Origin of the sequence: Kitasatospora sp. A2-31, from assembly GCF_022288725.1 — a bacterium.
Taxonomy (GTDB): Bacteria; Actinomycetota; Actinomycetes; order Streptomycetales; family Streptomycetaceae; genus Kitasatospora.
On the sequence record NZ_JAKNTA010000007.1, the window covers coordinates 286,637 to 344,151 of the forward strand.

A 57,515-nucleotide genomic window follows, 5' to 3' on the forward strand; every position below is an offset into this window, starting at 1 on the left:
GTGCCGCACCGGCGAGGTGCGGAGGAAGACTCGACTTGAGGTGTCGGCCGGCGGGCAGCACCTTGCTGCGATGGTGCCGCACCGGCGAGGTGCGGGGGAGGAGGCGGGGGAGGGAGTCGAGCTGGGCCGCGGAAAGGCTGTGATGGTGCCGCGCTCTAGAGGCGCGGAGGAACGACGAGGCCACGCTGATCTGCAGCATGCCGCTGGAGCTGCGATGGTGCCGCATTGGGGAGGTGCGGAGCGACATCTTGGCAGCCCTGCGGACGCTCATTAAGCCACGCTCGCTGCGATGGTGCCGCACCCATGTGGTGCGGAGGAACCCGTACGGCACGGAGGCCTTCGCGGTGGCCTTGGGGCTGGGATGGTGCCGCACCGGTGAGGTACGGAGCGACCTCGACAAGGTGGTGCTGATGATCCGGGCGGAGACGCTGCGATGGTGCCGCACCAGGATGGTGCGGAGGAACCGCCAAGCAGGGCGCTCTTGCCGGTGCGAGGGGGCGCGCTGCGATGCTGCCGACCGGGAGGGTGCGGAGGGACACGTGCGGGTCACCTCGACGCGGAGGGTGTCAGGGCTGCGATGGCGCCGCACTGAGGCATTGCGGAGGAACTTCAGACCGCGCTGATGCTTATTAGCGAAGACGGCAAGCTGCGATGGTGCCGCACCGGCGAGGTGCGGAGGAACGTCGGCTCTGCCGAGCACGGCCAGTGGGTCAACTGGCTGCAATGGAGCCGCACCGAAGTGGCGCGGAGGCATCAGGCGAGCGGCCCGGCCATCGAGGCCGGCGCCATGCTGCGATGGCGCCGCGCCAGTCAGGTGCGGAGGGGCGACGACCCGGCCCCAGGTCAGCGGCTGCAGGACGTGGCTGAGATGATGCCGCACCGCTGAGGTGCGGAGGAACGACGCTCGCCTCGGAACGGATCGGGCCTACTCCGGGGCTGAGATGGTGCCGCACCGGAGTGGTGCGGAGGAACTGCTCCAGGGCGTAGAAGGGCGCAGGCCGGCCTAGGCTGCGATGGTGCCGCACTGGCGAGGTGCGGAGGAACGCCCGCGCCGATCAGGATGGTCAGACGATCGCGAGGTGGGTCACCGCTGATCCGCGTTCAGCGGTCAGTTTTCACCCCTCGCCGACATGGGGCCGCACCGATGGGTGCGGAGATGCCGCCTGTACCGGGACACGTTCCGTCACGTCGAGGGACTGCGATGGAGTCGCGCTGGTGAGGTGCGAGACGAAGGAGTGCCGCGCGGCTTGAGGGCGCGCTCGATGGTGCGGCGATGGAGCCGCACCGGTGAAGTGCGGAGGGCGGCCGACCGTGGCTGGAGACGTACCGCGAGGGCCAGCTGCTGCGAAGGAGCCGCACTTGTTTGGTGCGGAGGCACGCGGTGACGTCCGTGGGCTCAGCGACGACGTGGGGCATGCTGCGATGGAGCCGCATGAGTGGGTGCGGAGACGCCGGCCGCCTCCGCGACGGTGATCACGAGGAGGGGGACGCTGCGATGGAGCTGCACCGGTGAGGTGCGGAGACGCTCCCATCTTCGGAGAGGCCTTGTCGACGCCAGGCTTGCTGCGATGGTGCCGCACCGGTGAGGTGCGGAAGCGCCGCTCGGCACACTGCAGATGACGATCCAGGAACTGTGGCTGCGATGGTGCTGCACCCGTGAGGTGCAGAGGAGCACGCGGTGGGGTGGTTGGTCACCGAGGTGCCGGACGAGCTGCGATGTCCCCCCGGCTGAGATGCGGAGGAACTTCGCCCGCGCCGCGTCGACCTCAGGCTCGGAACGACGCTGATCGAGACCCAGCCCGGCCAAGTCGCTGGGGTGCTGCGATGGTGCCCCACTAGAAGACGCGGAAGCACTGGAGGCCGCGAACACGAGCGCGTACTGCTTGAAGCTGCGATGGTGCCGCGCCGAAGTGGTGCGGAGCAACTGGAGGCGGGCACCAACTGCGCCGTCGAAGGCCTGTGGCTGCCATGGTGCCGCACTGGGATGGTACGGAGCGACTCGAAGCCGTTGCCGAAGCCGCCGTAGAGGGACACCCTGCGACCGTGCCGCATTGGGATGCTGCAGAGCGACGTCCGCCAGCCCCCTCACCGCGGTCTTGAGCTTGTCGCTGCGATGGTGCCGAACCGGGGCCGGTGCGGAGCGACTGCCCTGGGAGGGCGAGGGGCGTCGGTGCTCGGGTCGCTGCGATGGCGCCGCACCGGCGAGGTACGGAGGAACGCTTTCTTCGGGGGCAACGTAAGGCCGTTGGTGGTTCTGCGATGGTGCCCCACCGGCGAGGTGCGGAGGTGCCCGAAGCCCGGCGACGTGGTCAAACAGGCTGCGGTCTGGCTGCGATGGTGCCGCACTGAAGTGGTGCGGAGGCACGGCACGGTGGATGTAGCTGGCCGCGATGATCCGGGCGCTGCGATGGTGCCGCACCGAGCTGGTGCGGAGGCACGACCGGGCCGCCGAGGCGCGGGGTCGCGCCGGCCAGGCTGCGATGGAGCCGCACCGGGATGGTGCGGAGGCACCAGGAGACTGGGCTCGGAGCCGGGTGTGAAGGTCCGGGCTGCGATGGTGCCGCACCCAGAGTGGTGCGGAGGCACGTGTTCTCGGTGAACGTTTCGGCGGCGTCGGGGTCGCTGCGATGGAGCCACGCCGAAGTGCAGAGCGACGTCCCACTGGCCGGACTCCCGAAGGGCTTGAGTCAGGCTGCGATGGTGCCGCACCGGGATGGTGCGGAGGGATCAGGAGCAGAAGCGCGAGGCGCAGCGCCTGACCGAGCTGGGATGAGGCCGCACCTGGATAGTACGGAGCGACGCGACCAGCCTGGCCAGCTGGTTGATCGTGTCGTGGCTGGGATGAGGCCGCACCTGGATAGTGCGGAGCGACGGCAGTTGAGCCGCTGGATCGTTCGCTCAGGGGCCAGTTGCTGTATCTGCGGGGGGCAGTTTTCGGGGCAATTCAGACTTGTCGCTTCGGTATGGTGGGGTGTTTTCGTGTGTGCTTGGGGTTCCGAAGTCGTGGTCGGCCGGGGCCTCGTTCTGCGTGTTGGCGCTGTGGAGTTGTCAAGGATCGGGCATTGGAGGCGTGATTAATAGCGGGGTTCAGGGCCAGAGAGGACGGCCTGCGGCGAGGGGACTGGCGTACTTCGAGGTGCCTGTCCGGGGAGCGGTGTAGAGGGCGGTGACGCCGAGGTTGGTCAGCATTCTGGCATTGCGGCTCGTACCAGGTTCGGGGGTGCGGACGGCGGGGTGTTCGAGCAGGACGGTGACAGCGGTGGTGGTGAGTGGTGGTGTCCAAGCCGGCCAGCGCAGCGCGCCGCCGTCGGTGGTGTCCCAGCTGGTGGCGGCTTCTGTTCGGCCGATGGCGGTGAGGCGGAAGGTACCGAGGGCGTGGAGGGCGAGCCAGGCGGGGCCGGGGGCACCGCGCTGGTAGGCCTCGCCTTCCGGATTGGTGTGGGCGTCACCGAGGGCGCGGTGGTCCAGATTGGCCGGCGCGTACTCGGGGATGCGGCGCCAGCCCGTCAGGGCGGACCGGATCTGCAGGGGATCCTGGTGGCATCCTTCGACGGCTTTCTGCATCACGATCGTCAGGGTCATGCGTCCGCTGGTGGCGATCAGCGGAGTGGTGCGAGTGCGGCGTACCACCCTGTTCCCGGAGCCCCCAGTTTTGGTGTCGGGCGTGAACTCCCGGAAGCACATGCTGTTGGTAAGCGAGGCGAGCCAGCGGGCCAGGTGGCTGCCGTCTTCTCGTTCGGCCCGGGCGAGTCGGCGCAGGAGGTCGTGGTTGGCGTCGAGACGCATCCGCAGGGCGTCGTTGCGTGCCGTGGGGTCGTCGTCCCGGGAGATGGTCAGCAGGCCTGGGGCGTACGGGAGTGGGTCGACAGCGGCTGCCGGGTTCTCGCGTTCCTCCCCGTTGACCTTCTTCTTGCTCCGTTGGGCGGGCTTGGGCGGGAGATGGCTGGTGAGGAGCTCCGTGAGGGTGTCGAGAGTGAGGGGACGGTCAGTGGTGAGGACGGCTGCTCCGGCCGGCCCCTTCCAGTGGAGGCGGGGCTTTGCGGGCAGGGCGGCTGTGGTGAGTTCGAGGACGCCGAGGGCGGCGAGGAAGCCGAGCGGGTCGTCGGCGCGCAGTGCGGGGAGTTCGAGCTGATGCACGTCAGTTGCCTTCTTCGGAGCAGGCGATGTCGGCGAGACGCAGGATCGTCTCGAGGAGGGCCAGGCCCCAGAAGCCGTAGCGCTGGTTCAGCGCGTCGAAGCAGTCCGGGCCGTTCCAGTCGGTGCCGATCACGGTGCTGGAGACGGCGATGGTGGTGTCGTCGGGCATGGTGCACTCGACGAGGACGGGCTCGGGGTCGGCGAACGCGGGCAGCATCGGGCGGGCGTAGCCGTGGTGGGCGGTGACGAGGTGGGTAACGAGGTCGTGGTCGATGCCTTGGGCGGCTGCGGGGTCGGTGGCGAGCCATGCCTGTACGGCGGCGGCGCTGAGGGCTTCGTGGCGCAGGTCCTTGGACCAGTTGGCCAGCCGGGCGGCGCGTCGGCGGGCGGTGCGGTCGGCGGGGTCCATGCCGGACTTGGCGAGGGGTTCGGGCAGGGATTCGGCGAGCAGGCGGTCACCGGAGCAGAGCATGCACTGGAACCGCGGGTGGTCCTTTCCGCAGTCGTGGGCCCGGGCCGCCAGCTCGACGGCGTCGACTAGGTCGTCGGGCAGCCCGATGGCCCGGGCGAAGTCGCGGGCGCGTTCGCCCACGGCCTGGTGGTGGTGCTTGAGGGTGACGGTGCGGGTGAGGCTGCTGCTGTCCGGGTCCTCGTCGTCGACGGCGATCCGGTAGCGGTTGGCGTCGATGAGCCGGGGCGGAACGAGGACGATCCGGCCCGGGCCACCGTGGTCGATCAGCACTACCCCGGCCGCTGCCTCCCGTCCGGTGCGCCAGTCGGCGATCTCCAGCAGGGTCTCCAGGCGCCGGCGCAGTACCGGGGTGTGTCGGGCGGGGCCGTCTGCTGGGGTGTCGGTGGGCAGGGCGGCGAGCAGCCGGGTGATCGCGGTACGGATCGCGTCGGTCGTGTTCAAGGCGTCCGGGTCGCTGGGGTCTGCGGTGAGGTCGGTGTGGGCTTGCTTGATGATCGGGGTGAACTGCTCGGGGGTGGCGCCGGTGGTGCTGGCCAGGACGACGGGGTCGAGGCGTAGCGGGGTGCGGGTGTTGTCGGTGGGGTGGTCGCCGAGGTCGGGGACGGGGGTGTCGGGGTTGGCGGTCCAGCCGTAGGCGTCGTGGCCGCCGGCGGTGGTGGGCAGGACGAGGGTGGCTCCGGGCCGAAGGTCCTGGATGAGGCGTGGGGTGGTCCATGTGCCGTCGGTCTCGCGTTGGAGGACGGTGGTGCGCAGGCGGGTGGGTGGGTTGCGGGGTTCGGGCGTGGTGTCGGCGTTGGCGCCTTCGAGGTCGCTGGTGTCGGGGGTCGCGCGGGGTTCGGTGAGGAAGCGGCGCACTGTGGCCAGAGGCAGGGCGAGGGTTTCGGCGGTGTGGACGGGGGTGGCGCGGATGTGCTCGGCGAGGGTCTCGGGGTCGGCGGCGTCGGTGGGGAGGTCGGCGCGCCACAGGAGTTGGACTTCGGGCTGGCTGGTGTCGAGTCCGTGGAGGAAGGGGGCGGGGGATTCGTCGGGGACGGGGATGGGGCTGGTGCGGGCGAAGGCGGCCAGGCGTGTCTGCTCGACCGGGGGGATGTGTTCGCCGGCGCGGGTGAGCGGTGTGGTGTCGGTGCCGTCGAGGAGGTCGGGCAGGGTGGCGGGGTTGAGGACCAGGCCGTCGAGGAGGTGGGGGGTCAGCTCGGCGGGGTCCTGGGTGTCGTACGGCGTGGTGTGCTGGGTGAGCCACTGCCAGGTGTTGGCGGCGGCCGGGCCGTAGACGGGGATGTGGTCGGGGTCTTCGGGGTTGTGGGTGCGTACGAGGATCGCGGGTACGGGGCCGAGTTCACCTCGGCGGTCGAGGCGTCCGAGGCGCTGCAGGGCGGAGGCCCAGTCGCCGCATTCGCTGACCATGGCCCCGAAGGTGCAGTCGATCCCTACTTCGAGGGTCTGGGTGCTGATCACGACGAGGGGGCGTTCGCGGTTGGGGTCGATGCCGGTAAGGAGTTCGGCCAGCGGGCCGGTGACGAGCAGGTCGCGCTCTGCGGGCCGGCAGCGGCCGGTCAGCAGGAGCACGTCCACGTCGGTGCGCCGGGAGAGCGCTTCGTGGGCGGCGCGGGCGTGGGTGATGGTGTTGGCGATCATCGCGACTGCGGGCAGCCGCAGGATGGGCAGGACGGCGTCGAGGCCGGTCTCGGCCGCGAGGGCGAACGCCTCGGCGGGCTTCTTCGACCAGTCGCTGGCGTCCAGCAGTGTCACGTGGCGCTTGGCCGCGATCCGCCGGCCGGCGATCGGGTGGTTGCGGTCCCCGTCACCGATGCCCAGGCGGGGCCGGCCGCTGGTGGTGCTGGTCGCCGACAGACTCACCACCCGAAGCGCCCGTGTCGCCAACTCCCCGCGCATCGCTGTCTGCTGGTAGAGCGCGGTGTCGGCAGCAGTCGCCAGCAGGGCCTTCGACAGGTGGGCCTCGTCCAGGGCGAGCAGGGCGTCGTACCCGGTCAGGGCGGCGTCGATCGGAGCGCGCTGCGGGGAGGTGTGGTAGCCGCGGAAGAGCAGGCGGCTGCCGTACTGGTCCACGGTCGACGTCACCACCAGCGGCTGGGCCGGGCTGCGCACCCAGTTCGACTCCCACCTGGTGCCGCCGCGCATCCGCACCACTTCCAGCGGCGACGCTCCGCCACCGAGGTCGCGCAGCGCGGCGGCGACCTTCGCCCGCACCGAGCCGGCCGGCGCCCCTGCGAGCGCCGCAGCCAGTTCCGTGGTGTGCTGGTGTGCCTGGTCGACTACCAGGCGCCGGTCGACGCAGAAGAACAGCCGTAGCGGCACCGTCCGGTGCTCCCGGCCCGGCCCGCATGCGTGTTCCCAGGCGAGGAGGAAGATCCAGGTGTCGATGAACGTCGTCTTGCCCAGCGCAGTGGGCACGTCGAGGTCGGGCCAGTTCGCGCCGTCGGCCACGGCGTTCAGGTAGGCGCTCTGCCACGGGAAGGGAGCCCAGCCCTCGCACCCGGCGCACACCGCGGTCGCGGCCCCGTCGGGGCAGTGGGTGTGGTGGTGAACCTCCCGGAAGAAGTCCGGGAATTCGGCCGCATCGATCGCCGGCAGCCGTTCGGTGCCCGTCACTGGTCGTCCTCCTCAAAACCGGGCTCCGGGCGGCACAGACCCAGGCCGAAGTTTCGCTTGCTGCCCAGAACCACCGGTCCCGTCACCGGCACCGGGAAGGTCAGACGCACGTGGCAGCTCGGCAGCGGCCGCTCTCCGTCCTTGCGGCGCACCGGGAACCCGTGCACGCCGCGTGCCCCGGGCACGAGCGCGCCGCGCGGGCTGACCTGCACCCGGGTGGGTTCGGGCAGCCCGGCCGAGACGCAACTGGTCGCGACCGAGTCCGCCCACGCGGCTTGCTCGTACTTCTTGGGGAAGCGGTCGAGGACCATCGGCAGCACCGTGGTCCACACAGTCGAGGGCCCCTGCCACGTCCCCGGCTGGATGGTCTGCGGCCACTGGTCGTGGTCGGCGGGACTGACTCGTACGAGGTCCAGCAGTTCCCCGTCCTCGAACCGGATCCAGCGCAAGCCCCCGTCATTTCGAAGGAGGGCCGCGAGTAGTGCCTTGCGGTCCTGCTTCGGGATCTCGCGGGGCAGGGCGATGCCGACTCCGCGGAGCATCCCGTCGGCGTGGCGGTGGCCGGCGAACGGCAGCGCGAGGTAGGCGACCGGTCGCGGGTCGTCCGGGCTGTTCTTGTGGCCGTGGACCGTGGTCATCGCCTCGACGTCGTGGCCCATCGCCTCCAATGTGCCCATCACCGTGCTCCGCAGGCTGCCGGTCAGCTCCAGCGTCCACCGCGGGTCCAGCGCCACGCCCGGGGCGAACGAGAACGTCAGCAAGTCACCGAACGGACCATCCGCTACCGGCCTTTCGGGCCGGTCGGTGTGGTCGGGGTCGAGGTAGTGGTGGGTGACGGACTGGCTCCAGGACGACCGCTGCTCCTCGAAGGCCTCCTCCAGCCAGGCCAGATACCCTCGGTAGGGGATCCGGATCGGCCGCGAGCCTTTCGGGTACTCCCCGGTGGCGGCAGGCCTCCAGCGCCGCCGCCACTCGTCGTCGGCTTCGTCGGGGCCGCACCAGGCGTCCAGCAGCCCGGCCCCGGTCGATCGCCCGAAGTACGGTACTCGTAAGGCCAGTTCCTTCAGTACCGGGGCGAGTTCCTCGCCGGGCTCTGCGGCCCAGCTGAACACCATCCGTGTACCGGACAGCGTCTTCTGTGCCCACCTGCGCGGCACACCGCCGGCGGTACGTCCCGGCAACAGAGTATGGGTCGCGTTGGTCGGGTCCACGATGTTGGTCACCACCCACGCCGCGCGCGGGTGTTCCGCCTCCAGCGGCCTGGCCGGCACCGTGACCACGGGCGGCTCCTGGGCCTCCAGCCAGGTCAGCGCCATCCGGTGCGCGGCGTCGTCGAGGTCGGCGTGCGCGACCAGCGCGCAGAACAGGCGGGCCGGGTGGGGCGGCCACTCGGCCCGCTCGCCGTCCATGGCGGTCGCCTGGTAGAGCGGCTCCAGCAGCTCCACCGAGATGTGGAAAGGCATGACGCTCTACTCGCCTTCCGCCTCGCCGATGCCCTCCAGGCGGAAGGAGCGCTCGATCGCCTGCTGCACCTGAGCGTTCGGCCGCAGCCGCACCGGCTCCTTCGACCACTTGAGGCCCGCCTCCTCGGCCCGCGAGCGCGCGAACTCGAACAGCTCCAGGGCCTGCCCAGCGGTGTCCAGCTCCAGCGGCTCCGTCACCGCCACGCCCTCGCGCCCGCGGCCGACCCACTCGATCCGCTCCGACACCAGCAGCAGGTCGCAGCCCGAGCGCAGCCGCACCGCCGGCGCCGCGAACGCCAGCCGGTCGCCCAGCAGCGCCAGCGCCGCCAGCAGGGCCCTGCCTGCCCGCACGTACTCCTTCGGCGCGTCGCCGAAGCGCAGCGCCCTCAGGCCCGCCATGGCCAGCGTCGCGTTCCGCTCGATCGTCCGGACCGTCACCCCGCCCATGCCCTCGACCGGCGGGATCATGCCGTGCCCGACCGCCGACGCCTTGAGCGTCTTCCCCTTGCCCTTCTTCCCGGTGCCCTCCACCGGCTTCCAGCCGTCGGCGGTCAGCTCCACGTTGCCGCCGGGGAAGTTCCACTTGTCGAAGCGCCCCGCCGCCCTCTTCCCGGACAGCGGATGCAGGCCCACCATCTCGGAGGTGTAGGTGCGCGGCACCTTCAGCTGCACGCGGCGCTTGCGGTGCGAGTCCCAGATGCCGAACAGCAGGTCCGACGGCGCCGACTCCAGGAATGCCCGCACGTCCCCCGTTCCCGTGTCACGCAGCGCACGGCCCGTGTCTGTCTCGTCGAACTTCACACCGGCCTCGTCCAACGCGTCCCGGAAGTAGGCGTCGCGGGAGCGGTGCGGCGCATCCAGGTTCGTCATCCGGAGCGCCCGGCCTTCCGCGGTCACGTGCAGCGCGAGATGCGGTACCACCGCCTCCCCCAGATCGACGGCCTCCAGCAGGGCCGTCTCGCAGCGGTTCGCCTGCGACTGCCGCTGGTCCAGCAGCACCACCTTGACAGCCTCCCCAGCAACCCACCGGTCCTCGAACAGCTGACCCGGCCCGTCGCCCTCCTTCTGCTTGACCTTCACGGTCGGCGGCGCCACCGGCGTCCCCACGCCGGCCACCGGCTCGTACTGGGCCACAACACGGATCGCACCGTCCGCCGACAGCCCGCTCGCCGCCCCGGCCAGCCGTTCGTACAACGCCTTCATGGAACCCTCCTCGGGTACGAACCTCTCGGACAGTCCGCATCGAAGCAGCCCCCACCGACAGTCGTCACTCCTTTGAGTGACAAGCCATCAGAAATGCTTCGGGGGGTGAAAGTTGGACTAAACTGCGCCGAATTTGGTGGCAGATGGCAGCGATCACTTAAGATGTCGAGTTAGCGAGATGACCTGCGCCATCGCGTCGACGCCCTTCTGTGCCGCAGGATCGTACGTGGCGGTGAACTCTTGCCGGCACCGCCGTCACCGGCCATGCCCGCGACGTCGTCCATCGAGAAAGGACGAGGCTGCGGTAGAGCTGAGCAGCCGTGTTGTGCAGGTCGGTGAACCCGGCGGAGGAGAGGACCATGTCCGCTGGCGTGACGTGAAAACTGGCCATCGGACCCCCGGTTGTCCGCCTCCGTTCACGGCAGTAAGGGCCGGTGCCGCCGAGAACAGGTTCGACGGTGTCGGACCGCCCGCAGGACGATCACGGCGCGCCGGGCCCGAGAGCGCGAAGATCCGATCGCAGGCGGCCTGCACCGTAGACGCACCCCCGGTTGCGGCCCGGCACCCTGCCCACACCGAGCCGCGCGGCCCCGTCAGCGGCCATGAACGGTGCAGGCGGGGCCTGTGACTCAAGCCGCCCGCACAGTTCCGCCGTTCGTCGGGCCGAAGGGCTGGGCGGCCTGGACGTGTGGAGCGGGCCGTTGTGAACGCCCGGGGTGTCCGTTCAGTTCGGCGACGGGACGATGCCCTGGGGCATGCCGAAGTCTGCGGTGTGGGCCGGCGGCCGAGGAGCCTGCCGCACTCCTGCTACCAGATCGGACCCCGCGGACGAGGAAGGGCAGCGACGCGCTTCTCTTCAACGATGCGCTGTTGGTCCCGCTGGTGGGCGTCTGCCCGGGCATCCAGGGTGACGGGGCCGCCGAATGTGACGGTCGGCTCTGTGCCAATCGGCGCCAGGGAGTACCTTGCGGGTGGCCGGTTGGATCGTGTTGGTAGGCGCATGCGGGCGACGCCGAACGGGAGTTCGGCGCGAACTGCTCCGTGCCAGCGAATCCATAATGCGGGGTGTCCGCGAAGAGCTTCGTCGCGGAGCTTGTCCACCGCGGTGCTGTCGTCCGTACGATCGATCTCCACGGCAACCGGAGGGCCGTTGTCGCGGAGCAAGCGCAGATCCAGATAGGCCGACCATGGAGGAGACCAGTAGGTGCGGCAGCCCCCATTGCGCTGGCGAGGCGGGTCGATGTAGCGCATCGGGGCCTCCCGCCTCGGTCTCCAGCCAGACGACACCGCCCACTCCGTCACCGCAAGGGTGATGCGCCGGGTTGCCTGCGCACCGGTCAGGTCGGTGAAGGCGAAGCGAGTCTGGGACAGATACGTGTGCAGGGCGGCGGCGAGCATCTCGGACTCGCCAGCTTCCGCTGGTTCGATGGCCACCCGCAGATTCTCGGCGTCCCCACTGACAATCTCGCGCCGAACTCCGGTCTGGCACAACGGGTTTCGTCGGGGCTGTAGGTCGATAGGCGTTTGGTGACGGTGCTGCCGGGGCTCGCCTACGCTCGTCGGTATGAGCACCTTCAAGCCCGGGCCTAAGCTGTGCAAGCTTCTCTATGGCCGGGCGCAGTACTGCGCCTACGAGATGACCTGCCGACAGCCCCTTGTCATGGAGCACCGCGGTCGCCTCAGTCTCAACTCCCAGATCGCCCATATCCGGGCCGAGAACGCAGGCGGACCTCGTCACGTTCGCGGGTACGACGCCGTCAACGGCGAGGAGAACCTCTTGCTGCTGTGCTTCCCCCACCACAAGCAGGTCGACGACCACCCCGACGCGTACACAATTGAGGAGCTACTAGCCTGGAAGAAGGCTCAGATCGCCCAGTTGGTTGGGCGCGATACCCTCGTATTGACCGACGATCAGGTACAGCAGATCGTCGCCGCGCTCGCGACGCCGGTGGCCGGCATCGACCTCCTTGGGATTCTGCTCGACGAGCGGGGCATGACCCAGGTGCCAGTCGAGGCGCTGGCGGGAACTAGGTTCCTGAATCGGCCGGAGCGCGGGCGGTTTCTCGGCGTGCGGGTGACCAATGCCGGCGCCCTGCCCTTCGACGTCGATGCCGTAGGCATCGATTTGGACTTCGGCTGGGAAGCGCCGGGCTCCTACCAGTTTGTGGCGGGTGACCCCGTGGTGTGTCCGCCGAGCAGGCTGCTTCCCCAGGCGAACAGCGTGTGGCTGGCTGACATCCCTACAGTAGGGGTCGGCATTAGGGAGATCATGGTGCAGACGCTGTGCGTGCCAACCCAAGTCCGCGCGTATGCCCACCTTGGCGGCGGCTCCCGCCCGGTCGGACCGTGGCTCTCGGCTGTGAACCTGCCGGTGTGGAATGAGGACATGACCCAGGAGCGTCTGAAGGAGCTTGTGCGGCTGGCGGAAGAACGGCGTCGCGGTGGTGCCTCTGGGCGCCAGCTTGGCGAGCCGGAGTAGGGTCGGGCCCGAAGAACACGGCAGGCGGCCTCCGGCCACCTGCTGACCGGGGGCCTGCCGTTCATCGCCTCCTGTGCGCCGGTCTCGGTTTAGGTGTCTGCCACTACTTAGCGATCTGTCGGATCGCCCAGCTGTACGAGCAGAGTGTCGAGTGGTAGCCCCGTTTCCTCGGTGTCGAGCGACGTGACGGACATGGCGATATCGGTGCCGGAAGCGAGCCGCTCAGCGATCAGTTGCGGGACGAGCAGAGCCACCGTCCCGGCTGGCCAGTTCGCGGCTACCTGGTACATGGCGATGACCCCCGCTTCCCACTGGCTTAGCGGATCCCGGGTGCGGCCGTGGTAGCTGTCGAACGATGTGGGCGGAACAGATACTGCGACCAGCCGGCGGGGCGCCGCCTTGCACGTGGCGACCACGGAGCGGGCCTCCGCGCACCAGGACCTGACCAGCTCGTCGAGCGCCGCGTACGCCTCGTCGCGGCCCTTGCGGCGCCGGCCGAAGGCTTCGTGCAAGACCAGCGACGCGGAGGAGCGGTCGCCCTCAAGCGCCAGCCACGAGCGGCCGGCAGCGTCGGCCCAGCCGGACCAGGCCCTGCCCAGCGCCAGCGCGGCCTGAGCTCCCAGACCTGTGAAGCCTTCCTTCGAAACTAGATCGGATGGTGCCTCAAGTTGGGGAACGGCTGCGGAATCGAGCAAGGCGTCGGGGCGCAACAGCGCGGCGAAGGCGCGCCGCTCGGACTCGATCACGGTTGCGAGCGCGTCCTGGATTGGCTTCGCCCATGCTGCGAGCCAAGGATGGGCCACCACAGCGGAGTTGCTCTCCAGCATGGAACTGTGGAGGTGGCGCCAGTGCCCGTAGTGGCGCTCACGGACGAATCGGGCGTGCTCGTACCGGTCCGACTCCGCCTGGTCGTGCTCGTCCTCCGGGGGATAGTCGCCCTGGGCGAGCGCGGCAGCGGCGTCAGCTTCGTCGGAGGGGGTGAAGTCCACGTCAGGCGAAGTGTCGACACCGGTGTAGGAGGCTGCCCACAGCACGTTCCGAACCGATCTGGTGAAGACGACGAGCGGAGCATCGGACGGCATCTGCCACGAGCAAGTGCCGCACAGCCGCTCCACCGCCTCACCCAGCCCCAACGTCACCGCTTCGACGGAGCGGGAGGAACGGAGCGAGCCGCAGTTCTTCTCCCCGTGGAGCTTCCCGTTCTTGGAGGAGGCCGTGAAGCAGACCAGCGGCACGCTTTCCAAGGGGCCGAGAGGCACGTCGGTATCGAGGACTCTGCCAAGATCTAGACGGTAGTTGTGTGAGCTCAGGGGCATGCTCGCAGGTTAGCGAATCGCGCCGACAGCCTGTCGGAGCGTGTTCTTCCTGCGCCAATGCCAAAGGCTCCGTGGCGGATGGTGGCCGTCTCCAAGTAGGTGGCGAACGGAGACGACCACCAAAGACCTCCAACGGCGTGGGTCAGGAGGTCAGGGCGAGTTGGCGGATCTGCTCGACCTCGACCTTGGGGCCGGGCAGGCCGCGGGTGGCATTGATGTAGGTGGTGAGCTGGGCTCCGGCGCGCTCGATGGAGCGAAGGTCCGGGTGGAGGTAGCGCTGGGTGGTGGTGAGCTGGCCGTGGCCGGCGATGCGCATGAGGACGTGGGGCGGGACGCCGGCGTCGGCGAACCACGTCAGCGCGGTGTGGCGCAGGTCGTGTCGGCGGAGGTACTCGTAGCCGAGCGCGACGACGACATCGTCCCAGTGGGTGGCGTCACGCAGGATCGCGGTGGTGACCCGGCCGCCACGGGGGCCGGTGAACAGCCGGGCATCGGGCCGGTTGGCGACCCTGGATATCCGCCAGGCGATGTTCGGGCGGAGCTCGGGGATGATGGGGGCCAGCCGGGAGCGCTTGCCCTTGGTGCCCTTGTCGATGAGGCCACCGGGGCCCGGTGTGGTCTGCCGGCAGACCCTCCAGATCCAGTTGTCCGTGTCGATGTCGCCAGCGCGGACGCCGGAGACCTCGCCGATGCGGGCACCGGTGCCGCCGGCGAAGCGGACGATGTCGCCCCAGCCCTCGTACTTGCCGAAGGAGGCCTCGACCAGGGCTTCGGCGAGGCGGTCGAGCACGTCCCAGTCGCGCAGGGCCAGGCCGCGCGGTTCGAACTCCTCGTCCTCGGCCTTCTTGATCAGCCTCTGCCAGCCGTGGAGGCGCGCGGGGTTGATCTCGATGATGCCGTCGCGGATCGCCTGCTCCATGACCCGCACCCACACCGCGATGGTGTTCTTCAAAGTGGAGACACTGGCACCGTCGGCGATCCAGGAGTTGAGGGCCCGGTCGGCGATGCCGGCCGAGATGCTGGCCATCTGCAGGTGGCCGACGGTGGGCTTCACCCGCAGGCGCCAGCCCGCCAGGTAGGGGTCGTGGGTCTTGAGTTCGAGGCCGCGCATGGCTAGGTCCATCACGGAATCGCCGTAGTCACCGAGTTCGGTGGTCGCCAGTGCCACGCTCACGCCGCGGCCGTTTGCCTTGGCGATGCGGTCGAGCCACTCCTGGGCCTCGGGCTCGGTGGAGAACCCCATGGAGCGCGAGGGGCGTCGGGTCGGGTCGGTCAGGTCGGTCCAGCGCACGCGTGCACGGTAGGGCGAGGGGCGGTTCGGCCGGTGCTCGATGTCGGTGTAGAGCTTGACGCCGACCGGCGCGTCGATCCGCTCGGGCGCGTTCGTCACGCGGCCACCCCCGGTACGACGCGGCGACCGGTCAGGTAGTCGGCCAAGTCCTGGTGCCGGTAGGAGATCCGGGCGCCGATTCGCACGTAGGCGGGGCCCTGTGACGGCTGCTGGGTGCGCCAGCGGCGAAGCGTCGCCGGACTGACCTTGAGGATCTTCGCGGTCTCCGCCGGGGTGTAGAGGAGGCTGGGTGAGCCCGCGTCCGCGCAGATGCATATCGCTGCGGCTGCGGGTGCCTGCGAGGTGCGGGCGGAGTTCTTGGTCATGGGGTCGGGCAGGGTTGGGGTGTGCGGCATTATGGTGTCGGCCTACTCCGGTCGAAGGCTGGGGAGGTGGGGTCTCCGGGGCGGACGGAAGCTGGCAGGCGGATGCCGTCTCGGAGATCCTGATGGCCGGGGCGGGCCCGGCAGAAGGTTGTTGGTCAGGCTTCCTCGCGATCGATGCGGGCGAGGTCGGCCGGCAGCGGGGGCGGAAGGTACCCGTGCTTCACGAGGCCGCTCCGGTGGGGTCGACGAAGGCGATTTCGGAGGGCAGCGGCGGGGGGAAGGCGCCCAGCTCGCGCAGGCGTCGGCGCTCGCTCAGCACGTCTTCGCGGTCGCGCCGGGCCACGTCCTCGAGCTGCTGGGCGGTCTCGCTGGCGCGCTGGTAGTCGTCCGGCCCGGCGAGCTGGGCGTCCCGCCGACGTTCCACGGCCTGCCCGGTCGACCATACGGCGGTGCGCACCAGGCGGTCGTGGCGGCGCAGAACGTCCAGGACGGCGCCGGGCCCGTCGCCCGCGGCGGAGGTCGGCCGCTCGCCGGTGATCCAGGTGAGGGCCTCGGCCGCCGGGACTTCGACGTCGGGTGCGATGCGGACGCTCTCCTGCTGGTCGAGCGGGGCGATGAGCAGGACCGGCGGCACCTCCAGTGCCCGGGCGAGGACCAGCAGCTCGGCCAGGTTCAACGGGGCGTCCCGCTTCCCCGCCTCCAGTCGGGACACGGATTGGCGGCTGATGGGGAAGCCCAGATCCGTGCACCGCTGGGCGACCGCCCCCGCCGTGAGCTTCAACGCCGCCCTGCGCTTCCTGATGGCGGCACCACTCGTGCTCGCCAGCTGCTCTACCCACTCGCTCTGCTCCATAGGTGAGCACTATTCCATGTCTCCTGCTCGACTGTCGAGCATGTGATACCAATTTTGCAGCCGGGCAACACGCTCGGCGCATCCGCGACCAGCAGGAGGCTCCCGTGGCGTTGACCGCCAGCGACCAGTTCCACCCGGCCATGACCATCGCCGAGCTGATCAACCTGCCTGCTTGCGTCACCCTCGCCACCGCCAACAGGGCCCTCGGTCTCGGCCGCACGGCTGGGTACGGCCTCGCCAAGTCCGGGCAGTACCCGGTGCCGCTCATCCGTGCGGGCAGGGGCTACCGGGTTTCCAGCATCGAGGTCGCCAAGATTCTCGGGCTCACCGTGCCCGATCAGGTCGATGTGCCCGCGAACCTGCGGGCGATCGCGGCGTAGGAGTCGGCGGTCCCCGCCGCAGTCTCGATGTCCGGTGATCGCGTCAGGCTGCCTCGGGCGTGGGGGAGTGGATCCTGCGGGGGAGCCAGGCGCGATCACCTCAGAGGAAGGGCCGGTCGACGGGCGGCGAGAGCGGCGCCTGGGGGTCGGTGGCGCTTGAACCGCAGCGCTGTTTGCGGGGCCACTCGGCGCACGTGCCGTCCGGGCGGTACCCGTTTGTGCCCAGGTGCTCCCTGTGCGTCATCCGCAGCATCGGGGCCCCGGGAGATTCCGCCGCGCCATTCGGCGTGGTGGGTCAGCAGCTGGCGCGTCGCGCAGTCGGCCGGGGTGGAGCGCGGCGAAGTTGCCGGCTGGCGGCGGGGGATCCGACCGGGGCTGGCGTCACCCATTCGGCGGGCCCATTGTTCGAATTTCGGCGGCTACGATTCCAGTGCTCCAGCGGGAGAAATTGCAGAATGAAATTCCATAGGGCCGTGACCTGCGGCGCTGGAGTTCTGGTCTGACTATTCAGACCATCGGAAATGCTCGAACAGGGAGAGGGCTGGTACTCATGGACTACCGGAACGGGATGCCCGCGGAATCGATCGCCGGGGTCTGGGTGAAGAGCCGCGCCAGTGCGCAGGTCGGTCAGTGTGTCGAGCTGGCGGACGCGGGATCGGGGCGGGTGGCGTTCCGCAACTCGACCGACCCGCAGGGGCCAGCGCTGCTGTTCACGCCCGGCGAGTTCGCGGCGTTCCTGTGCGGCGCGAAGGATGGGGATTTCGATCACCTGTTGAAGATCTGATATTGCGGTAGGAATATCAGATGTCGACACGCGGGCCCCCATTCATGGGAAGATGCGACCGATAAGGTGGCTCTTCTGAAGGGGTCCGCGTGTCACGCGATCTCGCCGTATCCGAGGCAAGCAACATCGTGCCGCTCTTCAGGGCGGGCGCCGATCCGGCGCAGAACCCGACGCTGGCGCACGTGCTGGTAGGCGCCCTCCTGCGCGCGCGCCGCTTGGCCGCCGGCCTGAGCCAGACCGAGGCCGCGAAGGGTGTCGGGTTCTCCAACCCCAAACTGAGCCGCTTGGAGCGCGCCGAGATTGTGCCGAAGCGCCGGGACGTCGAGGACCTCGCCGTGCTGTACAAGCTCTCGCCCCGGGACGAGGCAGAGATCATCATGCTCGCCACGATGGCCAAGGAACGGACCTGGTGGGCAAGGGCCGGCGTCCAGGTCCCCCCGTTCATGGCACACCTGGTCGGGCTGGAACCCGCCGCGTCCGCGCTGTGGACCTACGAACTCAAGCTGGTCCCGGGCCTCCTGCAGACGCCCGCGTACACCTACGCCCTGATGGCGGGCGGCAGGCGCAAGGCCGACGCGGCGGTGGTCGAGGAGCGGCTGGCCCTGCGCCGCGGCCGGCAGGACCGGTACTTCGCCGACCTGCCCAGGTCCGTGTTCCTCCTCGACGAGGGCGCTCTCCATCGCTGCATGCGGGGGCCGGGCGTCATGGTCGAGCAGATCGACCACCTGCTCCGGCTCGGTGAGGACTCGCGCATCGAGATCCGGATCGTCCCCTTCAGCAGCGACCCGGCGGTCGCTGGGAACATCGGTTCCCTGACCCGCCTTGCCTTCGCCCCGGGCACTGGCCTGCCCGACCTCATCTACCTGGAGAACGACGAGACCGGCCGCTACTTCGCGAAGGGCGACCAGCCCGAGGAGAAGGAGAAGGACGGCCCGTCGTTCGACCACTACCAGACCACGATGATTATGCTGCTGGCCGAGACCGCCAGCCGGGAGGAGAGTGTGCAGATGCTCCAGGCCGCCCGGCAGCGCCTCGGCGCCTGACCGACATCAGACGCGCGCGACGCCTCCGAACTCGATCACCTCATGGGTCTTCTGCGGCCGGCGCAGTTCGGAGTCCGGGCGCCAGTGGGTGACGTCGCACAAGTAGGGGTCGAGCACGGCCATGCCGTCGAAGTAGGCTCGTACGTCCTCCTTCTGCCGAACCCGTCCCCAGTTGTCCTCGGTTCCGTGCTCCATCAGCTCCGTAATGCCCCGGCGAACCGATTCGTCATCGCTGACGAGCTGGCAGATCACCAGGTAGCTGCCAGGCACCAGGCGGTCGCGCACCCGCCGGATCATCTCCTGCGGTTGCTCGGAGTCCTTGAGACAATGGATGACCGAAACGAACAGGGCCGCGACCGGCTCGGTGAAGTCGATGAACCCGCCGGCGCCAGCCTCGTCGAAGATCTTCCCGGTGTCGGTCATGCTGGCGTCTATGAACCGGGTCCCGGAGTTGACGTCGAGCGACGTACGGCCGTAGGCGATCACGATCGGGTCGTTGTCGACGTACGCGACGCGGGCGTCACCGTGGACCTCCTGGGCCACCTGGTGCACGTTGGGTTCGGTCGGCAGCCCTGATCCGTGGTCGATGAACTGGTGGATGTCGCACTCGGAGGCGAGGTAGCGCACCACGCGCTCCAGGAACCACCTGTTGTTCACTGCCAGATCGCCGATACTCGGCGCCGTGCGGAGGAGTTCCTCGCACGCGAGCCTGTCGGCCTCGAAGTTCAAGGTCCCGCCCAGAAGTCGGTCGTACATGCGCGCCGCGCTCGGGATGGACGTGTCGATGGCATGGCTGGGCCCATGCCCCGTACGGCTGCCCACGGTGCCCCTTCCGTGGTCGAAACAACCCCGGGGGCTCCCGGAGAAGTTGGTGCCCCATCGTAGGCAGGCATGCCGCGCGCCACCATGCCCCCAGCGGGTGAATGGTGGCGCGCGGTGGCGCATCATGGCGAACGGGGTTGCGTCGGTGCAGGTAGCGCGCCCCTCACCCGCGCCAGGGGCACGAGAAAGTGATTTCGCGGCGACCGAACGGCTATCTCAGCCGCGGTCGAGCATGCGAGCTGCCGCACGCAGGTCGGCCCGGACAGCCCACTCCTCCACCCCCATCAGGTGCGCGGCACTCTCCAGTTCGAGGCCGAGCCGGTAGCGCAGCACCGCTGCGTCCGCGGCGGGATCGGGCAGCGAGCGGTGGAGTCGGTCGGTCCTGTCCGCCCGACGGCACCGGTCGGACACCACCTGCCGCAGGAGCACCCAGCAGACAGCCATCGGCTGAGGGCACCGCAGAACGGCGTCCCAGCCGTCCGCGAGATAGTCGAGGGCCTGTTCCACCGCCTCCGCGCACAGGCGCTCGTCCGCCAGCCGCGCCCGCGCGTACTGCCGGTACCGCGGCCCGTACAACTGTACGAATGCCTGGTAGTCGTGCCGGAAGCACCCAGGTCGGCCAGATCCGCCGCCCTGCGATGAACGGCCGGGAACTCCAGCCGAGATGTGCGACCACATGCGTCCGCCCGCCGCTCTCCGATTCCGCTGCCGGAACCGCTGTGCGACCCTCCCCGAAGGGAAGGTCGCACACCGGGTCAGCGAGCGTGGGCCCGCTGCAGACGGACGACTACTCCACCCGCGAGCTGGACCAGCGCGAGCAGCAGGAGCCCCCGCGACGGCGCGACAGGTCCGCTGCCGAGCGCCAGCCATACCGCGAAAGGAACCGCCACCACCCCGCTCAAACGCGCATCCACCTCGATTCGCCCGAACGAGCGTGCAGCGCCATCGGGCCGGAAGATCCTGCTAACTTGGAGCGTCTTGGAGGGCGGCAACTGCCGCCGCCCCCCGCGGAATCGATCGAGCATCGTGCTTCTCTCGGTGTTGATCGGTTGAGGGCCCCGGGAGCGGGGGGCAACCGCCCCCGGGGCTGCGCCGCTTCTGCGGCGACAACATCAACGTACCGGCAGATTTCCCGCCCACCGGCGTTTGGGCTCCGAAGTGAAATTCCTTTTATCCCAGGCGTAGTTCGGTCGCGGAACGGCAATATTCCGCAACCGTTCCGGTAGTCGGCGAAGCCTTCCGATCGAGACCTGGACAGAGCCGGGCCGGTGCGGATCAGTGCATTCCGGTTACCGGGGGGCACGAGCCGGAGCCGCGCGCCCGATGCACGGCACGGGCGCCGGCGGGGTGTCGGAGGCGTTGACTGCTGGCCACCGGGGCCGGGGCGACGACCTCGCCACCCTTGCCCGCCACCGGACGCTGCTGCGCGAAGCCGCTACGGTGCGAGAACACCGCGAGGCAGGAGGGGCAACGCCCCCGCAGCAGAGCCTGGATGACCTGTCGACCGTCGACCTGGAGGAGGTTCTGGATAACGCCGAGAGCCGCCTGGGCTGCACCCTCCAGCGGAAGGCCGGCCACTACTCGGCCCACAACGGCTCCGCCGGGTTCCCCACCGCGGCGGGCACCTGGGTCCGGCTGGCCTGGCGACGGCCCCAGCGGCTGAACCGCCAGCGCTGGACCGGCTTCGAAGCCGCCGCCGCCCTCACCGGCGTTCCCCGGCCCGAATGGTTCGCTGCGGCATTCTGGACCGACCACCGGCACGGTGTGGTCTGGCGCGCCGACGAGATGACGCACATCCCGGCCCGGTCCATCTCCCACCGCGCCGACCTCATCACCGACCCGCACCTGCCCGAGCAGTGGTGGACCGACCTGAGGGCCGCCCTCGACGCGCTCGCCGGCCACACCACCGACCTCCTCTGCATGCCCCAGACCCACCTCACTGCACGGATCCGCGAGATCTACGGCGACACCGTCGACACCACCGTCACCGACTGGGCCTGCGCCCACGGAGACCTCGGCTGGGCCAACCTGTGCGGCCCCGCCCTCGCCGTCCTCGACTGGGAGGACGGGGGCAACGCGCCTGTCGGCCTCGACGCCGCCTGCCTCTGGGCGGCCTCCCTCCCCCAGCCCGCCGTCGCCGAGAAGGTCCTGGATCTCTTCGCCGACGTCCTGACCACCCGCTCCGGACGGCTGTGCCGCCTCCTGCTGTGCGCCAACACCGCCCGCGCCCACAAGCGAACCGGCACCCCGGGGCCGCTCACCGACACCATGGCCCGCACCGCTGACCGACTCCTGACCGAGCCGCGCGCCCACCTCCTCGCCAGGAGGCTGCGCGGCGCGCGCAAGTGGCCGGGCCTGGGCGCCGGAGTGCGGTCGGCAGCCGATTCCCCGGCCGCCGACCCCAGCGCGGGGTTGCCGAATGGGCGGACCGGCGGCGGGAGAAGGTCGGGCATAGTGAGGGCAGGGCTGCCGAGAAGGGGACGAGAGTGGTCAAGAAGAAGAGGCTGTGGTGGAAGGCCGGTGCGCTGGCGGCGCAGGCACCGTCGGCCGGATGGTCGGACGCGCTGTGGCGGGGGGCCGAACTGGTCGAGCCGCGTTGGGAGGACGACGAGGGCCCGAACGACTCGTACGCGGTCCACGGGCTGCAGGCGCTGGCGCTGCTCCTGCTGGCCGCTGCCGACGAGCACGCCGGCCGAGTGAGTGATGTGCCCGAGACGGAGATTCGCGCCACGGCGGGCGATCCGGTACGCGCCGCTGCGGTGGTCGAGGAGTTCGTCGCCGGCCACACAGGCGTTCCTGGGTACGAATGGCTGGCGCCGCTGGCCGAGCCGCTGCTGCGCGAGCACATCCCGTTGCCGGACACGTTCGAGGTCCCCGCCGCGCTGACCGACCGGCGTGGAACCCCGCTTCAGTGGGGCCTGGAGTGGCTGGCATGGGCATTGGACGGCACGGAGGCGCAGGTACCGGCCCGGCCTTGACCGTGATCCGCGGTGGCCTGCCGGACGCGAGCGGTGCTGCTCGCGTCCGGCAGGTGCGTACGCGGGCTCAGCCGGCGGATGTCCCGTCCGCCGTGAGGTCGAGGTGGGCGAGGGCCTTGTCGTCGCTCGGCTTGTAGCGGGGCCAGGTCCGGCCGTGGGCGTCCTGCTCCTCGGCCCGGTGGACGGCGTCGACCAGGGCCTGCGGTCCATCGGCGCGGCAGGAGGCGGCCAGGTCCGTCCACGAGTACAGACCGTAGTCGTCGACCGCGCCGGACACTCCGTCGGTGGCGGCGAGGATCTGGGCGATCTCGGCGCGCGGCCAGGTGGCCGTGATTGCCTGGCGGCCGGCCTCCGGGACGGCCTCGGCCACCCAGTAGCCGCCCGGCCGGTTGATCTATCCCATCTGGGCGTCGCGCAGCTCGACCAGCAGCTGGTGGTGCCGGGTGTCGAAGCCGCTGCCCGCGGCCAGGCGCCGCCGGTACTCGGCGGCCTGCGGCCGGGATTCCACCAGCTCGGCCAGACGGGTGTCCGTGAGCGTTCGCACCGTGCCGTCGCGGCCGATCACCACGACGGGGCTGTCGCCCAGAACGGCTGCCTCGACCGTCGTGTCACCCAGGCGCACGACGGACACCGTCGCGGCGGGCGAGGCCCCCGGTGCCAGGGCATACGTGCGGGTGATCACCGAGATCGCGTCGTGCAGAACGTCGGTCAGCTCCGTTCCCGAGCCCGCGGCGAGGCGGTCGACGATCAGCTTGCCGAGGGTGTCCGCGTACCAGCCGCCGCGAGGGCGGTCGTCGGAGAGCGTGGAGACTCCGTCGAGGACCACGAAGGCGTCGCCGGAGGGCGTGGCCAGGATGCGGTCCTCGCTGGGGCGGTCGTCGCGGCCTGGCCGCTCGCCGGTACGGAGGGACAGGGCAGGGGGCGGTGGCACAGGCAGTGTCCTTCGCAGACTGGAGGAATGGGGGCGGTCAGGTGTTCTGCAGGGCGGTGGTGATGATGGCGCGGGCGTCGTCGGAGTACACGGCGGACTGCTTGAGCCGGTCTAAGGCTCGCTGGAAGATCTGGACGCGGTCGTCGGTGATTGTCTCGCCACCGCGGTAGCCCTCGACCTCGACCCGGGCGCCGTCGAAGATCCCGAAGCCGTCACCCGGGTACACGAGGAGCTGGGCGCGGGCGGGGATGACGCCGAGGGTGAGGCCGGGCAGGTCCATCGCCTCCAGGAGGTGAGCGAGCTGGGGGCGCATCACGGCCGGGCCGCCGATGCCGGTGAGCAGGGCCTGCTCGCCCAGCAGGACGTGGAAAGTGCGTCCGCCCTGGCCGAGGTACTGGGCACGCGCGACGCGTTCGGCGGCTCCGGCGTCGATGTCGCGGGGGATGTCGTGCAGGTCGGCGACCAGCCGCAGGACCTCCCTGGCGTAGTCACGGGTCTGCAGGTTGCCCCAGACGGGGTCGGGGCTGAACCCGTGGTAGTGCCTGGTCTGTTCGACGAGGCGGCGGAACTCGGCCTGGATCGGGCCGGTGCCCTGCCGCAGCAGGCCCGGCCAGTCGGGAGCGGACACGGGAACCGCGTGGGTGTACACGGGGTCGGGGTTGCCCGGGGCGGACATGGTGCCTCCAAGGTGTGCGGATGCGGCCGGGGTCCCGGCAGCAACTGGGGACTGGGACAAGCGCGGCGGAGCGGCTACGGGCCGGCCGTTCGTCAGGTGGGAGCGATCCTGGCGAGGTCGATGTCGACGTGGACGAGCCGGTGGTCGGAGGCCGCCTCACCGGCAGGTGAGACGTGGACGCCGTAGCGGACGAGTGCGGGTGTGACGGGGCGGGTGGCGAGGACCAGGTCGATACGGCGCGCGCCCCACGGATCCGGATCGCCGTCCCCGTCCGCCCAGTACCCGACGGTCGGCTGCCACGGCACACCGAGATGGGCGGCAGCGTCGACTGTGAACCCGCCGCGCAGCAGTGCCTCGGTCGGTCGCCGGTCGGCCACGTTCGTGGAGCCGACCGTTCCCGGGACGCACTGGTACTCCAAGTCATCGTGGTCCTGACCGGTGTAGGGCTCGGCGTCGTAGAAGCCGCCGTCGGGGCCGGTGGCAGCCGAGACGGAGTTGAAGTCCCCGGCGACCAGACCCACCTTCGCGCCGCCGGTGCGCCGCAGAAGCCCTTTCAGCCGAAGTGCCTCAGTGGCACGGAAGTCGGGCCGGAACGGGTCGCCGTGGTACGAGGCGACCAGGAGTGGCTCGCTCGCGCCGATCTCCAGCCGGACGGTTGTCAGAGCGTGCCAGAAGTCGGGCGCCCCGTAGCTCTGGAAGCCGTCCCGGACGGGGGCCACGGCCTCGGGGTTCCACAGGACGGCCGTGAACCAGGGACGGCGGAAGCTTCCGGCCGTCGCGACACCGGCCGTGCCCCCGCGGGGGAGGTCCGCGACCAGGCCGCAGTCGGCGGCAAGACGCCGTACGACCTCGGCTGCCGCGCGGTCCCAGTCCTCGGGGTCGGGTACCTCGTCGACCAGGATCTCCTGGACGGTGAGGATGTCGGGCGCCAGTTCTCGAACCGCGGCGACGCGGGCCCGCCACCTGTGCGTGCCGATCTCGGACGGGCGGGCCTTGTAGAGGTTGAAGTTGGTGATGCGCACGAGGGCCGCTCCACGGTCGGGTTGGTCGTCGATGTTGGCTGCGGCGGTTCACCCGGCCGTACCGGGGGTGATGCGGGGGTCCGGCAGTCCGTGGTCGGTGGGTGAGGGGGTGGCCGGAGGCGGTTCGCCGGAGGTGGCGCCGCTGGACACCGGCTCGGTGGTGGTGCGCTGGGTGCGGATGCGGGCGGCGAGGGTGGCCATGTCGGAGGGGAAGCGGGCTTCGAGGTCGATGCCGGTGGCTTCCGCGATCACGAGAAGGGAGAACATGCAGTCCGACAGCTCGTGGGCGAGGGCCTCTCGGTCGGCCGCCACATCGGTGCGGTGCCCTTCGTGGGCCATGACCAGCTTCGCGAGGTCGCCGACGTCGCCCACGAAGCCGAGGGTGTAGTCGGTGAGGTCCCAGCGCCGTCCGAGCCGTTGGTCGTTGACCTGGTCGTAGGTGTCGCGGACTGCCAAGGCGGCGGCGCGCAGCCGCTCGGGGTCGGGCATCGAGTGCTCCAGAGGGTCGAGGGGCGGGCACCCTGCCGGGTGCCCGCCGGCTGGGGGTCAGGCGGGTTCGGTGGTCGGTTCGTCGGTGCTCTGGTGGGGGAGGGCGCTGGAGTACTGGGCGGCCTGGAGGAGGTAGGAGGCCCGGTACCGGCCGCCGGGGTCGGCCATGAGCTCGGTGTGGGTGCCGTGTTCGGCGAGGCGGCCCTGGTGGAGGACGTAGATGTGATCGGCGTCGGCGGTGGCGGCGAGGCGGTGGGTGATCAGGATGACGGTCAGGCCCTGGTCGGCGAGTTCGCGGATGCGGGCGAAGGCGGCGACCTCGGACTGGGCGTCGAGCGCGGAGGTCGGTTCGTCGGCGATCACCAGGTGGGTGGCGCGGCCTCCGGGCCCCTCGGTGGTGGCGCGGTGGTGGGTGCGGGCCATGCCGACGCGCTGCCACTGCCCGCCGGACAGCTGGACACCGCCCTGGAAGCCGCGGGCAGCGAGGGTGTCCCAGCCGTTGTCCTGGGCCTCGACGATCGGGTGCAGGTCGGCGTAGTCGGCTGCGCGCTTGAGCAGAGCGGGGTCGTTTCCGTGTTCGGGGCGGCCGACGAGCACGTTGGCTCGCAGGGTGAAGGGCCAGCGCTGGAAGTCCTGTTCGAGGACGGCGACGGAGGAGAACAGCTGGTCGCGGTCGGCGTCGGCGGTGTCGGTGCTGTCCCACAGGATGCGGCCGGTGTCCGGGAGGTAGAGGCCGCAGAGGATTTTGGCGAGCGTGGACTTGCCGGAGCCGTTGTCGCCGACCAGGGCCACGACCTGCCCGCGCGGGATCGTGAGGGTGAGGCCGGACAGGGCGGGGATGCTGCGGCCGGGGTAGGTGAAGCCGACGTCCTCCAGGGTGATCACGTCGGGGCGGTGCGGGAGGTCGGTGCCGCCGGTGGGGATGGCGCGGCGCTCGGCCTCGCGCTGGAGGCGCTCCAGGTCGGCGACGAAGAGGGCTTCCTCGTAGAGGCCGTTCGCCGTGCGGACGAGGGAGGTGATGTCGGCGGCTCCGGTGCGGATGCCGACGACCGCAGTGCCGGCGACGGCGAGGGCCATCTGCCCGTCATGGACGAGCCAGCCCAGGACGGCGAACGTCGCGGCGGCGGCCAGCCCGGACATGGCGGAGGCGAGCGCGGAGGTGCCGGCCGCCGCTCGTGCGAGGCGGTTCTGCTCCTGTTCGGACGCCTCGGCCATCGCGGTGTAGTGGCCGAGGATGAACGGGCCGATGGCGTGGACGCGGACCTCGGGCGCGGAGTGCGGCTGCGTGATCAGCTGGGCGAGGATTGCCGCTGCCCGGTGGTGCTGGAGCCAGGCCATCACCGAGCCGTAGCGGCGGCGGGCGGAGCGCACCGCGCCCCAGCCCTTCGGTGCCGCGATCAGCACCAGCATCGGCAGCAGCACCGGGTCGAGGGTGAGCAGGACCCCGCCTGCGGCGACCAGGCCGAGCAGTGCGGTGAGGACGGAGACGCTCTGGCTGATCAGTCGGCGTACCGCCGAGGTGCCGAAACGGGCGGACTCCACCAGCCTGCTGAACTCCGGGTCCTCCAGGGAGGCCAGCTCCACCCTGGCCGCGCGGCCGAGGAAGGCCACGGTGGCCGCCCGCTCCGTTTTGGGCTCCAGCCGGTCCCCGGCCCAGGACGAGGCGATGGCGAGGACCGCGGAGAGAGCGGAGGCGCCGCCGACGGCCAGGGCGGCCGGCAACGCCGCGCGCAGCAGCTGGTCGGCGCTGCCCGGGGCGAACAGGGAGGTGAGCGCGCGGTTGGTGGCGAGTAGTCCGAACGCGGCGGCCAGGGCGCGTCCGATCTCGGCGGCGGCGACGGCCGTCAGCGCCGTGCGGTCGGCCTGCCAGCCCAGACGCAGCGCGGTGCGGAGCAGGCCGGGGATCTGGCGGGCGACCGCGAGGAAGCTGATCCTGAGCATGGTCTGCTCGTGGGAGGCGAAACTGTAGTCGTAGCGCAGCCGGCCCCCGAACAAGAACTGCTCGCTGGCGGAGACACTTTCGTCGGGCTCGGGCTCGGGCGGACGGGTCTTCAAGCGCTCTCCTAAGGGTGGACGGCGGAGGGGCGGCGTCGTCATCCGTTCTCGCTCGGCACACGGGGCGCGGAGATGAGGTAGGCGGCGACGCCGGTGCGACGGGCGGTGAGCGAGGCGCGCAGCGTGTGCTGCTGGCACGGGGTGACGATGCGCGACCACACATCGAGGGTGCGCACCGCGCGGCCGCCGTGCCGGGTGGGGAGGAATTGCTCGGGCGGGACGAAGGCCACGGTCAGGTTCCTCCGTTGAGGCGGGCGCGCAGGTCGGCGGCGAGGCGGTCGGCCCGCTCGGGATCGTCGGGCAGTACCCCGGCACCTTCGGTCATCAGGGCGTGGAACTGCTGCTGCTCGTAGGGGGTGTTGGGCGGGAGGGCGGCGATGTGCCAGTGGACGTGGGCGTTGCCCTGCTGGCTGCCGAGGCTCAGCACGTACACGCGCTCGGTCGCAACGGTCGCCGCGAGCGCGGTGGCGACGCGGTGGACCACGCGTTGCAGGGCGAGGTACTGGTCCTCGGTGAAGTCGCCGATGGTGTCCTCGACGTGGGTGCGCGGGGCGACCAGGACCTTGCCGTGCAGGGTGGGGTAGCGGTCGAGGAAGGCGACGTGGACGCCGTCGTCCAGGACGATCCGGTGCTCGTAGCCGGGGGCGCCGGCGAGCATTGAGCAGATGAAGCACGGCCCGTTACGGGCCCGCTCGTTGTAGGCGTCGAGGTCGAAGGCGGTCACCGCGCCCACCCGCCGGGGCCGGGGCGCAGCGTCATGAAGCCGTCGAGGGGCTCGAAGCCGAGGGTGCGGTACAGGCCCGCGCCGGCGGCGGTGGCCCTCAGTTCGACGGACCCGCAGCCGCGGTCCTTGAGGGCTTCGACGAGGGCGGAGGTGACGGCCCGGCCGTGTCCGCGCCGCTGGTGGGCGGGATCGGTCACCACGGTGTGGATGCGGCCCCACAGGCCGGTGGGGAACGCGGGACCGAGGTAGCCGCGGTAGACGATGCCGATGGCGCACGCGGCGAGGCCGTCGGCGGTGGGGACGACGTGGGCGAGCAGGTTCGGGTCGGTGCCCAGGCGCTCGCGCATGTCGTCGCGGAAGGTGGTGCGCCACTCGTCGGTGAGCGGGCCGCCGTCCAGGACGGCGACGCGCAGGCGCAGCAGTTCGTCGGCGTCCCCGGGGACGGCGGGCCGGGCGGCGGTGACGGGGGTCATCGGCTGGTCCTCTCCAGGGCGAAATGGGTGGTCAGCAGGAGGCAGAGCAGGTCGTCGAGCGGGTACTCGGCCATGGCGCTCCAGCCGAAGGAGCGCAGCAGGTCGAGACTGGCCGAGCGCAGACCGATCGACTCCCAGCCGCCGCGTTGGCGTTCGGCGAGCGGGGTGGTGACGAGCAGTCGGCCGCCGGGGACGAGAAGGCGCCGGGCGCAGGCGACGGTCGGCACGAGGTCGACGAACGGGAGGAACAGCCGACAGGTGATCAGGTCGAACTCGCCGGCCGGGAGCAGGCCCAGGCCCCCGCGGTCCGCGTCGAGGAGCCGGAAGTCGAGCCCGTCGCGCTCTCCCAGCCGGTCCTGGGCGGTGGCGACGGCGACCTCGGAGAAGTCGACCCCCATGACCTGGAAGCCCAGATCGTGAAGGGCGGCGGCGTACTCGCCGGTGCCGCAGCCCACGTCGAGCGCCCGGAGGCCGGCGCCTTGGCCGACGTGCTCGGCCAGCAGGTCGACCTCCCGCTCGGCGACGGGACGAAATCCCTTCCCCTGCTTGTAGTGGTCGTTCCAGTGGTCCGCGGCGGACACTTCCGCTCCTCTCGGTCTGGGCGTCCAGTGGACGGGTCAGTCGGTGTGGTGCAGGCCGGGCGGGTGCAGCGGACCGGGAGCCAGGCGCTCCAGCAGCCGGTCCACACTGCCGTCGGGCCGGTAGAGCGTGCGGTAGGCGTACGGGTGCCGTCCGCCGGGGAGCGTGGTGACGCCTTCGTCGGTGACGGTGCGGCCCTGGGTGATGGCGAGCAACCGCAGGTCGATGTCTGCGGGCAGGACTGCTTTCGCGCCGGTGGGCGGGCGGCGGTGGCGGCTGGCCATCTCATGCCCCGACCAGGGCGCGCAGGTCTTCCGAGGCGTCCCAGCCGTAGGTGGAGAACCCCCGCCCGTCGCCGGCGAGGTAGGCGGTGAGGGCGGCGTGCGAGGTGGGGAACATCGGGGTGGGCAGCGCGGATGCGTCCATCCACAGGACGGCGAGGTGCTTGTCCGGCTCGGTGTTCGTCAACTCGCCCCGCCACGAGGTCGCGGCGAAGACCGAGAGCAGGAACGGGCCCTTGCCGTCCCACCCGGCCTTGACCTGGATGGTGTGGACCAGTCGCAGGTCCTCGGGGGCGACGACCAGGCCCGACTCTTCGTGCAGCTCGCGGGCGGCGGCTTCGTCCAGACGCTCGCCCTCCTCGGCCTTGCCACCGGGGACGGTCCAGGCGGGCACAGTGGACCAGGAGTCGTTGGCGTAGTGGACGCAGGCGACCTTGCTCGCCTTCTCGTCGTGGACGATGACGCACACGGCCTGACGCAGGGACTGCACGGAGACTCCAACCGGTAGTGAGGAAATGGGTGTTCACGCAACGGGGTTCGGGTGGCGCAGCAGGTCGAGGACGGTGCGGGCGTAGCCGAGGACCTCCTCGTCCCGGCGGTGGCCTATGGCCCAGCGCAGCGCGGCGGGGCAGTCGATCGCGGCCCACGCCCGGCACGCCGCCCGCTCCTGCGGCGTGAGTTCGCGCCCGTATCCGGTGGTGAATGCGGCTCGCAGGTCGGGGCGACGGGGGGTGAGCTGGAGCGTGAGGCGCATCAGGTCGCGGCGCGCGGGTGCTTCGACGTGGCTGCGCTCGAAGTCGATGACCCCGAGCAGCAGCCGGTCGCCCTCGCGGCGCACGATCCAGTTCCGAGGGCCGAAGTCGCCGTGGCAGTAGGCGAGCGCCGTGCGCGGGGGCTCGTGGCCGGTCGCCTCGGCCAAGACGGTGATGTCCTCCTCCGGGAGGCGCGCCTCCCGGGCGCGGGCCAGCGCGCGTTCGCGCTCCTGAGCCCAGGGCAGGTACTCGCCGACGGGAGCGCCGGCCGTCGGCTGCGCGTGGATGACCGCGGCGAGGTGCCCGGCCTGCCGGTACACCTCCTGCTCCTCGGCCGCGGTGAGGTCGGTGCTGATGACCGGGGTGCCGGGCAGCGCGGAGGTGACGACGAGCAGCGACCGGGTGTCCTCGGCAAGCAGGGCCGGTGCCCGGCCGTTGCCGAGCGCTGGTGCGAGGAGACGGTAGGCGGCGGTTTCTCGCTGGTGCATGAGCGCGTTCTTGTGGCGCTTGGCGAACAGTCTGCGCCCGGCGGCACCGAGAACCTCCCAGACGACGGGGTGGCCGGCCCGGTCGAGGGAGCGCACGCCCAGCAGTTTGTAGTCCTTGGCCGTCGCGCGCAGCAGCCGGTCGACGTCTGCCGGCATGTCGGGGGCGCTCACGCGGCCCACCCGATGGTGGACAGGGTGTTGCCGCGGGTGATCTCGGTGAGCGCGTGGGCGGTGTAGGCGACGGTGTCGTCCGGCAGCGAGTCGAGCGGCCACCAGTGCAGTTCCTCGCACTTGTGCGGCTCCGCGTTGCGGAGCCGGCCGTGGTAGCGGGTGGGGCGGAAGAACAGCTGGAGGCGGCTGCGGCCGTCGTCGGCGTCGAGGTGGTGCAGGGTGTGGACGAGCGCGAGGTCGTGCTCGGCGATGCTGATGCCGAGTTCCTCCTCGGCCTCGCGAGTCATGGAGCGGGTGACCGGCTCGCCGCGTTCCATGTGCCCGGCCGGCAGGTGCCAGAGGCCGTTCGCGTAGGCGGTGTTGCGGCGCCGACCGAGCAGTACGCGGTCGGCGTTGGTGAGGACGAGGTGGACGCCGACGACCAGGGTCAGCGGATCCGTCTCGGAGGCCGGGGCAGCGGCGGGGCGGAGGTCGTCGCGCGGGTTCACGCCGTCCTCCCGGGAGACTGGCCAGCGGCGAGTAGCGGCAGGTAGTGCTGCATGTAGGGCGGGACTTTGAGCAGCGGTACCTCGTCGAGGGGGACCATGCGCACGGCCAGGCCCTCGTTTCCGAGCTGCAGGTCGCTCTCGGGGCCGTCCCAGACGCCGTGCAGGACGCGGGTGAGCGGGTGTAGGAGGTCGTGCTGCGGGTCGGGTACCGGCCGTAGGCTGGAGACGGTGATCCCGGCCTCCTCGGCTACCTCGCGCGCAGCGGTCTCCTCGGCCGTCTCCCGGCCCTCGCGCCAGCCGCCGATCGGCGTCCAGTGGCCCGGCCACGCGATGCCCGGGTTGTGGTCGCGGTGGTGCATCAGCAGTCGGCCCCGGGCGTCCGTGACCAGGACCATGACACCTTCGAAGTCGTCCTCCGGTGGTGCCGGACGCTCCACGTACAGCGGCGTGCCGCTGCGGTGGGCGCGCAGCACCTGCAGGAGCCGCTGGTAGCGGTGCGGTTCCATGAGCGCGCGCCAGTCGTGCGCGGTCTCGAACCGCCACTCGGTGTGCTCGGCCGGATCGAGTTGGATCCTCGCCTGCTGTTCGGGGGTGAGGACGCCACCGTCGAAGACATAGCCGCAGACCGGCACCGGGTACTCCGTGCCCGCCTGCTCGTGGATGACGGCCACCAGGCGCCGCTGGGCGATGATCTCGGGATTCTCCGCGGCGAGATCGAGGCCCAGCTCCTCCATGCCCTCGATCAGCGCGGTCGCGAACGGCGTGCGGCCGTGCTCGACGTTGCCGCCGGGGAAGTTCCACACGTCCGGGTTGATGGTCGAGCGCATGCCGAGGATGCGGCCCTGCGGGTCGATGACCAGGAAGCTGCCGTAGGCCGTGGGCCGGGCGACGGTGGTGATGTAGCCGCCGACCGGCCGCCAGCCTGGGATGGCCAGACGGCGGACGAGCCACTCGACGACCTCCCGCTGCCCGTCGCCGGTCGCAGGCAGAGCGCCCGCACTCGCCCACTGATGGTCGTCGTGGTCCCGGGAGAGGGCGATCGGGGTGCCGTCCGGCACGACGGTGGTGAAGACGAACTGCCGTACCCGGTTGCCGTACTGGCTGGTGAAGTCGAGGTGCCGCGCGTATTCCAGCGGCAGGCCGGTGATCCCGGTCTCCTCCGAGAGTTCGCGGACAGCACCGGCGTCCACGGGCTCGTCGTCCTCCCGGCCGCCGCCCGGGTACTCCCACAGGCCGGGCAGGACGTCGTCGGGGGATCGGCGGATCATCAGGATCCGGCCCGAGGTGTCCCGGACCACGACGCCGACGCCGATCCGCTCGATGCCTTCGCGGGCGGCCAGGGCCGTGAGTGTGTCGAAGTCGATCACTGGAGGGGCTCCTCGGTGTCGCGGGCGGGCAGGGTCACCCGGTGGTGAGGCCGGGCGCGGGTACTGAGGGCCGGGATGGGCGGACCTTCCACAGGGGTACCTCCGGGCGCTGGTGGTGTCCGTGTACGCCGAACCGGTTGTCGACAGCGAAGTTCGCCGCAAGTGTGCCGTCAAGACGTCGAGTTGGGCGGTCCGGCGTGCGGGGTGGCGACCGATGATGGTGCTGTTCGATTGCGTCGCTCAAGCGGATTTCCCCCGGGCGATCCCGGGTCGAACGGGGCTGTTTCGAGCACCCGTCGGGCGCGGTCGAGGGCCTCCTCCAGGCGGCCCCGGAGGGCCTCGGGCAGGGCGCCGGAGTCCAGTGCGCAGGCGGCGAGCGCCCGTTCGAGCGGGCTGATCCGGTCCGGTTCGAGGCGGGTGCGGATGCCCTCGTGGGCGAGGAGGTCGCGAAGTGCGTAGCCGTCGCCGGATTCACTCGTTCGGCTGGTCAGCCGCCGCAGCAGGTTTTGCGCGGAGGGGGTGTCCGGGTCGGCGGCGTCGAGGGCGGTCAGTGTGAGGCGGGTGGTGAAGGCGGCGAGGCCCTCCTCTGTGTCGAGCGCGAGGCAGTGGTCGATCGCCTGGTCGGCGGCGTCGTGGTCGCCGGGGCGGCACAGTGCGGTGAGCACGGCGGTGACCGCGGCCTCCCAGGTATCGCCCGGCTCGGTGTCCTCCAGCAGGGCGAGCGCGCCGGGCAGGTCGCCGGTGGTGGCGCAGGCGAGGACGGCGACCTGGCGGCCGTCGAGGATGCGCCGGCCGATGCCGCGGTGCTCCTCGATGTGCCGCAGGGCGTCTTTCCAGCGGCCGGCGGCGGTGAGGGCGCGGGTTCCGTCGGCGATGACGACCCGCCACAGCCACGCCCGCACCTCGGCGCGCTGCTGGTCGGTCTCGGTGAGCTCGCCCGGCACGGTGATGCCGTCGAGGAGGGTGGCGGTGGCGGTGGTGACGGCGCGGTAGAGGTCGAGGAGGAGCTGGTGGCCGCGCTGGTGGTGGTCGGCGCGGATGTGGAGGCGAGCGAGGTTGACGATCGGCTCGAGTCCGCGGATGGCGCTCATCGCGGGTAGCGGTCCTCGGGGCAGGTAGAGGTCGGCGTGGCGGTGGCACAGCTCGCGGGCGTACTCGGGCAGGCCGAGGTCGGAGGCGAGGAGGGCTGCCTGGTTGAAGACGGTGGATGCCAGGCCCGGATCGGTCTGCCGTGAGGCCGTGTCGGCCAGCTCCGAGAGCCGGCCGACACGGGCGTTCAGGGGCAGGCACGCGGGCCGAATCCTGGCGATCAGCGGGAATCGCCGGGTGACTGGTCCGGTCGGGTGCACGGCGGCTACTCCCAGGTGACGGTGATCGGGTGGTTCGGGCGCTCCAGGACGAAGTGGCCGGCCGCCGGGTCGGCGGCGCCGGGGGTGTCGGGGAGGGCGATGCGCAGGCTCCGGGTGCGGAAGCCGGTGTTCCAGACGCGGATCTCCTCGGCGACGAGGTCGGCGAGCGCGGCGCCGTCGGGGCCGTGGCCGATGACGCCGGTCTCGTAGGTCTTGCGGCCGTCGGCGGTGGGCTCGCCGGGGCGCAGGGTGAGGTAGGCGAGGGAGCCGTCCCGGACGGTGGCCATGGCGCCCCAGCCGAACATCGGGGTGACGATGCCGCGCTCGCGGGCGGAGCCGGTGACGCTCATCCGCATCAGGGAGTTGGGCAGCGTCAGGGCCAGCCACAGGTCCTGGTACTCGTAGGTGGTGCCGCCGGGGATGGTCACCCCGGTCCAGGTCTCGTGGCGTCCGCTGTCGAGGACGCCGAGCAGCAGGGAGGCGTCGATGGCGTCGTCCTGGTCCTTGTGGACCTGGAGGGTGACGTCTCCCTCGCCGGTGAGGTGGACGGTGCGGCGGCCGTCGTCCATGCTGCCGCGCAGCGGCATGAAGACCGCGAGCTGGTCGTCGACCGACACCCAGCCGTCCTCGCCGCGCTCGAAGGCGATGGTCCGGGAGGCGGTGCCGCGCAGCCGCAGCGGCAGCACGATCCGCCCGGTGCGCTTGACCTGCTCCAGCCACGGGGTGGGCATCTCGCTGGTGCTCACGGTGGCGATGATCCGGTCGAACGGCGCGCCGGCAGGGTGGCCGAGGGCGCCGTCGCCGAGGACCGCTTCGACGTTGGTGATGCCGGCGTCGGCGAGGTGCTTGCGGGCGCCGTCGACGAGGTCCTCGTCCACGTCCACGGCCGTCACGTGCCCGTCCGGGCCGACGATGCGACCCATGTAGGCGGCGTTGACGCCGGTGCCCGCGCCGGCCTCGAAGATCCGCTCGCCGGGCTGCGGGTCGAGCTGCTCCAGCATCAGGGCGACGATCGCGGGCTGGGAGGCGGCGCTGATCTGCGTGCCGGAGCCGTCGGCCTTGGTGTAGGTGGGGTTGTCCGCGTACGCGGTCTCCAGCGGGAAGCCGGGCAGGAAGTGCTCGCGGGCGACGGTGCGGAAGGCGTCCTCCACCGCGGTGGTGCGGATGGCGCCCTGTTCGAGCAGGCGGTCGGTGAGGGCGGCGCGCAGCTCCTCGGCGGTCGGGGTGGCGGAAGCGGTGTCGCTGCTGAGAGTAGTCATATGGGTGACCTTAGTAGTGGTGCGGATGGTGGGCATCGAGGGTGCGGGGCCCTCGTCGGAGTGGAAGACGGCGTCCAACGCCCGTGCGGCCATGGCGGCTTGGTGGTCGACCGGCAGGCCGGCGCGGTTGGCGTGGAAGAGGAGGTGGTGCGCGAGGACCGCCCGCAGCCCGCGGGTGAGGCGGCCGTCGCGGGCGAGGCGGGCGAGGTCCTGCCCGGCCTGTTCGAAGGCGTGGACCCAGCCGCCGTGGTGGGCGAGCGGGGTGGTGTCGCGGGTGAGGGCCCAGGTGTCGAGGCGCATCAGGTGGCACATCGCCGCGGCCAGGGTGACCGCGCGTTCGGGGGCCACGGGCACGGGGGTGTCGCGGAGCATCGTGAACTGGGCCCAGACGTCGCCCTGTTCGTACCAGTCGAGTCCGGCCGCGCGGAGCATGGCGGAGGTCAGGACGACGACGGTCTCGGTGCGGCCGAGGGCGGGCGGGTTCGGCTCGGCGGCCCGGGCCAGCAGGTGGCGGCTGTCGGCGTGGAAGAGGCGATGGGCGATCTCCATGGCCTCGGGGCCGCCGAACGCCTCGGTCTCGCTCTCGTAGATCACGGTGGCCCAGCCCGTGAGGAGGCCCTCCTCGGCGAGGGTGTCCAGCAGGGAGGTGAGGACGGGCACGGGGGCGACGGCCCGGTAGCGCAGTCGCAGCCCCTTCTTGCGCATGTACCACCAGCCGTTCAGGTCGCCGTTGTCCTGGGCGAAGGCGAGCACGGGGGCCAGGTGGTGGGCGGCGGCCTGTTCGACGGTGGCGGGGTCGGCGAAGGCGAGGTCGTGCTGGATCCAGCCGGTGGTCATCGGATCGGTCCTCGGTCGGGTGGTCAGGAGGTGAGCAGGCAGGCGTCCCAGCGGGTCGCGGGGGTGCTGCCGGTGGCGGGGGCGAGCAGGGCCAGGGCGGTCCCGGCGGCGCCTTCCAGGAAGGCCGGCCCCGCGGTCGCCAGGAGGCTGTGGGCCTGCTCGTCGGGGTCGGCGTACGGAGGGTGGGTGGTGTCCAGGAGCAGGGCGGCGGCCGAGCGAAGCCGGCCGGCGTTGCGCGGGGTGGCGTCGGCGGCGGTGCGGTGGGCGATGTGGGCGAGCCCGGCGTAGCCGTGGCAGGCGGACAGGTCGGTGGTCGTGGCGAGAGCTTTCGGGTCCACCAGCGCGGTGGCCAGGGCGCTTTCGGCGTCGTTTCGCAGGTGCGGGTCGGCGAGGGCCAGGGCCGCGAGCTGCTGGGCGCGGGCGAGGCCGGCGGTGCCGTAGCACCAGCTCGGCCGCTGTGGCGCGAGCGGTCTGCGGTCCGGTCCGGTCAGGTGCGCCGCCGTGGTCCAGTACGGCCAGGCGTGGCCGTCGCGCCAGCGCTCCAGCCAGGCCAGGACGGTGCGGAGCGCCTCGCGCTGGCCGTCGACCTCGACGCCACGCCGCAGCGCGAGGGCGAGGAGCGCGAGCGGCCCGGCGATCCCGTGCGCGAGGCCGTTGTTGGCGTGCCCGCCGGGGAACCGCTCGTCCCTCTCGCCGGACGGGCCGTCGAGCGTCCACCATCCGGGCAGGACCTCCCCGTCGTGCTTGACGTCCTCGGTCAGGCGGACCAGGCAGGTCAGGATCCGCCGGATCGGCTCCCCGTCGGGGGCCCGGCGCAGGAGGACCGAGCCGATGCCGGTCAGCCCCCGAATCGTGTCGAACTCGGCGAGTGTCGGCAGGTCGCCGCGCTCGGTCCGGGCCTCGGCCTGCTCGCAGCGGCGCAACGCGTCGGCGGCCACGACCTGGTCGAGGTGGTCCAGGGCTCGCCGGTAGGTGCCGGGGCGGGCCTGGGCGGCGCAGGTGAGGGCGTGGGCGAGCGCCGGGGCGCCGTAGTAGAGGTAGCTGTCCGTCCCGCTGGTGACCGCGGTGCCGGCGGCGATCGACAGCCAGGCGCGTACCGGTTCCCACGGGCCCAGTCCGGTGGCGGCGCGCTCGATGTGGAGCAGAGCGATGCCCGGGGCGCCGTGCGCGAGGGACTGGCGCCACTGCGGGCGCGACGACCAGGCCACGGGGGAAGCTGCCGGGTCCGTGAGCAGTTCGGCGATCCGGTCGGACAGCCGAAGGGCGGGGTGCGGGGCGTTCACAGGTCACCGTCCCGGGAGAGGCGGGCGAGGGCGGCAGCGCGGGCCAGGTACAGGACTTGGGCCTCGTCGTCGAAGTCGATGCGATGCGCCCGGACGAAGCTGCAGTGCAGCAGGGAGCCGAGCACGTCGTCCGCCGCCACACCGTGGGTGTACGGCCCGGGGAAGTGACGGCGGTAGGCGTCCAGTGCGTCATCGCGTGCGGCCCAGGCGTCGACGACCGCGGCGCCTCCCGGCTCGGCGCGCAGCGCGGCCCAGTCGCCGGCCGGATCCGCGAGGCGGACCGCCTCGGCGAACACCGGGCGGGCAACGGGCGCCGGAGCCTTGGCGGGGACATTGGCGATCAGCCAGCGCAGCCCAGCGGTTGCCGATCCGGTGAAGCCGGCCGCGATGGCGACCGCGTGGGCGGCCAGCAGGGCCTCGCGTCCGGGGAGCGCGATCCGGGTCAGGTGGGCGAGGACGGCGGCCGAGTCGGCGCGGAAGACCTGCTCGGCGGCGGCCCAGGCAGGGCCTTCGCCCCACCGGCCGGTCTCCGCGTAGGAGGTCGGGTACACGACTTCGGACAGCAGCCCGGCGTGGTGGAGTTCGGCGGTCCAGCTGCTGATCACCGTGGCGGCGGGGCCGAAGGCGTCCGGGGTGGGCAGTGCGATGCGCAGCCGCAGGTGCTGGCGCGGGTCGCGGAAGCGGACGAACCACCACCTCGGTTTGCCGAGGCGTTCCAGCAGGTCGGGCAGGTGGCGGGCGAGGACGGTGTCTTGGCGTTCCAGGTCGCCGTAGAGGGAGGCGAGGAGCACCGGGGAGGTGGCGGGGGCGTCGCCGTGGCCGCGTCGCAGGATCCTGGCCGGTGTGGGCTTGGGCAGGCGCGGCCAGGCAGGGGCCCGGGTGGCCGTCACCGGAATGGCGATCTCGTGGGCCCGGCCGCCGGCCCAGCCGAGGTCGGCCGGCTCTGGGGCCTCGACGAGGACGGCGTGCGGGGCGGAGCGAAGCTGCTCGCGCAGCAGGACGCGGTGACCGGGGTGGTCGAGGTCCAGGGGCAGGCCCTGGCTGTCGGCGGCCAGCGTGACGTGCCGAGCGACACGGCGCCGAGCCAGCCACTCCGAGAGCATCCTGTCCCACTCGGTGAACCCGGCGGTCGTGGCAGGGAGTTCGGATCGGTTCAGGCGCCAGGAGGCGGCGGAGACGATGACGCGGCCGTGCCGAAGCCGGGGCCGGAACGGCAGCGCGCCGAGGGCACCCCAGGAGAAGCGGGTGACCTGCGCGGTGTGGGCGCGGGACAGCTCGGTGATCAGCCGGGCCAGCGGCGGGGTGTGGGTGCGCAGGTTCAGGGCGTGGGCGGCGGCAGCCTCGATCCGCACCCCGAGCACCGGCGCGGCCAGGTACATGCGCCGCCCGTCGCAGCCCACCGCCAGGTCCTCGGGACCGAGGACGCCGTCTGCGGATGGGCGGTGCTCGGCGAGGGCGATCACCAGCTGACCGGTGGCGATGCTGCGGGCGACGTGCCCGCTCGCCCCGTCCAGCGGCGGGTACGAGAGCTGTGCGGTGACGGTGTGCTCGTCCGTCGTCGGCAGGCTGGTCATCAGGCCGGTGAACGCGGCCCGGTGTGCGGGTTCGAGGAGGTGGAGGAAGCGGCCGACGGAGACGCCGGCCGCGCGGGACGCGGTGACGGCCTCCAGGTGGAAGGCTCCTCGGTCGAGGTCTTCCCGGGTGCGGGCGTGGATGCGGGCGATGATCTCCAGGTGCGGGGGCAGCCGCGGCTCGTCCCCGGCGCGGTCGAGTGAGTCGAGCAGGGCTTCGTCCAGGACGACCTCGTGCTCGCCGTCGAGCGCCGCGCGCTGGGCGAGGGCGGCGAGCAGTTCGTCGCGTTCGTCGAACCGCGGGCGGTCGGCGGGCCGGGCACCCGGGTAGCCGTCGGGCCAGCCGATGCCGCTGTCCGCCACCACGTCGAGCAGCGGCACCAGCGTGCCCCGGCCGTACCGCTCGTAGAAGCGCTGATGGTAGCCCCGCCACGCCACTGTTCCCTTGGGAGCCGGGCTGAGCCGGGTCAGGAGGAGGGCGGCGTGGGCGGCCTCGGCTGCCACGGCCTGCGGGAGGACGACGTCGGCGTCCAGCCGCAGGTCGACAGCCGCCCCCGCGGGGTCGGTGCCGGCGGCGCGCAGGTTGTCCAGGATCTCGGCGACGCCCGGCAGGTCACCCGCGCCCGCGCCCTGCACGGTGGTGTGCAGGTGAGTGACGGGGACGGTGACGGTGGACGGCGCGTGCAGGCTGGTGATCAGCGCGCGGTGGGCGACCAACTCGGTCAGGACTTTCGTGACCTGCTCGGCGGACGCGGCGGGGAACTCGGCGCGGACCTTCTCGGCGAGGTCACGGAAGCGGACCGGGTCGCGGCCGGTCTCCACAGCGAGGGCGACGGGGCGGGTGCGGCGCAGGGTCGTCTCGGCGGCGGCCGTGCCGAGGCCGGGTCGGGCGAGCGGGCGGTGCGGAACGACGAGGCGCTCACCGCGCACCTGGACGGTGTTGTTCGCGACCACGTCGAGGAGGTCCAGCAGACCCGGGAGGCGCTCCAACTGCTTGATCGCCTCGTCGAGCCGCGCCGCCGCGACCGTACGGGTGGCGCGATGTCCATGCCCCCAGCGCAGGGCGGACACCGGGGCGAAGGAGGCGCCCTGCACTCCGGCGAAGAAGCCGAACGGGGTGGCGCGGCCCGAGGCTCGAAGCACGTAGCGAGCGGTGGAGAGTGCCGCGTGCCGCACCCTGCGGGGCTCGGGGTCGGCGGCTGCGGTGAGCTGCCGGACCTGCCGGGCCAGGACAGGGCTGGCCTGTTCGAGGGCCTCGGCGAGGCTCGGGCCCGCCCACACCTCGCGCAGCCACTGCAGCTGACGGTCGGCCTGGCCCGCCTCGTCGAGGTCCGGCCAGGCAGGCACCACAGGGGCGGGGTCCGCGACGGCACGCACGAGAGCCACGCCGGCGGCGCGGTAGGAAGCCGTGGAAGCGGTTGGGCGCATGAGTGGCGGACCTCGGGGTCGGGGCGGATCGGGACGGGGTGGCGGCCGGCGCCCCGGGGGTGTGCTTCCCCCGGGGCACCGGCCGGGTCGGTCAGTGCACGCCGGTGGTGCAGGCGCCGCAGGTGGCGCCGCAGCCGTCGTCGGTCAGGACCTGCAGGCTGGCCGCGTCGGCGGTCTCGACGGTGCGGACGTCGAGGTCGAACTCGTCGCCGACGGCGGCAGTCGCCTTGGTCGCGGCCGTGATCTTCTGGGCCATGTGTTCCTCCTGTGGTGACTTCCCTTGCGGGACCTGGCGTCGGGCGCGGGATGCGCCTCGCATCACCAGGAGTTGGTGAGTCCGGGGCGGACCGTCGGATCCGCCCCGGAAGACGTGGGGGCAAGTGGCCGCCCGGATGCCGTCGCCGTCAGCCGCGGTCCACGGGGGGTGCGGTGCCGACTGGGCCGGGGGCGGGCCACGGGGCCGGGAATCCGGCGGCCAGGCCGAGAGAGGGGTGGGGCTGTCCGAGTGCCCGCAGCAGCAGCCGCTCCCCGGTGAAGCGGGTGCGGCCGTGCAGGACGCGGTGGTTGTCCAGCACGAGGCCCTGCCCGCAGGCCAGGCGCAGGCGGGTGGTGTGGCGCTCGACGGCTCGGCGCAACGCGGGCAGGTGGGCCTCGGCCTCGGGCGAGAACCGGGCCAGCTCGTCCTGGCGCAGCCGCAGGCGCCATCGCCCGTCGGGCCGGTGCTCCAGGACGGGGGCGAAGTGGCCGTCCGATCCGCCGAAGTACGCGGCCCGCGGCGCCGAGAGGGCCTCCAGCGCGGTCGGGTGGGAGGCCGCCAGTTCGGCGAGGACACTTCGGCCGTCCACCACCAGGCTCTCGCCGCCCTCCTCGGCCGCCCGCGCACAGGCCAGCAGCATCAGCCGCGGTGGTTGGGGCAGCTGGGCACACTCGGTGTGCAGCGCGAGGTCGCCACGTCCGAGGCCGGCGAAGCCCGTCCGGCCCTCGTGCCGGCCGGTGTCGCGAATGACGGTCAATCCGTCCGGATCGGCGTCGCGGTGCTGCCACCGCGCGGACATCAGCAGAGCCGCCGTGTCGAGCACATCGCTGCGACCGCCGAGGCGAGAGAGCCGCACCAGGCCGCGCTCGCGCAGCACGGCCGCGGCCCGTTTCAACCCGTCACCACCCAGCGCGCCGAGGGTGAACTCTTCGTCCGTGGCAGGCAGTGCGGTACCGGAAGACGGCATGGAGGATCCCCCTCGTGAGAACGGGCGGACGGGAGAGGACACACTGTGGCGGGCACACCCGCCCCGAGTGAAGTGACAGATTGTCAAAGATCGATCACTGCGCCGTGAGAGCGTTCGGCGGCGGCCGGCTGCTACGTTCGTCGGGCCCGTGCCCGTCCGTGCGCCGTGGAAGTAGAGATGACTGAACAGCCCTATGTGCCGCCGGCCTTCCCGATCTCGATCAAGGGCGTGGTGCTCGACCCGCACGGGCGAGTGCTGCTGCTGAAGAACGAACGGGCCGAGTGGGAGCTGCCCGGCGGAAAGCTGGAAGGCCCCGAGACACCGGAACAGCGGGTGGAGACCGAGATCCGCGAGGAGAGCGGCTGGACGGCCACCGCCGGCCCACTCCTGGACGTGTGGATGTACGAGCCCATCCCCGGCCGGAAGGTCTTCATCGTCACCTACGGCTGCACCGCCACCGACGCCCACCGGCCGCCGGTCGTCAGCCACGAGCACAAGGAAGCCGCGCTCTTCCACCACGACGAGGTGCCCCACCTGGTCATGCCCCAGGGCTACAAGGACTCCATCGCCCGCTGGTACGAACTGCAGGGCCGGGCCTGACCGGTGACACGCCGCGACCCGCACGGCGGCATCCGCTGGCACTGGACGACCCCCCGGGCCCAGGACATCCTGCGCCGCCGCAGCCTGCCCGAGATCCTCATCTTCTACCGGCAGCTCAACCAGCTCCCGCAGGAGGAACTCGGCACCCTCCTCGGCTACTCCACCAGCTACATCTCCCGCGTGGAGAACGGAAACCGCACCATCACCGACATCGGCGCGCTGCGGCGCATCGCTCAGAGCCTCGGCCTGCCACCCCACGTCTTCGGCATCACCGACGACGCCGACGGAGACCACCACGCCATGATCCAGTTCGGTGAGAGCGTCCTGCGCCTGGCCGAGATCGCCCGTCAGGCCGGACAGGCCGCCGCCGCCGTCGACGAACTCTGGCCCCTGGTTGCCCGCCTCGAAGCCCGCGCCGCCGCCGGCCACACCGATACCGACGTCCTGCGTCTGCTCGCCCGTGCCCGCGTCGGCCTCGGCGTCGCTCTCGGCCACGTCCTGCCCGAAGAGCGCCTCGCCACCGCAGCACGCTGGACCGGCAAGGGCGTCGCCATCGCCCGCCGCCTCGACGACCGGGCCCTGCACGCCCATGCCCTGCGCCACCACGGCAACGAACTGCGCAAGGCCGGCCTGCACCACGCCGCCCTGGAACGCCTCGGCCGCGCCCGAGACCTTTCCCGCACCCCTGACGAGCGCGCCGCGTCCGTCATCCTCCTCGCCCGCGCCGCCGGGACAGCCGGCGCCACAACGGTCTTCGACGACGCCGTCGCTGAGAGCCGACGCCTTCTCGATACCGCCAACGCCACTCCGCTGTTCTCCGAGTTCACCCTCCACGAGGTCCAACTGCGCGGCCTCGCCACCACCGGCCGCGTCCCCGGCGCCGTCGAACTCCTGGAACGCGCCCCCGCGCCGGGATTCCAGACCAGCCCGCAGTGGCGCATCATCTCCGCGATCACCGCGGGCCAGATCCTGCTCCGACGTGGCGACCGGGACGCGGCCGGCGAGCAGATGCACGCCGCTTTGGACGGCGCCGAGCTTCACCGCCTGCCGCACCAAGTCCAGCGCGTCATCCGCGCCAGTAGCGGACTCCCGGATGTCCACGAGCAGGCGCTGGGCACCCTCACCCGCCTGCGGGCGGAAATAGCAGCCTGAGTAGCTGGCGCAGGTCACTCGTTTTTCCCCCCTTCGGATTCAGCCTTGGAGCCTGTGACCACGACCGGCTGGCCGCGGTCTTCCTGCGTCTTCACTCCTCCAGGGCGGTGCAGGCCCGACTGGGGAGCCGGAGGCCGAAGGTGCGGTGCTTCTCCAGCCCGGCGATGAAGGTGTCGGCGTTCCTCGTGCTGCGGGTCGGTCGTGCTGTCGGGATGCGGGGGGAGTTCGACGCCGCATGCCGTCAGTTCGGTGTGCTGCCACAGCGGCAGCCGTCCCTGGCGGGCGTTCTTTCGGCAGTTCTTCAGCCAGTTCCCGAGGCGATCGCGGTCACCGCCTTGGTCCGATGGCGGTACGCGGGCATGGCCGTTCTCCGCCACGAACTCCCTCAGCAGCTCGATGTTGCCCAGAAAGCGCTCCTCCGCGACGTCGGCCACGAATCCGAGGGCGTCCAGTTCGCGGCGCTGGTCGGCGCTGAGGAAGTCGCCCCGCCTTCGCCTGACACGGACCTGGGAGCCGAGGGGCCGGCCGTCGGGCGTGACGTATCGGCTGGGCACCAGGAGGTTGCCGTGCGCGGCCTTGTAGTCGGTCAGGTCCTGGAGGAACTGCTTCCATTCGGCGTCCCCGGTGTGCCAGACAACACCGAGGTCTTCGAGCCGGCATACGACGGAGGCGGGCAGGGAGTTCTGGCGGTACCGGTACTTGGCATTGTTCAGCCACTGCCCGGTCCTCTCCCCGCTGGGGCCGATCCAGTCCCGCGCGACGCGCAGGTGACCGGCCCCGGCGCGAAAGGCCCTCAGGTCCGCCAGGTGCCGCTCCCGGCGGGAACCGGTGGACAGCACGGCCCTGGTGGTGATCGCTTCGATGAAGCCGGCAGAGATCTCGCCGACCCCGCTGAAGGAGATCCACTTGGGCAGCCCCAATGGCTGGGCCGGTCGGTCGGGGCGGTCGCGGGCGCGTCGCATGCGGGTGAGGTGGCGGTAGAGCCGTTCGTCCATGGCGGCCATGGCCTCGACGGTGGCCAGGACGGTGTCGAACCCGCTCTCCTCAACGGCGTTCGCTGCGGTAATGGCCGGGACGATAATGGCCGCGACCTTCTCGCGGCTCCGGTCGCCCCGGCGCAGGGCCCGTCCGGCGATCTGGGTGACCTCGATCTTCGAACGGCGCGGGTCGACGATGGCGACGGCGTCGGTCTCCGGGCAGTCGAATCCCTCGATCAGGAGCCGGGAGTTGGTGAGGACCGCGAGGCCCTCGGTGCTCGACCGGAAGCGGTCGAGGATCCGGCGGCGCACGGCACGGTCCTGCCGGCCGTGGACGTGTCCGGTCCACAGCGAGGCGGGCCGGTGCTCGGGCGGCAGGTGGGCGACCAGGTGCTGCAGGAGTTGGGCGAAGGCGCGGGCCGCCGCGACCGTCGAGTGGTAGGTGATCATGCGGCGGGAGCCGCGCTCCGCGGCCGCGCGCAGGACCGCGACGGCTTTCGCCACGACACCGGCCTCGACGTGCATGGGGCCCACCGTCAGGAAGGTGCCCTGGCGGACGAGGTCAGCGACGGCCCGGGCGGAGGCGTCGGCGATGACCAGCTCGTAGTCGGCGAGCCGGCCCCGCTCGATGGCCTCGCCCACGGAAAGCCGGTGGACGACGGGCCCGAACCGGTCGGGCCGGACCGGTATGCCGTCGGTCCCGACGAGGTCCCTGAGGGTCGCCGTCAGAGACACCCGGAGCCGGGCCGGAACGAGCCCATCATTGTGGATCCGCGCCCAGGTGTTGCTGTCCGAGCGGTGCAGCTCGTCGGCGATGACGAGGTCCCAGGCACCGGCGCCGGACTGGTGGGCGGCGATCACGATGTGCAGGCTCTGGTAGGTGCAGACCACGGTGATCCGTCGCCCCGTCGCCCTGAGGTCGCCAAGCTCCCGAGGATCGCTGACGACCCGGGCACCACGGCTGGCGGAGGCGTCACCGAGGACCCGCCGGTCCGAGCAGATCACGATCACCTCGCCGAGGGCATCGGGGCCGAAGGCGCCGGCCCATTGGTCGAGGGTCTGGCTGACCAGGTCCAGCGTGGGAACGGCGATCAGCACACTGCCGGTGCGGGGGAGGACCTCCTGCGCGATGGCGCCCGCGACCACGGTCTTCCCGGATCCGCAGGCCATCAGGACGACGACCTGTGGAGCGGTGTTCAGCGCGGCGGTGGCCTTGTCGACCGCCTCGTCCTGGTCCGGCCACAAGGTCACGCCGACGAACGCACGCGGACGCCGGGCAGGGAGGGAAGGGGCGGCTGCGGGCAGGACGGCGTCCTCGATCCCGGGGGCGGTGCGAAGCATGGGCGTCCTAGCGAGGAGCGGGCGGCAGGAACGGGTGGTTGGCGGCGGCGTGGCGGTGCGGGTGAACTGGTGGCGTCGGCGCTCCGTGGTGGTGCGCTCGGGCGGGGTGTCGGCCACGGCCCGGCCGACGCCCGGACGGGCAGGGGGTCGCTCGTCACGGCGTCCTCTCCCGCAGGCCAGCGCGGGTGGCCGCCGGGCGTGGAGGACTGCGGCCGGGCGCATCCGCCTGGCCCGGCCACTGCTGGATCACTTGCTGCGCACCTCCCCGAGACGCCGCATCACGGGGGCCTCGCGGCTGTTCCATTCCCACGGGTAGGCGGCCAGGCCAGTGCCCTGGCGCCGCAGGCAGGCCGTCCGGTGTGCGGCCTCGGGCACCCACGCCGGGTCGTGTGATGCGGCTTCCAGGGCTATGACGACGCCGCATGCCGCGCGCAGCCGGGCCAGTACCCTGTATGCCGCGCCGTGCTGGACGGTGGTGACATCGAGACCGTAGGCCGTCCGGAAGTTCTCGTACTCGCGGGGGTCCGCGGCGAAGCCGTCCCTGGTCCAGGCGATGAACGCCAGGTCATAGAGGGCGGGTCCGAGACTGAGGGATTCCAGGTCGAGCAGTGCCGGTCCGTAACCGGGGCTCTGCATGGTGTTGAAGGTGTTGAGGTCGCCGTGCACTGCGACCGGGTCGCCGGGCCAGAGGTGAGTGGACCACTGGTGGCCAGCTGCCGTTACCTGCCCGCACAGCCAGTGGCGGTCGGCCGGTGCGAGGACCCGCCGGGGCAGGGCGGCGATCCTGGTCAGAAGCTGGCGGGCGGGGTCGAGTACCGGCAGGCGCAGGTGTTCGGGCACCGGAAGGGAGTGGAGCGTGGACAGTAAATGTGCCAGGTCTGCGGAGGAGACGGGGCCGCCGTCGCCTAGGTCCTCGCTGAAGGTCACCAGCCGCCCCTGGCGTGTCACGGCGGGCGCGCCCAGCGGGCGAGCCGTCATCACCCCGTTGTCCCGGAGCCAGTGGGCGGCCGTCGTCTGGCGCTGCACGGCGGAGTTGTCCTCGCCCGGCTTGTAGATCTTGGCGACGACGAAGGCCCGGCCGGTGGCGCGGGGAAGGCGCACCACCGTGTGCTGGCGGTGCTGGAGCACGACCGCACCGGCCGGGTCGAACCCGATGATCCCGGCGGCTTCGGCGAGCGCCGCCTCGCCCGCCGGGTCCAGAGCGCGGGACGCCCCCACGGCGGGGCTCACCGGATGCCCGGCGCGGGGCGGACGCGGGGGTGCGGGCGGTGGGCCGCCGCCCCGGTGAACACGACCGGGACGGGAGCGAGTCGCGGCACCGGTGTCGGCAGCGAGGGCGGGACCGGGAGGAGGCCCTGCTGTCCCTGGACGCCGTCCTCGGCCGGCCGCAATCGGACGGCGGCATCGGTCATAGCCCAGTGGGAGAACACCTGCGGGTAGTTCCCGAGTTGGCGCCGGGCGAGGGGGGCGTACTCCTCGGCGAGCAGGCCGAGGTCGCTGCGCAGGGCGAGGAGCCGGTCGAACAGCTCGCGGGCTTCGGCATGGCGGCCGATGGCGGCGAGGCCCTCGGTGAGCCAGAACGAGCAGGCGAGGAAGGCGCCCTCGTGGCCGGCGAGGCCGTCCACGTTGGCGCCGGGCGCCTCGTGGGTGGCGTAGCGCAGTACCAGGCCGTGTTCGGTGAGTTCGTGCTGGATGGCCTCGATCGTGGCGATGACGCGCTTGTCGTCGGCGGGCAGGAAGCCGGCCTGGGGGATCAGTAGCAGGGAGGCGTCGAGGGCCTGGCCGGCGTAGTACTGGGTGAACACACCGCGCTCGTCGACGCCGTGGGTGCACACGTCGTGGTGGATCTCCTCGCGCAGAGCGGCGAGGCGGACCAGCACGGTGGGATCGGTGGTGGTGCGGCGCTCCAGCATTCGCAGGGTCCGGTCCACGGCGATCCAGCACATGACCTTGGAGTGCGTGAAGTGACGTGCTTCGCCGCGGATTTCCCAGATGCCCTCGTCCGGCTCCCGCCAGCGCAGCTCCACCTGGGCGATGAGCGCCAGGAGCAGGGCGTCGACCTGCGGTGAGGGCGGCAGGCCCACGTCCTCGGCGAGCAGCAGCGTGTCCGCGAGTTCACCGAACACGTCGAGCTGGAGCTGGCCGACGGCGCCGTTGCCGATGCGCACGGGCTGGGACTGCTCGTATCCGGGCAGGTGGTCCAGGACCTCCTCGTCCAGGTCGGTGTCGCCGTTGATGCGGTAGATCGGCTGGAGGCGCTCGGGGGTGACCGTGTTGACCAGCCACTGCCGCCAGCGCCGGGCCTCCTCAAGTTGTCCGAGTCGGATCAGAGCGGCGATGGCCAGCGCGCTGTCGCGCAGCCACACGAACCGGTAGTCCCACTGGCGTTCGCCGCCGATCTGCTCGGGCAGGGAGGTGGTGGGGGCTGCGATCACGCCGCCGCCCGGGTGGCACATGGCCTTGATGGTGAGGGAGGAGCGCACCACGGCCTCGCGGTAGGGGCCGCGGTAGGTGCCCCCCCGTGCCCACTGCTCCCAGTGCTCCACGGTCGCGTCCAGCTCGGCGAAGGCGTCCGGCGGGATGGGCGCGGGCCTGTTGGAGGGCTTCCAGGTGAGTGAGAACGCGATGCTCTGGTGGGCGTGGAGGGCGATGTCGGCCCGGCACACCCCTTCGCGGTTGACGATGTGCGAGGGGCCGTCGAGCCAGTACGCGTGCGGGTAGGTGGTAGCCGACAGACGCGGGGTGCCGTGGTTGAAGCGCTGGATCGTCGGCAGCGTGGCGCCGTAGTCGGTGCGGGGGCGGATGACGGAGGCGACACGCACCACGCCGCTGACGCACTCGACGATCCGGATGATCTGCGGTTCGGCGTTGTCGGTGACGTCCGGGGCGGGCATGAAGTCGATGACCGCGAAGGTGCCAGTGTCGGTGTCGAACTCGCTGCGCAGGACCATGGTGTCGCCCAGGTACTGGCGGCGGTCGGCGGCCGGCGGCGGGGAGCCGTCGTAGACGGCCGGGCCGATGCGCCAGAAGCCGTGCTCGTCGCCGCCGAGCATCGAGGCGAAGACGGCCGGGGAGTCGAAGTCGGGCATACAGGCCCAGTTGATGGCGCCGTCCGGGCGGACCAGGGCGGCCGTGCGGGTGTTGCCGAGGAGGGCGAGGTCCTCGATCCGGAACGGGGCAGGGGTGCGGAGCATGTGGTCGGTCCTGACGTGGGCGGGAGTAGTGGTGGTCAGCCGCGGACGGCGGCCGGGGTGGCGAGCGCGGCGAGGGCGGCGGTGACGGTGTCGGCGAGCGTGTCGGCGACGGGCAGCCACGGCATGAGGTTCGCCAGCAGGACGCGGTTGGCCCGCTGGACGGGGTCGGCCGGATCCGAACCGACGATCACCGTTCCGCCGTACGGCGTGAACAGGCTGGCCTCGTAGCAGTCCTGCACGCGCACGTGTCCGATCGGGTTCCAGAACAGGACGGCGCTGGTGCGGCGGATGTGGGTGTGCTGCCAGCCGAAGGGGGCCCATGCGGCGTAGGGGTCGGTGGCGGGGTTGCGGGAGGGGCGCGGGTTGAGGACGGTGCCGCCGAAGCCGGCATCCGCCAGCAGGTCGACCGCTTCCGACTGCCAGTCCGGGCAGCCGACGGTGGCCCCGGCGAGGAACACCGACGGCAGGCCGTCCGGCTCGAACGGCTCCGGCGCCTCGATGTAGCGCAGTCGTTCCGGTCCGCCGTCGCGGCGGCCGGGAGGACGCTGGTGGGTGGGTGGTGTGGTCATCTGGTCTCTGTGGTCGAAGGGGTGCGGCCCTGGCCCGAATGGCCGCCATGGGTGGTGCGGGTTGTGCTGCTCAGCCGGTGCGGCCGGGGTCGTGCGGGGCGGCGTGCGGTGGTTGACCAGGCGGTCGGCGACGCCAAGGGTGGTGAGGGCTGTTGCGGCGAAGATGGCGAGGTAGACCGGCTGACCGAGGGTGGAGAAGTGCGCCAGCAGGTGGACGGCGGAGCCGCCGACGAGTACGCCGAGCAGGAAGCACAGCACGGCGAGGGCGATCCGCCCGGGGTTCGGCCGGGCGCTCACGGCGCCGCGCTCCTCGTCCCGGCGGTGCGGGCGAGCGGTTCGGCCGGCCACGCGGGGTCGATGTCGCTCAGCAGCACCAGCTTGGCGAGCACGCCGACGACGACGGCTTGGGGCTGGGAGTCGACGTTCAACGCGGTGAGGAGGGTCTTGGTGTAGCTGCGCATGGTCGTCGTGGAGATGCCGAAGTCCGCGGTCAGCTCCGGGGTGCTGTGACCGCCCGCCCAGCCGCGAAGGGTCTGCGACAGGCGCGGGGCGAGGGAGGGCTTGATGGTCAGTGCCCCGCTGGGGTGCACGGGCTGGGTGACGATGCGGTGGGCGGTGGCCCAGCCCGCGAGCTGGAGGACGGTGCGGTTGCCGGTCGTGACGAGGACCGCCTCGATCGCGCTGCGGACCCCGTCCGGGGCCAGCCGCGTTTCGGGGTCGGCGGCGATCTGCTCGAAGCTGGCTCCGGCGGAGGCCAGGACGATCAGCCGACGCTCGGCGGCGGCGAGGACGGGCAAGGGCGCGGTGAGCACAGCGGTGTCTCCAACAGGGCGGTTCGGACGGTTCACAGGTGCTGTGGGATCGGCGCCCCCGGCGCCGCCAGGTGGAACAGCAGCCGGGCCCCGAGCCGCTCGCACTGCCCGGTGCCGACGACCAGGACCAGGTCGCCCTCGGCGGCCAGCTCACCGATGATCTGCTCGGGGCCGGGCTCGCACGGGCCCGAGCGGGCATGCTGGACCTTGCCGTCGCCGAGCTCCCGGCGGGCGGCCTGCTCGACGGCGTCCAGGGGGTCGGGCGCGGAGTGGTGGACCAGTGGGGTGCTGACCGGCAGCAGCAGTGCGTGGTCCACGCCTTCGAGCGCGGCACCGAGTTCGGCCGCGTGCTCGCTGGTGCGGGCGATGCCGTCGGGCTCCAGGACGACGAGCAGGGAGCCGTCGGTGAGCATCCGGGCGGCCTGGACGTCCTGGGCGATCTCGCGCGGATGCCGCGCTCGGGAGTCGACCACCGCGACATCGCGCTGCATACCGACTGGGGCGAGCGAGCGCTCCACCCCGCGGAAGGAGGCGGCGCGCTCGGCGACGGCCTGCGGGTCCTCGCCGAGCACCAGGGCGGTGGCGATGGCCGCGCACACCGCCAGCGCGTGGTGGCGGCCAGCCACCGGGAGGACGAAGGCGTGGTCCGTCTCCTGGTAGCGCAGGACGACGCGGAAGTCCGTGCCGGTCCAGCGCGGTGTCATGATCCAGACGGTGGAGGCGGGGTCGGTGCCGACGGTGACCACCCGCTGGTCGGGCACGGGACGGTCGCCGAGGCGTTCGCGCAGGTTCGCCGTGCTGGTGTCCCAGGTCGGCAGGACGACCACGGCCGCGTTGCGGGCGAGCCTTTCGGCGGCGTTGAGCCCGGCGATGTTGTCCTCGAAATGCGGCGCATTGGCACTGGTGGCGAGGATCAGCGCCGCGGCGAACTTGGGCTCGGTCGTCAGGAAGTGCGGGGCGGGGCGGTGCTGCCAGGCACCGGGCGGAGCGGCCTCGTGGGTGCCGGCGTCCGGGCACAGGTCCACGACGACCCGCCCTCCGTCCCCCGCGTGCCCGGCGGCACCGTCGCGGGCCGGGGCGGTGAGCACCCAGCCCGTCCGCCCGTCGTCGAGGACGTGCGCGAGGGCGGCTGCTGCGGTCGTGGTGCTGTGGCTGCCCGCCACGGCCACCGCCCCGGCACCGGCCTGAACGGAGAGGGCTTTGAGCGCGACGGCACGGCCGATGATCGGCAGCCGCAGCACCTGGGCGCGGTCCAGCTCGGGGTGCGGTCCGGCGACGACGCCCGACCAGACCACTGCCGTGCGGTCGGTGCGCACGTGCCCGGCGTCGAAGCCGACGTGGACCCGGACGCCTGCCGCTTCGAGCGCGGCGACGACGGGGCTGGTGCGGGCGGCCTCGGGGATGCTGCCGGTGACGTCGGCTCCGGCCTTGGCCAGCCACCGGGCCAGGCCCTCCATGCCGGGGGCGAGGACGTCGACCAGATGCACGGCCGTCAGCAGGCCGGGTACGGCCGGCCGCGGGTCGGTGCCAGCCACGGTCTCGGGGCGGGTGGTGGTGTCCATGGTGTTCTCCAACGGGGAAGCAGGGCGTGGGGGTTGGGTCCGGGCCGGGCGCGGGGAGGGGGATTCGACCCGCGACCGGCCCGGGGCTCATGCCTGGGTGAGACCGCGCTCGACCTCGGCGTCGGTGACCACACGGGCGTGGTGGTCCAGGTCCATGCGGGCGATCCGGGCCAGGTGCGCAACCACCCGTTCCTCCAGCAGCTCACCGGCCAACGTGCTGGCCTCGAACGCGCCGACTGCCTCCTCCAGCGACTGCGGCACCAGCGGCACATCGCGCCGCTCGTAGGCGTCGCCGCTGACGGCGGGCGGGGGCTTGAGGCCGGCCTCGATGCCGTGCCGGATTCCGGCGAACACCGCCGCCAGGGCCAGCAGCGGATTGGCGTCCGCACCCGGCAGGCGCACCTCCAGCCGCAGGCTGCGGCCGTGGCCGACCACTCGCACCGCGCACGTCCGGTTGTCCCGGCCCCACGTGAGGCGGGCCGGCGCGAAGGAGTGGTCGCTGAGGCGCTTGTAGCTGTTCACGTACGGTGCCCAGAGCGGGGCGACCTCGGGCAGCACGGCCAGCAGTCCGGCCACCGCCTGCCCGCCCAGCTCCGACAGCTCGGTCCCGTCCAGCGGGTCGGCGGCCAGCACTGGCCGGTTGTCGAAGTCGGCCAGCGACACGTGCAGGTGCATCCCCGAACCGACCTCGGTGGACGGTGCCGCCATGAAGGACACCGTCATACCGGCCTCGTCCGCGACCGTCCGGGCGGCGTGCTTGAACAGCACGTGCTGCTCGCACGCCGTCACCGCCTCCCCGTACGGGAAGGTGACCTCGACCTGACCGGGCGCACCTTCGCCCTTGACGGCTTCGACCGGCATACCGGCGGCGGCCAGGACCAGGCGGAGCCTGCGGCCGAACTCCCGCACCGTGGAAGGCTGGTCGAGGGCGTAGTCACGGTTCTCCCGGGCTGCGGGTCGAAGCTCCCGCCAGCCAGCCGCCGCCGCGTCCCGGGCGGTGCCCTCGTAGAGCACGAACTCCGTCTCGATCCCCACCGCCGGCACCACACCGAGCCCGGCGAGCCGGTGCAGCTGCTCGGCCAGCACTGTGCCCGGAGCCAGCGGGTGCGGCCACCCGCCGCTGATCGGCTCGGCGAGCACCAGCGCGGTCCCCGGCAGCCACGGCAGCACCCGCGCCCGCCCGTCGGGCAGCAGAGCGACGTCGCCGAACCCGGACTGCCAGGAGAACGGCCCGCTGACCGCCGGGGTCATGCCCAGGTCGGTGCCGAGCACGTACGCGCACATCTCCGGGGACAGCGCCCCCGACCGCAGCCGCTCCACCAGCTGGGCAGCGTCGTACTCCTTGCCCTTGAGCCGGCCCTGCGCGTCGACCGTCGCCAGCAGCACTGTGTCGAGGCCGAAGGCCGACACCAGCTGCTCCAGCGGCCCGGTCGGCGAGATCAGCACAGTCGGGGTCTTGGCCGCGCGGGAGCGGGCGGCCCGCATCGTCGCCCTCATACGATCTGCGCCTCGACCCGGGCCAGGTGCGGGTCCTCCACCACCGGGACGGAGAACTTGTTGCCGGCCAGCTTCCACCACGCCCACGCCAGCACGAGGACCGCGACCAACGTGATCGGCGCGTAGTTGAACGTCTCGACAGTCACGGGGGCGCGCTGCGGCAGACACACCAGCACCGTGAGGATCACGACCCACACCACGGCGGCGATCCCGACCGGCCTGCTCCACCGCCCGAGGTTCCACGGCCCGGGGGCGAACCGGCTGCCCTGCCGCAGCCGGAGGTAGACGGGGATGATGTAGGAGGGGCTCATCCCGATGACGTTCACGGCCGTCACCGCGCCGTAGGCGACCGGAGACCAGAGCGACGGGACAGCCAGGACGAAGGCGACCGAGACCGCCAGCCACACCGCAGGCACCGGAACACCGCCCGCTGAGACCCGACGCCACGTCGCCGAGCCGGGCAGCGCACCATCCCGAGAGAAGGCATAGATCATCCGCGACGCGGCGGTCGTCTCCGCGCTGCCGCAGAACAGCTGGGCCCCGATGACGACGAGCAGCAGCAGCTTCGCGCCGGTCGCCCCGAGCGCGTCCAGGAAGATCTGTGCAGGCGGCACCGCGGCAGCGGACGTCCCGGCGTAGTCCTGCACCGCGAACAGCAACCCGGCCAACAACACTAGCCCGGCCACGAGCGAGACCCAGATCGAGCGGACGATCCCCCGGGGTGCGGCGCGACGGGCGTCCTTCGTCTCCTCCGACAGGTGCGCGGAGGCGTCGTAGCCGCAGAAGGTGTAGCCGCCCAGCAGCAGGCCGATCACCGAGACGTAGACCGGGTTCGACCAGCCGGTCCCGTTCTCGAAGTGCGTGAACACCCAAGACGGGGACTGGTGCTTGGAGGGGACGACGGTGAGCACGCCGACGATCAGGGCGACGCCCAGCAAGTGCCACCACACCGAGACGGAGTTGAGCAGGGAGACCACCCGGACTCCGACGACGTTCAGCAGCGCGTGCAGCAGCAGCACGGCCGCGAATATCGCCAAGATCAGTCCCGGCGTCGGCGTGACGCCCCACTGCAACCCGGCGAAAGCGGCGATGAACGAGGCGGCGCCGTAGTCGATCCCGGCGATCCCACCCAGCAGCCCCAAGAGGTTCAGCCAGCCGGTCACCCAGCCCCACCGCGGACCGCCGAGCCGCTGGGCCATGTAGTAGAGGCCCCCGGACGTGGGGTAGGCACTAGTCACCTCTGCCAGAGCCATGCCGACCAGCAGCACAGCCAGGCCGACGCCGATCCAGCCCCACATCATCACCGCCGGGCCACCCGTCACCAGCCCGAACCCGAACAGCGTCATACAGCCGCTGAGCACTGAGATGACCGAGAAGCTGACCGCGAAGTTGCCGAACCCACCCATCCTGCGGACGAGTTCGGGCTCGTAGCCGAGCGACCGAAGATGCTGGTCCTCGGATCCGGACGCGGTGCGCGGGTGCCAGGACATGGCGAAACCTCCAGGGGAAGTCGGAAATCAGGCCCGGTGCAGCGCCGGGCGAAAGACTGGTCAGTGGCGGTCAGCCGGCGACGGCGTAGGACTGGCCCATCGCCTGCCGCAGCAGGCCACCCGGCCGGTCCGCCGCCATGCTCTGCCAGGGCTGCGCCGAAATGAACGGGCTCATGGCGGCGAACACCTCTGCCGCCTGCGGGCGTTGGCGACTCGCCCAGAGCGCGTGCGCGAGGTGACTCTCGTCCACCACCGGCCATCGCACTCCCTGCGCGAGCGCGGCCTGCCAGTGGGAGAAGGCGGCAAGCACCGTGTCGCGGACGGTCTGATCGTCCGTCCATTGCATCTGGACCGCTTCCTTGCTCTTGGCGCGGCGGTAGCGGTCGACATACAGGTACAGCGGCAGCGCGTGGAGGGCGGAACCGCGCGGTGCGCTGGGCAGGTAGATGGCCAGGAACTCGGTCGCCGGGCCAACCTCATTACGGGCCAGCCAGAAGCGGAGCATCCGGTGGAACGCTTCCCGACCCCACGGGTCGGTCCGGCGGGCCTGGTCGAACAGCCCCCACGGACCGGGCGGAAGCATCTGGTCCGGAGCCGGAACCCTGTGTTCGAGCCGCGCCTGCCCGAGGTCCAGCTGCGCGAGAGTGAGCAGCCCGAGCCACGGCACGGGATCGCCCCCGAGCACCGAAGCCGCCAGCCAGCACCACTGCCGGGCACCGCCTTCGAGCGCCACGGCGTCCCGCGAGGCCGGCTGCCGCTGGCCGACCAGCAGCGCCTGGTCGACAGCAACCCGGGTGTGCAGCGTCGTCAGGCCGAACGCGGTGGGCTCCTCGGCGCCCCAGTGACACAGGACATCGTTGTGACCGGCCACCGCGCCGAGGACCTGTGTGCGCGACGCCCACAAACCGGGGTCGCCCCAAGAGCTGGCCAGAAGCGTGCGTGCCGACCACCACTGCCCCTGTCTCAGCTCCTCGACCGCCGCCCGCAGTTCACCGTCGTGACCGGCGGGGTGTTGCACGAGTTGATCGGCAGCCGTGGGCGCTGATGGCATGACCTGTTCCCCCTTCATGGTCTGTCGAGTGCCGTCCCGGGTCAGCCGGTGAACCGAAGACGCGGGCAGGACGGCCAACAGATAGCCGGATGCACCTTCGGCCGAGCAGGCAGACGGGAGTTGACTGGATCACCTCGCGTACTGCGGTTCAGTGATCGGCGACTCACTGTCTCGTTCTGGCCAGAACAGCGCCACGACAGCCGGGTGTCATCTGTCGGATGGCGATGTCAGCAACACGTCATCGAGACGTCATCTCGTCAGATCGCGCTGTGAAAAGCCTTCTTGTCGGGTATTGCTAGAGCCAGGCTCTCCCCGCGCAGGTCGCGGTCGGGCCAGGTTGAGACCACGGGGGCGGAGGCTGCGAAATGGCGAACAAGACGCTACTGGGTGCCTTGGTCGAGAAGGAGGGATGGGAATTCCCGGACTTTCAAAGGGAATTCAGGGGCGCCGGGAACGAGCTGGCGCGCAACCTCAAGGACTCGCGGTTTCGCAACCTGGACATGTCGGAGGCGACGTTCCGGCGCTGGGTCGCGGGGACGGTCAGCCGGCCGACAGGGGTGTTCGTGCAGACGATCCAGCACCTGTTCGACGACAGACCGATCGCAGAACTCCTCGCTCCGCCCCGCGAGGGAGACCCGACCGCACTATCCCGGCAAGACCTTGAAAGAGAACTCGCGATGACCGCACGTGAAGCATCTGACCACGCCGCTTCCGTTGCGTCCGCCTTCCTCTCCGACCTGTCCATAGAACAGGTCCAGGAAGACGTGCGCCGCCTCGCCCGCACCTACAACAACCGGCCGCCATTCGACGTGCTCCGCGAAGCCCGGCAGCTCCGGGCAGATGCCGAGGAGCTCCTGGACCGCACCCACATTCCCGAGCAGCGCCAGCTGCTGCTGATCGCGATCGGCCAGACGACGGCCTTGCTCGCCATGACGGCATTCGACCTCGGCTCCCTGGGCGAAGCCACCCGACTTGCCCGGTCCGCCGGAATGTACGCGGAAGCCACTCGGTTCAACCCTCTGGCGGCGTTCGCGGCCGGCACGCTCGGCATGCTCGCCTACTGGGAGGGTCGTCCCAGTGAGGCGATCCGCTTCATCCGCCAAGCCAACTCCTTCACTGGGGTCGGTGCGGCCGGCCGGACCCGCATCGCCGCCATCGAGGCCAGGGCCTACGGTCACCTCGGCGACCGGCAGCGAGCGACGACTGCGGTCGAGCGTGCACTCGACCTCGACACCGCAGAGGTGGATGACCTCCACGACGAGGTCGCCGGGGAGTTCCTCCACGGCCCGGAGCGGATCTCGCGCTCGCACGGCACAACGTTCCTGCTCCTGCGGGACAGCGCGGCTGCCCAGGCGCACGCCCGGCATGTGCTGGAGCTTCAAGCCGCCCTGCCCGAGGCGCAGCGGATGCCTCGGATCGAGGCGGAGGCGCGGGCGGACCTTGCAGCGGCGCTGATCCTCGGCAACGAGCTGGACGAAGCCGCAGAGGTGCTGAAGCCCATCACGGCGCTCGCCCCCGAGCGTCGCGCCGCAGGGCTGGTCGAGCGAGTCGTCCACGTCGGCCGACTGCTCACCACGGAGCCCGTCAGGACCTCACCCGGCGCCATCGCGCTCAAGGAAGCGCTGGAG

52 protein-coding genes (1 of these 52 cut by a window edge) are annotated in these 57,515 nt (G+C 71.7%); 11 read left to right on the forward strand and 41 right to left on the reverse strand.

Annotated features, from left to right (window positions below):
* The first annotated feature begins 622 nt into the window (after positions 1-622).
* A complete protein-coding gene (locus tag MCM47_RS21495) occupies positions 623-886 on the forward strand; it encodes a hypothetical protein (RefSeq protein WP_238863275.1) in 264 nt (87 codons plus the stop codon).
* 2,201 nt (positions 887-3,087) lie between these two features.
* Here the strand turns inward: MCM47_RS21495 and MCM47_RS21500 are convergent.
* From MCM47_RS21500 to MCM47_RS21520, 5 genes are all read right to left on the reverse strand, one after another.
* Positions 3,088-4,137: a hypothetical protein gene (locus tag MCM47_RS21500; RefSeq protein ID WP_238863276.1), complete on the reverse strand. Its 1,050-nt coding sequence runs from the start codon at positions 4,135-4,137 to the stop codon at positions 3,088-3,090.
* A gap of 1 nt (position 4,138) precedes the next feature.
* A complete protein-coding gene (gene cas3u / locus MCM47_RS21505; RefSeq protein WP_238863277.1) occupies positions 4,139-7,219 on the reverse strand; it encodes a type I-U CRISPR-associated helicase/endonuclease Cas3 in 3,081 nt (1,026 codons plus the stop codon).
* The gene (gene csb2 / locus MCM47_RS21510; RefSeq protein WP_238863278.1) at positions 7,216-8,682 is read right to left on the reverse strand and encodes a type I-U CRISPR-associated protein Csb2; all 1,467 of its coding nucleotides are present in this window, start codon (positions 8,680-8,682) and stop codon (positions 7,216-7,218) included. Before csb2 ends, cas3u begins: the two co-directional genes overlap by 4 nt.
* 6 nt (positions 8,683-8,688) lie before the next feature.
* On the reverse strand, positions 8,689-9,885 hold the full coding sequence (gene cas7u, locus MCM47_RS21515; protein ID WP_238863279.1) for a type I-U CRISPR-associated RAMP protein Csb1/Cas7u: 1,197 nt from the start codon (positions 9,883-9,885) through the stop codon (positions 8,689-8,691).
* Between the two features lie 807 nt (positions 9,886-10,692).
* Positions 10,693-11,319 (reverse strand): hypothetical protein, encoded by a 627-nt coding sequence (locus tag MCM47_RS21520; RefSeq protein ID WP_238863280.1) that lies wholly within the window; start codon positions 11,317-11,319, stop codon positions 10,693-10,695.
* A gap of 130 nt (positions 11,320-11,449) precedes the next feature.
* Here MCM47_RS21520 and MCM47_RS21525 point away from each other — a divergent pair, with 130 nt between their 5' ends.
* Complete coding sequence (locus MCM47_RS21525; protein ID WP_238863281.1) at positions 11,450-12,364, forward strand: hypothetical protein; 915 nt, start codon at positions 11,450-11,452, stop codon at positions 12,362-12,364.
* Positions 12,365-12,471: 107 nt separating this feature from the next.
* Here MCM47_RS21525 and MCM47_RS21530 read toward each other — a convergent pair whose 3' ends face one another.
* From MCM47_RS21530 to MCM47_RS21545, 4 genes are all read right to left on the reverse strand, one after another.
* Positions 12,472-13,680 carry a hypothetical protein gene (locus tag MCM47_RS21530; protein WP_238863282.1) on the reverse strand — a complete coding sequence of 403 codons (1,209 nt, stop codon included), beginning with the start codon at positions 13,678-13,680 and terminating at the stop codon, positions 12,472-12,474.
* A gap of 142 nt (positions 13,681-13,822) precedes the next feature.
* Positions 13,823-15,070, reverse strand: a complete 1,248-nt coding sequence (locus MCM47_RS43350; RefSeq protein WP_238863283.1) for a site-specific integrase — start codon at positions 15,068-15,070, stop codon at positions 13,823-13,825.
* On the reverse strand, positions 15,067-15,336 hold the full coding sequence (locus tag MCM47_RS21540; RefSeq protein ID WP_238863284.1) for a helix-turn-helix domain-containing protein: 270 nt from the start codon (positions 15,334-15,336) through the stop codon (positions 15,067-15,069). Before MCM47_RS21540 ends, MCM47_RS43350 begins: the two co-directional genes overlap by 4 nt.
* 220 nt (positions 15,337-15,556) lie before the next feature.
* Entirely contained in the window at positions 15,557-16,117 is a 561-nt protein-coding gene (locus MCM47_RS21545) for a helix-turn-helix transcriptional regulator (RefSeq protein ID WP_238863443.1), read from the reverse strand.
* Between MCM47_RS21545 and MCM47_RS21550 the strand changes: the two genes are divergently transcribed.
* The 4 genes from MCM47_RS21550 to MCM47_RS21565 all read left to right on the forward strand — a co-directional run bounded on the left by MCM47_RS21550 (position 16,062) and on the right by MCM47_RS21565 (position 18,396).
* Positions 16,062-16,235 (forward strand): hypothetical protein, encoded by a 174-nt coding sequence (locus MCM47_RS21550; RefSeq protein ID WP_238863454.1) that lies wholly within the window; start codon positions 16,062-16,064, stop codon positions 16,233-16,235. The two genes, MCM47_RS21545 and MCM47_RS21550, sit on opposite strands and share 56 nt — an antisense overlap.
* A 58-nt stretch (positions 16,236-16,293) precedes the next feature.
* Positions 16,294-16,569, forward strand: coding sequence for an integrase (locus MCM47_RS21555; RefSeq protein WP_238863285.1), 276 nt, complete (start codon positions 16,294-16,296; stop codon positions 16,567-16,569).
* 550 nt (positions 16,570-17,119) lie between these two features.
* Positions 17,120-17,353, forward strand: a complete 234-nt coding sequence (locus MCM47_RS21560) for a DUF397 domain-containing protein (RefSeq protein WP_238863286.1) — start codon at positions 17,120-17,122, stop codon at positions 17,351-17,353.
* A gap of 89 nt (positions 17,354-17,442) precedes the next feature.
* Positions 17,443-18,396, forward strand: coding sequence for a helix-turn-helix transcriptional regulator (locus MCM47_RS21565; protein ID WP_238863287.1), 954 nt, complete (start codon positions 17,443-17,445; stop codon positions 18,394-18,396).
* Between the two features lie 6 nt (positions 18,397-18,402).
* Here the strand turns inward: MCM47_RS21565 and MCM47_RS21570 are convergent, their stop codons facing one another.
* Positions 18,403-19,218 (reverse strand): SAM-dependent methyltransferase, encoded by an 816-nt coding sequence (locus MCM47_RS21570; protein WP_308222394.1) that lies wholly within the window; start codon positions 19,216-19,218, stop codon positions 18,403-18,405.
* Positions 19,219-19,434: 216 nt separating this feature from the next.
* A complete protein-coding gene (locus MCM47_RS21575) occupies positions 19,435-19,794 on the reverse strand; it encodes a hypothetical protein (protein WP_238863288.1) in 360 nt (119 codons plus the stop codon).
* Between the two features lie 747 nt (positions 19,795-20,541).
* Here MCM47_RS21575 and MCM47_RS21580 point away from each other — a divergent pair.
* Together MCM47_RS21580 and MCM47_RS21585 are read left to right on the forward strand one after the other, a co-directional pair.
* A complete protein-coding gene (locus MCM47_RS21580; protein ID WP_238863289.1) occupies positions 20,542-21,918 on the forward strand; it encodes a hypothetical protein in 1,377 nt (458 codons plus the stop codon).
* Positions 21,915-22,196: a hypothetical protein gene (locus MCM47_RS21585; RefSeq protein WP_238863290.1), complete on the forward strand. Its 282-nt coding sequence runs from the start codon at positions 21,915-21,917 to the stop codon at positions 22,194-22,196. Before MCM47_RS21580 ends, MCM47_RS21585 begins: the two co-directional genes overlap by 4 nt.
* A gap of 67 nt (positions 22,197-22,263) precedes the next feature.
* Here MCM47_RS21585 and MCM47_RS21590 read toward each other — a convergent pair whose 3' ends face one another.
* The 21 genes from MCM47_RS21590 to MCM47_RS21690 all read right to left on the reverse strand — a co-directional run bounded on the left by MCM47_RS21590 (position 22,264) and on the right by MCM47_RS21690 (position 41,642).
* Positions 22,264-22,566, reverse strand: coding sequence for a hypothetical protein (locus tag MCM47_RS21590; RefSeq protein WP_238863291.1), 303 nt, complete (start codon positions 22,564-22,566; stop codon positions 22,264-22,266).
* A 24-nt stretch (positions 22,567-22,590) separates the two neighbouring features.
* Positions 22,591-23,127, reverse strand: a complete 537-nt coding sequence (locus MCM47_RS21595; RefSeq protein ID WP_238863292.1) for a protein phosphatase 2C domain-containing protein — start codon at positions 23,125-23,127, stop codon at positions 22,591-22,593.
* A 37-nt stretch (positions 23,128-23,164) separates the two neighbouring features.
* Positions 23,165-23,803 (reverse strand): DUF5753 domain-containing protein, encoded by a 639-nt coding sequence (locus MCM47_RS21600; RefSeq protein ID WP_238863293.1) that lies wholly within the window; start codon positions 23,801-23,803, stop codon positions 23,165-23,167.
* A gap of 92 nt (positions 23,804-23,895) precedes the next feature.
* Positions 23,896-24,825 (reverse strand): endonuclease/exonuclease/phosphatase family protein, encoded by a 930-nt coding sequence (locus MCM47_RS21605; protein WP_238863294.1) that lies wholly within the window; start codon positions 24,823-24,825, stop codon positions 23,896-23,898.
* A 48-nt stretch (positions 24,826-24,873) separates the two neighbouring features.
* A complete protein-coding gene (locus tag MCM47_RS21610; RefSeq protein WP_238863295.1) occupies positions 24,874-25,314 on the reverse strand; it encodes a nucleotide pyrophosphohydrolase in 441 nt (146 codons plus the stop codon).
* Between the two features lie 57 nt (positions 25,315-25,371).
* The gene (locus tag MCM47_RS42620) at positions 25,372-27,369 is read right to left on the reverse strand and encodes an ABC transporter ATP-binding protein (RefSeq protein ID WP_305068004.1); all 1,998 of its coding nucleotides are present in this window, start codon (positions 27,367-27,369) and stop codon (positions 25,372-25,374) included.
* Positions 27,370-27,407: 38 nt separating this feature from the next.
* Positions 27,408-27,599, reverse strand: a complete 192-nt coding sequence (locus MCM47_RS21620) for a hypothetical protein (RefSeq protein WP_238863296.1) — start codon at positions 27,597-27,599, stop codon at positions 27,408-27,410.
* Positions 27,600-27,601: 2 nt separating this feature from the next.
* Positions 27,602-28,093 (reverse strand): HIT family protein, encoded by a 492-nt coding sequence (locus MCM47_RS21625; protein ID WP_238863297.1) that lies wholly within the window; start codon positions 28,091-28,093, stop codon positions 27,602-27,604.
* Positions 28,090-28,566 (reverse strand): GNAT family N-acetyltransferase, encoded by a 477-nt coding sequence (locus MCM47_RS21630; protein ID WP_238863298.1) that lies wholly within the window; start codon positions 28,564-28,566, stop codon positions 28,090-28,092. The genes MCM47_RS21625 and MCM47_RS21630 overlap by 4 nt, the downstream gene beginning before the upstream one ends.
* Positions 28,563-29,147 carry a bifunctional 2-polyprenyl-6-hydroxyphenol methylase/3-demethylubiquinol 3-O-methyltransferase UbiG gene (locus tag MCM47_RS21635; protein ID WP_238863299.1) on the reverse strand — a complete coding sequence of 195 codons (585 nt, stop codon included), beginning with the start codon at positions 29,145-29,147 and terminating at the stop codon, positions 28,563-28,565. Before MCM47_RS21635 ends, MCM47_RS21630 begins: the two co-directional genes overlap by 4 nt.
* A 36-nt stretch (positions 29,148-29,183) precedes the next feature.
* Positions 29,184-29,429: a hypothetical protein gene (locus MCM47_RS21640; protein WP_238863300.1), complete on the reverse strand. Its 246-nt coding sequence runs from the start codon at positions 29,427-29,429 to the stop codon at positions 29,184-29,186.
* Between the two features lies 1 nt (position 29,430).
* Positions 29,431-29,916, reverse strand: coding sequence for an NUDIX domain-containing protein (locus MCM47_RS21645; protein WP_238863301.1), 486 nt, complete (start codon positions 29,914-29,916; stop codon positions 29,431-29,433).
* A gap of 33 nt (positions 29,917-29,949) precedes the next feature.
* Positions 29,950-30,837, reverse strand: coding sequence for a phosphotransferase family protein (locus MCM47_RS21650; RefSeq protein WP_238863302.1), 888 nt, complete (start codon positions 30,835-30,837; stop codon positions 29,950-29,952).
* The gene (locus tag MCM47_RS21655; protein ID WP_238863303.1) at positions 30,834-31,325 is read right to left on the reverse strand and encodes an NUDIX domain-containing protein; all 492 of its coding nucleotides are present in this window, start codon (positions 31,323-31,325) and stop codon (positions 30,834-30,836) included. The genes MCM47_RS21650 and MCM47_RS21655 overlap by 4 nt, the downstream gene beginning before the upstream one ends.
* Positions 31,322-32,692 (reverse strand): NUDIX hydrolase, encoded by a 1,371-nt coding sequence (locus MCM47_RS21660; RefSeq protein WP_238863304.1) that lies wholly within the window; start codon positions 32,690-32,692, stop codon positions 31,322-31,324. The genes MCM47_RS21655 and MCM47_RS21660 overlap by 4 nt, the downstream gene beginning before the upstream one ends.
* 170 nt (positions 32,693-32,862) lie before the next feature.
* Complete coding sequence (locus MCM47_RS21665; RefSeq protein WP_238863305.1) at positions 32,863-34,041, reverse strand: hypothetical protein; 1,179 nt, start codon at positions 34,039-34,041, stop codon at positions 32,863-32,865.
* A gap of 5 nt (positions 34,042-34,046) precedes the next feature.
* Positions 34,047-36,137 carry a methyltransferase, FxLD system gene (fxlM, locus tag MCM47_RS21670; protein WP_238863306.1) on the reverse strand — a complete coding sequence of 697 codons (2,091 nt, stop codon included), beginning with the start codon at positions 36,135-36,137 and terminating at the stop codon, positions 34,047-34,049.
* A 23-nt stretch (positions 36,138-36,160) separates the two neighbouring features.
* On the reverse strand, positions 36,161-37,420 hold the full coding sequence (locus MCM47_RS21675) for a lanthionine synthetase C family protein (protein ID WP_238863307.1): 1,260 nt from the start codon (positions 37,418-37,420) through the stop codon (positions 36,161-36,163).
* Positions 37,417-40,377, reverse strand: coding sequence for a lantibiotic dehydratase (locus MCM47_RS21680; protein WP_238863308.1), 2,961 nt, complete (start codon positions 40,375-40,377; stop codon positions 37,417-37,419). The genes MCM47_RS21675 and MCM47_RS21680 overlap by 4 nt, the downstream gene beginning before the upstream one ends.
* Before the next feature lie 133 nt (positions 40,378-40,510).
* A complete protein-coding gene (locus MCM47_RS21685; RefSeq protein ID WP_238863309.1) occupies positions 40,511-40,675 on the reverse strand; it encodes an FxLD family lanthipeptide in 165 nt (54 codons plus the stop codon).
* A gap of 148 nt (positions 40,676-40,823) precedes the next feature.
* On the reverse strand, positions 40,824-41,642 hold the full coding sequence (locus MCM47_RS21690; RefSeq protein WP_238863310.1) for a TauD/TfdA family dioxygenase: 819 nt from the start codon (positions 41,640-41,642) through the stop codon (positions 40,824-40,826).
* Positions 41,643-41,819: 177 nt separating this feature from the next.
* Between MCM47_RS21690 and MCM47_RS21695 the strand changes: the two genes are divergently transcribed.
* A complete protein-coding gene (locus MCM47_RS21695; protein WP_238863311.1) occupies positions 41,820-42,242 on the forward strand; it encodes an NUDIX domain-containing protein in 423 nt (140 codons plus the stop codon).
* 3 nt (positions 42,243-42,245) lie between these two features.
* Positions 42,246-43,394 carry a helix-turn-helix domain-containing protein gene (locus MCM47_RS21700; protein ID WP_238863312.1) on the forward strand — a complete coding sequence of 383 codons (1,149 nt, stop codon included), beginning with the start codon at positions 42,246-42,248 and terminating at the stop codon, positions 43,392-43,394.
* Positions 43,395-43,408: 14 nt separating this feature from the next.
* On the opposite strand, the gene MCM47_RS21705 is transcribed toward MCM47_RS21700, so the two are convergent.
* The 9 genes from MCM47_RS21705 to MCM47_RS21745 form a co-directional block, all read right to left on the reverse strand.
* Positions 43,409-45,712 carry a Helicase associated domain protein gene (locus tag MCM47_RS21705; RefSeq protein ID WP_238863313.1) on the reverse strand — a complete coding sequence of 768 codons (2,304 nt, stop codon included), beginning with the start codon at positions 45,710-45,712 and terminating at the stop codon, positions 43,409-43,411.
* Positions 45,713-45,958: 246 nt separating this feature from the next.
* Positions 45,959-46,930: an aminoglycoside phosphotransferase family protein gene (locus MCM47_RS21710; RefSeq protein ID WP_238863314.1), complete on the reverse strand. Its 972-nt coding sequence runs from the start codon at positions 46,928-46,930 to the stop codon at positions 45,959-45,961.
* Between the two features lie 8 nt (positions 46,931-46,938).
* A complete protein-coding gene (locus tag MCM47_RS21715; RefSeq protein WP_238863315.1) occupies positions 46,939-48,906 on the reverse strand; it encodes a glycoside hydrolase family 15 protein in 1,968 nt (655 codons plus the stop codon).
* A 35-nt stretch (positions 48,907-48,941) separates the two neighbouring features.
* The gene (locus tag MCM47_RS21720) at positions 48,942-49,772 is read right to left on the reverse strand and encodes a nucleoside 2-deoxyribosyltransferase domain-containing protein (RefSeq protein WP_238863316.1); all 831 of its coding nucleotides are present in this window, start codon (positions 49,770-49,772) and stop codon (positions 48,942-48,944) included.
* Complete coding sequence (locus tag MCM47_RS21725) at positions 49,769-50,287, reverse strand: LuxR C-terminal-related transcriptional regulator (protein ID WP_238863317.1); 519 nt, start codon at positions 50,285-50,287, stop codon at positions 49,769-49,771. Before MCM47_RS21725 ends, MCM47_RS21720 begins: the two co-directional genes overlap by 4 nt.
* A gap of 32 nt (positions 50,288-50,319) precedes the next feature.
* Complete coding sequence (locus MCM47_RS21730; protein WP_238863318.1) at positions 50,320-51,849, reverse strand: Mur ligase domain-containing protein; 1,530 nt, start codon at positions 51,847-51,849, stop codon at positions 50,320-50,322.
* A gap of 87 nt (positions 51,850-51,936) precedes the next feature.
* The gene (locus MCM47_RS21735) at positions 51,937-53,346 is read right to left on the reverse strand and encodes a glutamine synthetase family protein (RefSeq protein ID WP_238863319.1); all 1,410 of its coding nucleotides are present in this window, start codon (positions 53,344-53,346) and stop codon (positions 51,937-51,939) included.
* A complete protein-coding gene (locus tag MCM47_RS21740) occupies positions 53,343-54,836 on the reverse strand; it encodes an amino acid permease (protein WP_238863320.1) in 1,494 nt (497 codons plus the stop codon). Before MCM47_RS21740 ends, MCM47_RS21735 begins: the two co-directional genes overlap by 4 nt.
* 70 nt (positions 54,837-54,906) lie before the next feature.
* Positions 54,907-55,905 (reverse strand): hypothetical protein, encoded by a 999-nt coding sequence (locus tag MCM47_RS21745; RefSeq protein WP_238863321.1) that lies wholly within the window; start codon positions 55,903-55,905, stop codon positions 54,907-54,909.
* A gap of 347 nt (positions 55,906-56,252) precedes the next feature.
* On the opposite strand from MCM47_RS21745, the gene MCM47_RS21750 reads away from it, so the two are divergent.
* On the forward strand, positions 56,253-57,515 hold the 5' portion of the coding sequence (locus MCM47_RS21750) for a DNA-binding protein (protein WP_238863322.1). The gene runs 69 nt beyond the window's last position; only the first 1,263 of its 1,332 coding nucleotides appear in the window; it begins with the start codon at positions 56,253-56,255; the stop codon falls past the right edge of the window.

Coding starts and splice junctions, on each gene's coding strand:
- MCM47_RS21685 (WP_238863309.1), bottom strand. CDS start 40,675: ATGGCCCAGAAGATCACGGCCGCGACCAAGGCGACTGCCGCCGTCGGC.
- MCM47_RS21640 (WP_238863300.1), bottom strand. CDS start 29,429: ATGGCCAGCCGCCACCGCCGCCCGCCCACCGGCGCGAAAGCAGTCCTG.
- MCM47_RS21550 (WP_238863454.1), top strand. CDS start 16,062: ATGGGGAAGCCCAGATCCGTGCACCGCTGGGCGACCGCCCCCGCCGTG.
- fxlM (WP_238863306.1), bottom strand. CDS start 36,137: ATGACCACCGGCTGGATCCAGCACGACCTCGCCTTCGCCGACCCCGCC.
- MCM47_RS21730 (WP_238863318.1), bottom strand. CDS start 51,849: ATGGACACCACCACCCGCCCCGAGACCGTGGCTGGCACCGACCCGCGG.
- MCM47_RS21630 (WP_238863298.1), bottom strand. CDS start 28,566: ATGACCCCCGTCACCGCCGCCCGGCCCGCCGTCCCCGGGGACGCCGAC.
- MCM47_RS21745 (WP_238863321.1), bottom strand. CDS start 55,905: ATGAAGGGGGAACAGGTCATGCCATCAGCGCCCACGGCTGCCGATCAA.
- MCM47_RS21705 (WP_238863313.1), bottom strand. CDS start 45,712: ATGCTTCGCACCGCCCCCGGGATCGAGGACGCCGTCCTGCCCGCAGCC.
- MCM47_RS21525 (WP_238863281.1), top strand. CDS start 11,450: ATGAGCACCTTCAAGCCCGGGCCTAAGCTGTGCAAGCTTCTCTATGGC.
- cas7u (WP_238863279.1), bottom strand. CDS start 9,885: ATGAAGGCGTTGTACGAACGGCTGGCCGGGGCGGCGAGCGGGCTGTCG.
- MCM47_RS21580 (WP_238863289.1), top strand. CDS start 20,542: ATGCACGGCACGGGCGCCGGCGGGGTGTCGGAGGCGTTGACTGCTGGC.
- MCM47_RS21695 (WP_238863311.1), top strand. CDS start 41,820: ATGACTGAACAGCCCTATGTGCCGCCGGCCTTCCCGATCTCGATCAAG.
- MCM47_RS21540 (WP_238863284.1), bottom strand. CDS start 15,336: ATGACCAAGAACTCCGCCCGCACCTCGCAGGCACCCGCAGCCGCAGCG.
- MCM47_RS21530 (WP_238863282.1), bottom strand. CDS start 13,680: ATGCCCCTGAGCTCACACAACTACCGTCTAGATCTTGGCAGAGTCCTC.
- MCM47_RS21610 (WP_238863295.1), bottom strand. CDS start 25,314: ATGCCCGACCCCGAGCGGCTGCGCGCCGCCGCCTTGGCAGTCCGCGAC.
- MCM47_RS21600 (WP_238863293.1), bottom strand. CDS start 23,803: ATGTCCGCCCCGGGCAACCCCGACCCCGTGTACACCCACGCGGTTCCC.
- MCM47_RS21560 (WP_238863286.1), top strand. CDS start 17,120: ATGGACTACCGGAACGGGATGCCCGCGGAATCGATCGCCGGGGTCTGG.
- MCM47_RS21735 (WP_238863319.1), bottom strand. CDS start 53,346: ATGAGGGCGACGATGCGGGCCGCCCGCTCCCGCGCGGCCAAGACCCCG.
- csb2 (WP_238863278.1), bottom strand. CDS start 8,682: ATGCCTTTCCACATCTCGGTGGAGCTGCTGGAGCCGCTCTACCAGGCG.
- MCM47_RS21715 (WP_238863315.1), bottom strand. CDS start 48,906: ATGCTCCGCACCCCTGCCCCGTTCCGGATCGAGGACCTCGCCCTCCTC.
- MCM47_RS21495 (WP_238863275.1), top strand. CDS start 623: ATGCTTATTAGCGAAGACGGCAAGCTGCGATGGTGCCGCACCGGCGAG.
- MCM47_RS21690 (WP_238863310.1), bottom strand. CDS start 41,642: ATGCCGTCTTCCGGTACCGCACTGCCTGCCACGGACGAAGAGTTCACC.
- MCM47_RS21740 (WP_238863320.1), bottom strand. CDS start 54,836: ATGTCCTGGCACCCGCGCACCGCGTCCGGATCCGAGGACCAGCATCTT.